Genomic DNA, 56,566 nt, shown 5'->3' with positions numbered 1-56,566 from the left:
TGCTGGGCGCGTTCGTGGCGTGGGTGGGCCTGGAAATCGCCTTGACCAGTGCCTGATTGAATGCCGGCACGGACGCACAGCGCCGCGGTTTCGTAGAGTCGAGCTTGCTCGACTGATCTTCGCGCTTCAGTCGAGCAAGCTCGACTCTACCCACGTGCCGACCAACGGTCGGCACCTACCGCACCCACCCTCAACGCGCGCTGGTTTCCTCTTCCCGCTCCGGTTCCGGCGGCGGCAACTGCTCTTCGGCGGCGCGTTCGTTGCCGGGCAGGCTGGGCCGGGTTTCCATCAGCAGCGACAGCGCGGCCTTGGCCATCAGGTGCGCGCTGATCGGCGCGGTGATGAACAGGAACACGGTAATCAACAGCTCGCGCGGCTGCGGGTCCTGGCCCAGGAAGATGTGGTAGCACACCGAACACACCAGCACGCAGCCCACGCCCAGCGTGCTGGCCTTGGTCGGCGCATGCAGGCGCTTGAAGAAGGTGGACAGCTTCACCAGCCCCAGCGCGCCCACCAGGATGAAGAAGCAGCCGAACAGCAGCAGCACCGACAGCGCGATCTGGATGAAGGTGATCATTCGACGATGTCCCGCCGCAGCACGAACTTGCTCAGCACCACCGTGCTGCCGAAGCCGAGCATGGCGATCACCAGCGCCGCTTCGAAGTAGATGGCCGAGTTCAGGTACATGCCGAACAGCATCAGCTCGGCGATGGCAGTCACCGACAGGGTGTCCAGCGCCAGGATGCGGTCAGGCACGGTGGGCCCGCGCAGCAGGCGCCAGGTAGCCAGCAGCATGGCCAGGCCGACCACGTGCATGCACACCACCAGGGTGGTCTGGATGATCTGGAATCCAGTCATGGGAAGATCTCCATCAACGGGGCTTCGTAACGGCGCTTGATCGTGTCGATCAGCTCCTGCGGGTCGTCCAGGTGCAGCACGTGCACCAGCAGGAAACGGCGGTCGTCGCTCAACGCAGCCGACACCGTGCCGGGGGTCAGGGTGATCATGCTGGTCAGCGCGGCGATGCCGTGGATGTTGGCGATGTCCAGCGGCAACCAGATGAAACCGGGGTGGATGTTCTTTTCCGGCCCCAGCACCTGGATCGCTACCCGGATGTTGGACACCAGAATGTCCCACAGGGTGACGAACAGCAGCTTGGGCACCGGCCGCAGCGTGCCGATGCGGGCGAATTCCCGGTCCAGGCGCGCGGCGAACAGCGGTACCACCACGCCCAGCACCAGGCCCAGCACAATCTGGCCCAGGGTGAAGCTGTCGGACATCAGCACCCAGAACGCCACCACCATGATGCTCAGGGCGGGCGAGGGGATGATGCGGCGGAACAACGAGCGCTGTGCGTTCATGGCTGGCGGATCTCCGGCGTGGTCGCACGCAGTTGCTGCACGTACTCGCCCGGCTGCAGCAGCTGCGCGGCGATGGCATCGGTGTGGCGCATCAGCGGGGCAGCGCCCAGGGTCATGCCGATGCCATAGGCCAGCAGCAGGCAGGCGGCATACAGCTCGACGCGGCGCAGCGGCGCCTTGCGCGGCGGCGGCAGCGCCGGGTCCGGTGCCGGCACGCGCCAGAACAGGCGGATGCCACCGCGGGTCAGGCCCATGATGACCAGCAGGCTGCTGACCAGCACCGCCGTCCACACCACGCCGGTGTACTGCGCCGGCATGCCGGCCAGCAGTGCGGCCTTGGCCAGGAAGCCGGACAGCGGCGGCAGGCCGGCCACCGACACCGCGCCGATCAGGAACAGCACCGCCGGCGTTTCCTTGCCCGGCATCGGCGCCACCACTTCCTTGCGATCGCTGGCACCGCCGCGGCGGCGCCGGATCAGATCGGCCACCAGGAACAGTGCTGCGGCCACGAAGCTGCTGTGCGGCAGGTAGTACAGGCCGGCGGACAGCACCCGCGGCGTGCCCACCGCGAAGGCAATGAACAGCGTGGCCGCCGAGACGATCACCAGGTAGGAAATCAGCACGCGCAGGCGGGTGGCGGCCAATGCGCCCAGACCACCCAGCACCAGGGTGGCCACGCCGGCCCACAGCAGCCACTCGCGGCCGTAGCCGGCCATCGCCCCGGCATCCTCACCGAACCACAGCATCTGGATGCGCAGCACCGCGTACAGGCCGACCTTGGTCATGATCGCAAATAGTGCGGCCACCGCTGCCGGCGCGCGCGAATAGGCCTCGGGCAGCCACAGGTACAGCGGCATCAGCGCGGCCTTGGCGCAGAACACCAGCAGCAACAGGCCCATGGTGGCCTTCACCAGGGTCAGCTGCGCCGGCGGCACCTGCGCGATGCGCTGCGACAGCTCGGCCATGTTCAGCGAGCCCAGCGAGGCGTACAGCAGGCCCAGGGCAATCAGGAACAGGGTGGAGGCGGTGACGTTGAACACCACGTAATGCAGGCCGATGCGCATGCGCAGGCCGCGGCCGCCGCTCAGCAGCAGGCCGTAGGAGGCGATCAGCATCACCTCGAAGAACACGAACAGATTGAAGATGTCGCCGGTCAGAAACGCACCGTTCAGGCCCACCAGCTGGAACTGGAACAGCGCATGGAAGTGCGGTGCGCGCCGGTCCCAGCCCGAGCACGCGTGCAGCAGGCAGGGAATGGCCAGCAGCAGGGTGGTCAGCAGCATCCACGCCGACAGGCGGTCGGCCACCAGGGCAATGCCCAGCCGCGCCGGCCAGTCGCCCAGCAGATAGACCTGGATGTCACCGCCGGCGGTGGCGGCAAACAGCAGGCCCACCACCAGCGCCAGCGCGCCCAGTGCGGTCCAGGCCACCGCGCGCTGCACCTTCGGGCCGTAGCGGCGGTGTTCGACGAACAGCGAAAGCGCAGCGCCCAGCAGCGGAACCAGGATCGGCAGGATCACCAGATGGTTCATGCGTGGTCCTCGCCCCGGCGCGGCGGTGCGTCGTCGTCCGGTTCGTGGGCGTCCACGTGGTCACTGTGGTTGTCGCTGCGGCTGCGCATGGCCAGCACGATGCTGACCGCGGTCATCGCAAAGGCGATCACGATGGCGGTCAGCACCAGCGCCTGCGGCAGCGGGTCGGTGTAGTTGCCCAGGTGGCTGTCCATGCCTTCCTGCAGCACCGGCGCCTTGCCCTGCACCACGCGACCACCGGCGAAGATCAGCAGGTTGGTGGCGTAGGACAGGAAGGTCATGCCCAGGATCACATCGAAGCTGCGCGCACGCAGCAGCAGGTAGATACCGATGGCGGTCAGTACGCCGATCGCAGTGGCCAGGGCCAGTTCCATCAGTGCATCTCCCCGGTCAGGGCCGAACGGCGTTGCAGATCGATCTCGCCCTTGCGCGCGGTGCGGGTGCGCGAGGGTTTGATCGTGCCCATCATCGACAGCATCAGCATGGCGCCGCCGAACACCACCAGGTACACGCCGATATCGAAACCAATCGCGCTGGCCAGCGGCACCTCGCCAATCAGCGGCAGGTGCAGGTCGATATGGCCGCTGGTCAGGAACGGCACGCCGAACAGCATCGAGGCGCAGCCGCTGAGCAGGGCGATCAGCAGGCCGGCACCGATGCAGCGGATGTAGTCGAAGCCGAAGCGCGATTCCACCGACGCCGAGCCCTGGATCACGTACTGGATCAGCAGCGGCACCGCCAGCACCAGGCCGGCAATGAAGCCGCCGCCGGGCGCGTTGTGGCCGCGCAGGAACAGGAAGATCGACACCGTCAGGGTGAGCGGGAACATGATCTGGGCCAGGTCGGCCGGCACCGGCAGCTTGATCGGCGGGCCGGGCATGATCTGTTCCGGCGCCATGCGGGTACGCCGCAGCAGGGCGTGCACCACCAGCGCGGCGATGCCGAACACGGTGATCTCGCCGAAGGTATCGAAACCGCGGAAGTCCACCAGGATCACGTTCACCACATTCTGGCCGTAGGCCTCGGGCAGCGAGCGCGCCAGCATTTCACCGGCCATGGTGTTCGGCGGCAGGGTCATGGCGGTGTAGGCCAGCGCACCCAGGCCGGCACCGGCGATGATGGCGATCACCGCATCGCGGCGCTTGCGCCAGCGCGGCCGCTCGGGGCCGGATTGTGCAGGCAGGTAGTTCATGCCCAGCAGCATCAGCACCAGAGTCACCATCTCCACCAGCAGCTGGGTCAGGGCCAGGTCCGGTGCGGACAGGAACACGAAGGTCAGGGCGACCATCAGGCCTACGCCGCCCACCAGCAGCACTGCCAACAGGCGCTGCTTGTAGATGCGCAGGGTGGCCACCGCGCAGCCCATCATCACCAGCCACAGCGCCCAGCCCAGCAGCGGAATGGGCTGCGGCTTGGTCCAGTTGGGCGAGCCCGGGTTGGCCACGAATGGCGCCGCGCCCACCACCACCGCCACCAGCACCAGGCCCAGCAGCATGCGCTGCAGGCTGCCGTTGGCAATGCCGTTGGTCAGGCGCATGGCCAGCGCGGAAAGCGCATCCAGCTGCGCATGGAACACGTTGCGGCCGGTGGCGGTGTTCTGCACGCCGTGCAGGTTGATCAGCCTGCGCAGGCCGAAATACAGCGCCACGCCGCCCACCACGCCTACCGCGCTCATCGCCAGCGGCAGGTTGAACCCATGCCAGACCGACAGGCTGTACTCGGGCATGGCCGGGCCCAGGATGGCCGCCGCACCGGCGTGCAGCACCGGGGCGATGGTCAGCGCCGGGGCAATGCCCACTGCTACGCAGATCACCACCAGGATCTCCACCGGCACCTTCATCCAGCGCGGTGGCTCATGCGGCACGTGGTCCAGGTCGTGCGGGCCATCGCCGAAGAAGGTGTCGTGCACGAAGCGCAGGCTGTAGGCCACGCCGAACACGCCGGCCAGCAGCGCGGCGATCGACACCGCCATGCGCATGGTGCCCGGGCCGCCAGCGGTGAGCGCCTCGGCAAACAGCATTTCCTTGGACAGGAAGCCATTGAGCAGCGGAATGCCGGCCATCGCCAGCGAGGCAATGATGGCCAGCGCACTGGTGAACGGCATCAACCTGCGCAGGCCGCCCAGGCGGCGCATGTCGCGGCTGCCGGTCTCGTGGTCGATGATGCCGGCGGCCATGAACAACGACGCTTTGAACGTGGCGTGGTTGAGGATATGGAACACGCCGGCCACCACTGCCATCGGCGTGGACAGGCCGAACAGCAGGGTGATCAGGCCCAGGTGGGAAATGGTCGAATAGGCCAGCAGGCCCTTCAGGTCGTGCTGGAAGATCGCGTTCCAGGCGCCGATCAGCAGGGTGAGCGCACCAATGCCACTGACCGTGTAGAAGAACAGATCGCTGCCGGCCAGCGCCGGGTGCAGGCGTGCCAGCAGGAACACGCCGGCCTTCACCATGGTGGCCGAATGCAGGTACGCCGACACCGGGGTGGGGGCGGCCATCGCGTGCGGCAGCCAGAAATGGAAGGGGAACTGCGCGCTCTTGGTGAAGATGCCGGCCAGCACCAGGAACAGCGCATACGGGTACAGCGCACTGGCGCGGATCTGCTCGCCGGCGGCCAGCACCACGTCCAGGTCGAAGCTGCCGACGATGCGGCCGATCAGCAGCACGCCACCAAGCAGGGCCAGGCCACCGCCACCGGTGATCACCAGCGCCATGCGCGCGCCCTCGCGGGCGTCCTGCCGGTGTGACCAGAAGCCGATCAGCAGGAACGAGCTGATGCTGGTCATTTCCCAGAAGATCATCAGCAACAGCAGGTTGCCGGAAATCACCATGCCCAGCATGGCGCCCATGAACAGCAGCAGGTAGCAGTAGAAGCGGTGGGCGTTGTCCTGGCTGCTCAGGTAGTAGCGCGCATACAGCACCACCAGCGCGCCGATGCCCAGCACCATGCCGGCGAACATCCAGGCCAGGCCATCCAGGCGCAGGGCGAAATCCAGCCCGATCTGCGGCAGCCAGGGCACCACGCTGCGCACCACCTCGCCGTCCATCACCGCTGGGGTCAGCCAGCCAAGAATGGCCAGCCCGCCCAACGGCGCCAGCGCCGCCAGCCAGGCAGCAGTGGTGCGCGAACTACGGGGGAAGGCGGCAACGGCCGCTGCCATCAGGAACGGCAGGGCCAGCAGCAGGGGCAGGCTGGGGAGCATGCAGGGAATCCATGATTCACGAGCAGGTCAGTGAGTCTAACAGTCAGTCAAATGTCGCCGAAACCCATGTAACGGCGACAAACAGCATGTAACGTGCGGTATTCATGTTTTTTGCGGTGCAATAGGGGGCGTTTGCGGCCTTGCCGGGTACGTGTGGCGGCTTTGCCGAATCGGCCCCTACGCCCGCGCACGGAAGGGCGCAGGCCCTGCACCACAGGGGCTGCGGGTTCACGTGGTTCGGCAACGGATGGGTTCAGCCACGGCCTGGCCGGCAGCGTGGCAGGCACGGCGTACAGCCACAGTGAGCGCGCGGCCCCGTTCAGGAAAGCCGCCCGGCGATCAGTAGCGCCAATCCAGCTTGCGGTACAGCTTGGCCATCACCCAGGCCGGGCCGATCAGCAGGTAGGTCAGATCGGTCAGGAAGCTGGGCTTGCGGCCCTCGAACTTGTGGCCGATGAACTGGGCGATCCAGGCTACCACGAACACGCCTACCGCCAGCCAGCGCAACGCATGCAGGCCGATTTCGGCTTCCAGCAGGCGGCACAGGCAGCCGAACACGAAGAACTGGATGAGCATGCCGATGCCCAGCGGGCGCGACAGCTTGTTGTAGAAGCACCAGGCGCTGAACATCGCAAACGCCGCCCAGATGCCGTACTGGAACCAGGTGATCAGCGGCGGCACGCACCACAGCAGGGCCACCACCGACCACAGGATGGCCGGCACCGCCACCACGTGGATGGCCTGGTTGATCGGGTTCTGGTGGTCGTCGGAATAGCTGGCGAAGTAGCGATCGACGGGGCGTGCAAGCTGGGTGGTGGTCTGCATGCGGCCAGCATACTCCCGCAGCGCCGCGCGGTGATGGGGGGCGTCGAATGGTGGGGGCGACCGGGTGGGGCCGACTGTGTGGAACCGACCGGGGGGACCGACCGGGTGGGACCGACTGTGTGGAAACGACGGGGTAGAGTCGACCGTTGGTCGACTACCGCGCGCAGCGCGGCGATTTCCGCGGTTTGAACGGAGAGCAGTCGACCAACGGTCGACTCTACCGGAACGCCCCCAGCCGCGCAGGCCGGGGGCGCAGGGGGCATCAGTCGACGCTGATGCCGGCCAGGCGCTGCAGCGCCTCGGCGTACTTGGCGCGGGTGCGCTCGATGATCTCGGCCGGGATGGTCGGGCCCGGGGCGGTCTTGCCCCAGTCCAGCGTCTCCAGGTAATCGCGCACGAACTGCTTGTCGTAGCTCGGCGGGCTGGTGCCCACTTCGTACTCGTCGGCCGGCCAGTAACGCGAGGAATCCGGGGTCAGCATCTCGTCCATGATGTACAGACGGCCATCGGCATCGGTACCGAACTCGAACTTGGTATCGGCCAGGATGATGCCGCGCTCGCGGGCGTAATCGGCGGCGAACTTGTAGATGCGCAGGGTGGCATCGCGCACGCGCTCGGCCAGGTCCGCACCCACCTGCTTGACCATCGCATCGAAATCGATGTTCTCGTCATGGTCGCCCACGGCGGCCTTGGTCGAAGGGGTGAAGATCGGCTCGGGCAGCTGCTCGGCCTGGCGCAGGCCGTCGGGCAGGTCGATGCCGCTCACCTTGCCGGTGCGCTGGTAGTCCTTCCAGCCACTGCCGATCAGGTAGCCGCGGGCGATCGCTTCCACCGGCACCGGCTTCAGCTTGCGGGTCACCACCGCGCGCTTGGCATACAGGGCCGGGTCCACGCCCTCGGGCAGCACGCTGGCCACATCGATGCCGGTCAGGTGGTTGGGCATCAGGTGGGCGGTCTTGGCGAACCAGAAATTGGACACCTGGCAGAGCATCTCGCCCTTGCCCGGAATCGGGTCGGGCAGCACCACGTCGAACGCCGACAGGCGATCGGTGGCCGCCATCAGCAGGTAATCGCCCGGCGGGGTCCCTGCCGGCAGCCGCTCGCGCGGAATATCGAACACATCACGCACCTTGCCGCGATGGCGCAAGGGCAGGCCGGGGAGATCGGATTGCAACAGCGTGGTCGGCACGGGCACTCCTGGGGCTTTGTCGATACGGCTGCCCAACGGACCCGGCGGGCCCGCTGACCAGCGGGCGGCCTAGTGTAAAGCGGTCCGGGCCCGCTGTGACGTAAAATGATCGTCCATTTCGTCGGTCACCCCCGGAACGCCATGCGCTGGTACGGAAAACTGCTCGGATTCATCGCCGGGGCCCTGCTGTTCCGGCCCAATCCGCTGTTCGGGGCGGTGGTGGGCCTGCTGCTGGGCCACGCCTTCGACAGCGACTGGTTCCGCCTGAACAAGGAAAACCCGTACCGGGAGCTGGGGCTGACCTCCGAGGCCACCGACGCCGAGATCGAGCGCGCCTACCGCAAGCTGATTTCCCAGTACCACCCCGACAAGCTGGGTGGCGCCGCCCCCGAGCTGCAGCAGCAGGCCGAACAGAAGTCGCGGCGCATCAATGCCGCCTACGACCGCATCAAGACCCTGCGCAAGCGCTGAACCCCTTTCCCCTCGTGCCCAAGGCCCCGGCCATGTCCAACTGCCTCATCGCCCCGTCCATCCTGTCCGCCGATTTCGCCCGCCTGGGCGAGGAAGTGGACAACGTCCTGGCCGCCGGTGCGGACTGGGTCCATTTCGATGTGATGGACAACCACTACGTGCCGAACCTGACCATCGGCCCGATGGTCTGCCAGGCGCTGCGCAAGCACGGCGTCACCGCGCCGATCGACGTGCACCTGATGGTCGAGCCGGTGGACCGCATCATTCCCGATTTCGCCGAGGCCGGTGCCACCTACATCAGCTTCCACCCGGAAGCGAGCCGCCACGTGCACCGCACCATCCAGCTGATCCGCTCGCTGGGCTGCAAGCCGGGCATCGTGCTGAACCCCGCTACCCCGGTGGACATCCTGGACTGGGTGCTGGACGACCTGGACCTGGTGCTGCTGATGTCGGTCAACCCGGGCTTCGGCGGCCAGGCCTTCATTCCCTCGGCGCTGGACAAGCTGCGCGTGGTGCGCCAGAAGATCGATGCCAGCGGCAAGGACATCCGCCTGGAGATCGACGGTGGCGTGAAGGCCGACAACATCGGTGCCATCGCCGCCGCAGGCGCTGACACCTTCGTTGCCGGTTCGGCCATCTTCAACGCCAAGACCCGCTACCAGGACGTGATCGCGCAGATGCGCGCGAATGTCGCTGCGGCGCGGGGCTGAGCCATGGGCACGGCGGCCGTGTTGAACATCCGCGCGGCCACCGTGGCCGACGCCGGCCTGATCCTGCGCTTCATCCGCGAACTGGCCATCTACGAGAAGGCCGAGCACGCGGTGCAGACCGATGAGATCGGCATTGCCGAGAGCCTGTTCGGTGCCGATGCCAGCGCCCGCGCGCTGATATGCGAAGCCGACGGCGAAGCCATCGGCTACGCGGTGTACTTCTACAACTATTCCACCTGGCTGGGCCGCAATGGCATCTACCTGGAAGACCTGTACATCAGCCCGGAAAAGCGCGGCGTCGGTGCCGGCAAGGCACTGCTGAAGTACATCGCGCGCCAGGCCGTGGCCGAAGGCTGCGGTCGTTTCGAATGGTCGGTGCTGGACTGGAACACCCCGGCCATCGAGTTCTACACCGCCGCCGGCGCAAAGCCGCAGGACGAGTGGACCGTGTACCGGCTGCAGGGCCAGGCGTTGCACGATTTCGCCAACGGTTGAGGCTTCTGGTAGGTGCAAACCGCCATCTGGTAGGTGCGAACCTTGGTTCGCACGAAATCCAACCCGGTGGGTGCGAACCGCAAACCGGTAGGTGCGAACCTTGGTTCGCACTGCCCTTGCAAAAAAAAGCCGCGCCAATCCCCGGCGCGGCTTCGCTGCATGCGTGGGAGGCTGATCCTGCCTCCATCCATCATCCCTGCTATGGCCTTCCATTCTCCGGGCCATCCATGACACCTGAATGACACGGCATTCGGTAGCGCCACGCCATGCGTGGATGCCGTTCGCGTGGCCTTTCACCGGTCACAAACGCGGCGTTGCTAGCCTGTGCCACCCCCTCCCGGAAGCACTGCATGACCACCCCGCGCTGGCGCCTGATCCTCAACGGAAAATCCGCAGGCGACGACGACCTGCGCAGTGCCGTCGGCCATTGGCGGCAGCAGGGCGTACAGCTGGAAGTGCGGGTGACCTGGGAAGAGGGCGACGCCGAGCGCTACGTGGCCGAAGCCATCGACCATGGCGTGGACGTGATCGTGGCCGCCGGCGGTGATGGCACGCTCAGCGCCGTGGCCGAAACCCTCGCCCATCGCGATGAACCGGCCGAGGCGCTGCCCTCGCTGGCGCTGGTGCCGATGGGCACGGCCAATGATTTCGCCACTTCCGCCGGCATTCCCACCGAACCCCAGCAGGCCTTTGCATTGATCGGGCAGGCCGCCGCGCGCGCTGTGGACCTGCTGCGCGTGGACGCCGACGGGCGGACCTGGTGGTGCGCCAACCTGGCCAGCGGTGGCTTCGGCACGCAGGTGACCGTGGAAACCGATGCCGGCCTGAAAAAGATGCTGGGCGGGCTGGCCTACGTCATCACCGGCATCGCCAAGCTGGGCCGCATCGAGCCGATCACCGCGCGCCTGTCCGGCCCGGATTTCGCATGGGAAGGCGGCTTCATCGCCCTGGGCATCGGCAACGGCCGCCAGGCCGGTGGCGGCCAGCAGCTGTGCCCGCAGGCACTGATCGATGATGGTCTGCTGGACGTGACCGTGGTGCCCGAACTGGAAGGCGAGGTGGCCGCCACGATCGGCCAGATGCTGACTGCTGGCAAGGAAGCCGCGCTGGAGCGCGTGGCAACGCGCGCGCAGTTGCCGTGGCTGCAGATCGATGCCGCGCAGGCGCTGACCTTGAACCTGGACGGCGAACCAGTGCAGGCCCGCCGCTTCCGTATTGACTGCGTACCGGGCCGGGTGCGCATGCACCTGCCAGCCGACTGCGAGCTGCTTTCCGGGGCTTGAGCTACGGGCTACAGCAGCGGGATGTCTTCTTCCCGGCTGGGGAACTTGAAGGCCTCCCGCTTCCTGCGGATGTGCTCGGGCATCGCCGGGCGTGGGATGTTGCGCTCAGCCAACCATTGCTGGCACTTCTTCTGCCACGGCAGGTTGTCGGGCGTGGTGATTTCCCAGTAGATGTCTTCGACCATCAGCTGACGGGCAGTCTTGCCCGATCCTTCCTGTACAGGTTGGGAGATGGTGGAATCTGCACCGTGCTCCAGCAGCCAGTAGGCATAGTCGAATCCACCTCTTCCTGTGTACCAGCTCAGGACGGTGTCGTCGCCCAAGCTGCGGCGATTGGATTCATTTACATCTGCGCCGTTTTTCACCAGCGTCTGGACATTCTTCCATTGATTTCCGCTGATGAACGCCTGGTAGAGAAGCGTCTCATTGTTGACGTTGCGCGTATCGGGATTTCCGCCATGCTTAAGCAGAAGATCCAGATAGCGCGCGTCGTCCATCTTCGCAGCGTAGACCATCGCGTCGTCGAAGTTGATCAACTGCCCGTTCATCTGCTTGGACTCGCGGGCGTTGGGGTCTGCACCGACATCGAGCAGGGCTTTCAGTCCCTCGATGCTGTGGGCTCGCAGCGGCCACGCGATCAGGGGAATTCCGTCGCGCGATGAAAACGTTCTGTCCGGGTCGACGCCCTCGTCTTTGACAAGGTGACGTATGGCATCGGAGTCGCCGCCTTCGGCGGCAATCGCCAGCTGTAAAGCCTTGCCATCAAAGTAGCCCTCAGCGCCATGCATCGACTGGGGCGAGCACCCCGGGAGCATCGCGAGTGCTGCGGCCAAGATCAGGAGTGAAACGGTGAGGCGGAGCGGGTGACAGTCCATGTCCGATCTCCCTACAGGAGCGGAATATCTTCTTCCCTGCTCGGGAACTTGAAGGCCTCGCGCTTCCTGCGGATGTGCTCTGGCATCGGAGGGCGCGGGATGTTGAGGTCAGCCAACCACTGTTGGCACTTCTTCTGCCAAGGCAGGTTGTCGGGCGTGGTGATTTCCCAGTAGATGTCCTCGACCATCACCTGTCGGGGCGATTGGGTGGTTCCTTCGATGGGGGGCAGGGAAATTGTCGGGTCCGCTCCATGTTCCAGCAACCAGTAGGCGTAATCAAACCCGCCTCTGCCTGTGTAGAGGCTAAGAACGGTGTCGTTCTTGCCTAGGTTTGGTTCGTTGACGCGAGCCCCGTTTTCAACCAGAAGCTGGATATTCTTCCATTGATTGCCGCTGATGAATGCTTGATACATCAGCGTTTCATGGTTGGAGTTGCGCGTATTCGGATCTCCTCCGTGCTTGAGCAAAGCCTCGAGGAAGCGGGGGTCGTCCATCTTTGCCGCATACACCAGAGCGTTGTTGAAATGGATCTCTTGCCCATTCATCTTTATGACGGCGCGTGCGTTTGGATCTGCACCATTCTCCAGGAGCAACTGAAGACCCTGCAGATTCTTTGCGCGGAGCGGCCATGCAATCAGGGGAATCCCGTCGCGTGACGAAAACGTGTGGTCCGGATCGACCCCTTCGTCCTTGATGAGGCGCCGTATCGTCTCTGCATCGCCCTGCTCGGACGCGATCGCCAACTGCAGTGGCTGTCCTTCAAAGAACTCATCGGCACCGTGTGTGGATGAAACGGCGCATCCGGTGATGAGTAAAAGTGTGACAAGAGTCGCGCTTGTTTTAGCCATCATATTGTGAAGTCGGACGCGCATCGTCGCTCTGAAATATTTGGCCGTGATGGCATGACACTATCAGATGCGCCCATGCTGGATAAGCAACGTTGGCTCTGCGTTGAGCCCCCGAATGCGCAATGGAGTTTGCCATGAGTGATTCCGACATCGAGTCGCGTGCTCGCCAAGTTCAACAGAAGAATATGCTGGTCAAGCAGTTGCGCGACAGTGGTCACGAAGAAGAGGCAGATCGCCTCGAGGAGACTTACCACTCCCGAGAAATGGCCGGCTTGGCAGCCGATGTCTATCGGGCAGCCAAGCACGACGGTGAGCCGCCGGCAGGGTGGACGCGCGCGAGCACAGACCCTGCTGCACTTCGGGCTGCGGGAATCAACATGACGGACGACGAGTTGCAGCGTCATCTCCAACCCACACAGTCAGGCTTTCGCGCAGAGATCTATCTGCCAGACAAGAGGGTGCTTGGGCAGGATGCAAAGCCTGTACTTGTCTACAAGGGATCAACCGGCGAGATCATCGATCCCTCGGTGCCAGCGGGTCACAGGGAGTCTCTAGGCGAGGACTTCCTGAACAATGGAATGCAGGGCATCGGAATGCGCAGCGATTACTACGATCGCGCGATGACGCTTGCATCGTTGGTCAATAGTCGAAGCTCCGGCGGCTTCGAAATAGCCGGCCACTCTCTCGGCGGCGGCATGGCCTCCGCCGCTTCCGCCGTGACCGGCGCGCGCGCCACGACCTTCAACGCCGCCGGCCTGCATCCGGCAACCGCATCGCGTTACGCCAAGGACAACGGCCTGCCGACGTTCGACACCGGGCAGACCGTGCACACCTACCAGACCACGGGTGAGGTGCTGAACGATGTGCAGAACGGCATGCACCGCCTGAGCGAGCATCAGCGCCGCGGCTTTGGTGTGCTCGCCAACGAGCTGGGCATGGTGCTGAAGGACCCGGTCATGCAGAAGGTTGTCGGTGAGCAGCTGCGCGAGAGTCTGCCGCCGGGCGCGCAGACCGCCGCTGCACAGTTCATCGAACAGCTGGCGACCCAGCCGGGTCAGCAGGCGCTGCGTGATATTCCGCTTGCGGCGGGGCGTCTTGAACTGCTGCTGGAGCCAAAAACGCGCGATGCGCAGGGCGCGCTGATTGATCGACCGCAGGTGGCCGCGCCCAGCCAGGTGGCGGAACTGGCGGGCCCGCTGTCCACCGTGCTGCACGCCACGGCACATGGTATGCGCAACGGTCGCTTGATCGGCGAGCAGGTGGAAAGGGCCGGCGCTGCCACTGCCCATGTGCTGGACAGAACCGGTGATGGCGTCGAGCGCGTGCTGAAGACCGAAGGCATGGCCATCGGCCAGGTGGTGAACATGGGCTCGGCCAGCCTGCAGGTGGGGACGCGCGCGGCAAGCACGGTGATTGCTTCCGGGCGTGAACTGACCGGCAGCATCGAAGCCACGGTGCATCGCGTGCAGTCGCAGGCCGGCGCCCGTGGGCTGTCCGCGTTGTCGTGGGTAGCGGGCAGCGTGGGCATGGACAACGTGGCCGACAAACTGGCCCGGCAGGGCGACGCCATTCGTGATCTCGGCGAGCAACGTGCGCAGCACGCGACCACGCAGGCCCATGCCGACGCTGCGGGCGCTCGCGCGACGGGCGAGCGCGTGGCCACCGCCATCAATCACGATGGGCAATGGGTGGCGGGCAAGCTGCAGAACGGCTTTGCCACGGCCGGTGCCCATGTCGAACGTGGCTACGATCTTGTGGCATCCCACATGAAGGGCATTACCGCGACCGCACCGGTCGCCCTCGCCACGGTAGGCGGGGCAAAAGCTGGCCTTGAGGCGGCCGCCGCCACGCATCTGCCCAGCGGAAACCTGCCAATGGCCGCGGTGAAGCTGCACAACCTGGACCAGTCCGCTCGCGTGGTCCGTGGCATCGGGGCAGCCTTCGGCGAGGCGACCGCCCGCCATGGCATGGACCCGACCGTGATCCCCAGCCTGGATTCCGCGCTGAGCACGCAGGAGGCCGCCGCGCGCAAGCTGATCGAGCAACAGCCCGGCATCGTGCCTGCCGCAGGTGGCCGGGCCACGGGACCCAGCACGCAGGCGATCGGCATCGATCATCCCTCCCATGTGGCCAATCCGCTGTTCCTCGGCGCCCAGTCCGGCGTCCACGCCCTGGACCGGGCCCACAACCGCGTGCCCGACCTGCACAGCGACCAGCTGGCCGGCGCGCTGGCGGCCCAGGCCAAGCGCGAAGGGCTCGAGACCATTTCCCATGTGGTCCTCAGCGACGACCGCGCCCGAGCCTTCGCCGTCGATACCGCCGACCTCAATGCCCCGCACCGACGCCATGCCCATGTGGAGGTAGCCCAGGGCATGGCCCAGCCCCTCAGCCTCAGCACGGCCCAGGTGGATGCCGTCACGGCCAGCCGGTCCGCGTCTGTGGAGGCCGGTCTGGCCCAGCAGCAGGTGCAGGAGTCGCAGGAGCATGCGCGACGCATGGGCTAGGGCCGCAGGGTTTCCCTGCCGCCGAACCTGCGTTACAGTCATCGGGTGTCCAGCCTGACGACCCCGCATACCCTTTCTTCCGCACGCCGTTGGTGGCGATGGTGGCCCGTTGCCGTCGTCCGCCCCCATAACGCTGTGTCCCGGAAGGAAAGTCGTCTTGAACTCGCACGCTCAGTTTCAGCAGCAGGCCGCTGAAGGCCACACCCATATCCCCGTTGTCCGCGAAGTGCTGTCCGACTTGGACACGCCGCTTTCGGTCTATCTGAAGCTCGCCGACGGCCCCAATACCTACCTGTTTGAATCCGTCGAAGGCGGCGAGCGCTTTGGTCGTTACTCGATCATCGGCCTGCCGGCGCGCCGCGTGTACGCCTTCCACGGCCACACCCTGACCGTGCGCGAGGACGGCCAGGTGGTGGATACCCGCGAGGTGGCCGACCCCTTCGCCGAGGTCGAGGCGCTGCGCAGCGCCCACTCGGTGCCCAAGCTGGACGGCCTGCCGGGCTTCACCGGTGGTCTGGTCGGCTGGTTCGGCTTTGAATGCATCGGCTACATCGAACCGCGCCTGGCCTTGCCGGCCGGCCGTGATGAACTGGGCACGCCGGACATCCTGCTGCTGGATTCCAACGAACTGGCAGTGTTCGACAACCTGAAGGGCCGTCTGTACCTGATCGTGCATGCCGACCCGCGGGTCGACGGCGCGTTCGACCAGGCGCAGGCGCGCCTGGATGCACTGACCGCCAAGCTGCGCGCACCGGGCGCGGGCTACCCGGCACCGCTGAACAGCGATGTGCTGGACGAGTCCGATTTCGTCTCCGGTTTCACCCGCGAAGGCTTCGTCGATGCGGTCCAGCGCAGCAAGGAATACATCCGCGCCGGTGACATCTTCCAGGTGGTGCTGAGCCAGCGCCTGAGCGTGCCGTTCAAGGCGCGCCCGGTGGATGTGTACCGCGCGCTGCGTGCGCTGAACCCGTCGCCGTACATGTATTTCCTGGATGTGGGCGACCTGCAGGTGGTCGGTTCGTCGCCGGAAATCCTGGTGCGGCTGCAGGATGGAGAAGTGACCGTGCGCCCGATCGCCGGCACCCGCCCGCGCGGCGCCACCGTCGAACAGGACCTGGCGCTGGAAGCCGAGCTGCTGGCCGATCCGAAGGAACGCGCCGAGCACCTGATGCTGATCGACCTGGGCCGCAACGATGCTGGCCGTGTTTCGAAGGCCGGCACCGTGGAAGTAGGCGAGCAGTTCGTGATCGAGCGCTACAGCCACGTCATGCACATCGTCAGCGAAGTGACCGGCCAGCTGCAGCCGGGCCTGAGCTATGCCGACGTGCTGCGCGCCACCTTCCCGGCCGGTACGGTCAGCGGCGCGCCGAAGATCCGCGCGCTGGAAGTGATCCGCGAGCTGGAACCGATCAAGCGCAATGTCTACGCCGGCAGCATCGGCTACATCGGCTGGCACGGCGATGCCGATACCGCGATCGCAATCCGCACTGCGGTCATCAAGGATGGCCGCCTGTACGTGCAGGCCGGCGCCGGCATCGTCTACGACTCGGACCCGGACAAGGAATGGGACGAGACGATGAACAAGGGCCGTGCGCTGTTCCGCGCCGTCGCCCAGGCCGCCAAGGGCCTGTGAGTTTCCCCGTGCCGTGGCCTGCGCCGCGGCACCTTCCGCTGTTCCCACCGAAGACAAGGAGTACCGCATGAAGCCGCTGAGCGCATTGCTGTGGTCGTCGCTGCTGGCCTCGATGGCCCCGTCCGCGTGGGCGCAGGCCAATACCATTCCCTCGCAGCCGCATCTGCTGGTGAAGGGGCAGGGCACCCGCACGGTGATGCCCGACCGCTTCGGCCTGCAGTTGCACATCGAAGAGACCGACATGGATGCCGATGCGGCGCGCCGCCGCGTGCAGGACAACGTGGCGCGCGCGCTAGCGCTGTTCAAGCAGCACAAGGCGGTGGACGGCAGCGTGCGCGCGGACAACCTGCGCATCGGCCCCGCCACGCGCTATGAGGACAGCCGGCAGGTGTTCATTGGTACCCGCGTTTCGCGCCAGCTGCGTGCCAGCTTTGCCAGCGTGAAGCAGATGCAGGACGTGCTGGCCGCGCTGAAAGCGAATGAGCATGTGCAGGTCAGCAGCGTCGCCCCGACCTACTCCGGTGAGGTCGCACTGCGCCGCGAGCTGAAGACTGAAGCAGCGGCCCAGACCCGTGAATCGGCGCAGGGCCTGGCCAAGGCCTATGGAACGTCGCTGCGCGGCCTGTACAGCATTTCCGATGTGGCACCGGATTTCGCCTACGGCATCCAGGCCGGGCAGTGGCCCCAGCTGGACGAGGATGGCCAGAACCTGGACCGGATCTCGGTGACCGGCAGTCATGGCTACGCCGCAGCGCCTGAGCCTGGTACGCGCGAATCCATCGAAGCCGGCCCCATCACCTACACCGAAAACGTGTACGCCATTTTCCTGATAAGCGACGGAACCTGACCATGTTGTGGATGATCGACAACTACGACAGCTTCACCTACAACCTCGTGCAGTACCTGCAGACGCTGGGCGCCGAAGTGAAGGTGGTGCGCAACGATGCGATGAGCGTGGACGAGATCGCCGCGCAGAAACCCGAGCGCATCGTCATTTCGCCCGGCCCGTGCACGCCCAATGAAGCAGGCGTGTCGCTGGAGCTGATCCAGCGGCTGGGCCCGACCACGCCGATCCTCGGTGTGTGCCTGGGCCACCAGAGCATCGGCCAGGTCTACGGCGGCACGGTCATCCGCGCCGGCAACATCATGCACGGCAAGACCTCGCCCATCCGCCATGAAGGCAAGGGCGTGTTCGCCGGCCTGCCGGACCGCTACCAGGCCACCCGCTACCACTCGCTGGTGGTGGACAAGACCAGCCTGCCCGACGCGCTGGAAGTAACCGCCTGGACCGAGAACGAGGACGGCTCGATCGAAGAGATCATGGGCCTGCGCCATCGCCAGTTGCCGGTGGAAGGCGTGCAGTTCCACCCCGAATCCATCCTCACCGAACACGGCCACGCCCTGCTGCGCAATTTCCTGCAGCGCCCGGCGGCCTGATCCAAGGAGCATTCCCATGAGCTTCTCCCCCCAGGAAGCCCTGCAACGCACCATCGAGCACCGCGAAATCTTCTTCGACGAAATGGTCGACCTGATGCGGCAGATCATGCGCGGCGATGTCTCGCCGATGATGACCGCCGCCATCCTCACCGGCCTGCGGGTGAAGAAGGAAACCATCGACGAGATCGCTGCGGCCGCCACGGTCATGCGCGAATTCGCGCTGGCGGTGCCGGTGGCCGATACCACCCACCTGGTCGACATCGTCGGCACCGGTGGCGACGGCTCGCACACCTTCAACATTTCCACCTGCGCGATGTTCGTGGCGGCCGCCGCCGGCGCGCGCGTGGCCAAGCACGGCAACCGCAGCGTGTCGTCCAAATCCGGCAGTGCCGATGCGGTGGAAGCGCTGGGCGCGGCCATTGAACTGCAGCCGGCGCAGGTGGCCGCGGCGATCGAGCAGACCGGCATCGGCTTCATGTTCGCGCCCATCCATCACCCGTCGATGAAGGTGGTCGCGCCGGTCCGCCGCGAGATGGGCGTGCGCACCATCTTCAACATCCTCGGCCCGCTGACCAACCCGGCCAGCGCACCGTCGGTGCTGATGGGCGTGTTCCACCCCGATCTGGTGGGTATCCAGGCGCGCGTGCTGCGCGAGCTGGGCACCGAACGTGCCATGGTGGTCTGGGGCCGCGACAACATGGACGAGATCTCGCTGGGCGCCGGCACCCTGGTGGGCGAGCTGCGCGACGGCAAGGTGCGCGAATACGAGATCCACCCCGAAGACTTCGGCATTGCCATGTCGGCCAGCCGCAACCTGCGCGTGGACAGCCCGGAGCAGTCGATCCAGATGCTGCGCGCGGTGCTGGACAACCAGGCCGGCCCGGCGCTGGACATCGTGGCGCTCAATGCCGGCGCAGCCCTGTACGTGGCCGGCGTGGCCAGCGACATCGGCGACGGCCTGGCCCGTGCCCGTGCCGCCATCGCCGACGGCAGTGCCCGCCAGCGCCTGCAGCAGTACGTTGATACCACCCGCGCGCTGGTTGCCTGAGCGCACGGTTCAGCCTGACCCACCCGATGGCCGATAATGGCCGTCCTCACCGCCCCAGTACCGAAGCGACGACGATGAGCGACATCCTGCAGACGATCCTGGCCCGCAAGGCCGAAGAAGTGGCCCAGCGCCGCGCCCAGCGCCCGCTGGAGGCGCTGCAGGCGGCCGTGGCCAGTGCCCCCCCGGTGCGCGGCTTCGTGCGCGCGCTGCAGGCGGCGGTGGCCAACGGCGACCCGGCGGTGATTGCCGAGGTGAAGAAGGCCAGCCCGTCCAAGGGCGTGATCCGCCCCGACTTCCGCCCGGCCGATATCGCCGTCAGCTACGAGTTCGGCGGCGCCAGCTGCCTGTCGGTGCTGACCGACGTGGACTTCTTCCAGGGCGCCGATGCCTACCTGCAGCAGGCCCGTGAGGCCTGCACGCTGCCGGTGCTGCGCAAGGACTTCGTGATCGACGCCTACCAGGTGTACGAGGCCCGCGTGCTGGGCGCCGACTGCATTCTGCTGATCGTGGCCGCGCTGGACGACACCCAGCTGGCCACCCTGTCCGAACTGGCGCTGTCGTTGGGCATGGACGTGCTGGTGGAAGTGCACGACATCGATGAACTGGAGCGTGCGCTGCAGGTGCCGGCGCCGATGATCGGCATCAACAACCGCAACCTGCGCACCTTCGAGGTCTCGCTGCAGACTACTCTGGACATGCAGAAGGCGGTGCCGCGCGACCGCCTGCTGGTGACCGAGAGCGGCATCCTGGGCCCGCAGGACGTGGCCCTGATGCGCGACGCCGGCATCCATGCGTTCCTGGTGGGCGAGGCCTTCATGCGCGTGGAAGAGCCGGGTGAGGGCCTGCGTCAGCTATTCTTCGGGGCATGACAACGCACTATCCAACGCCGCGCGAGGATGCGCCGCTGGTCGTTTTCGACTTCGACCACACTCTCTACGACGGTGATTCGGGCACCCACCTGTTCGCCTCGCTGATCAAGCGCAATCCACTGCGCATGCTGGCCGCGCTGCTGGTCACGCCGATCGCCGGGCCGCTGGTGGCAATGCTGCCGACCCGCCGTACCGGCATTTCGGTCTACGTGTGGATCGGCAGTTTCGGCCTGCACCGGGCGCGCGAGTTCAACCGGGTGATCGACGCCTACGTGATCCGCAACGAGCAGCAGATGCGCGCCAAGCTGCTGCCGCAGGCGCTGGACGTATTCGCCGCGCACCGTGCCAAGGGCGACCGGGTGGTGGTGGCGACCGGTGCGCCGCCGGAGCTGGCCCGCGCCATCCTGGCGTTCGTGGCCCACCAGGATGTGCCGGTGATCGGCACCGAAGTGGGCCCGCGCCTGGGCGGGGTCGGCCCGACCCGGCACTGCCACAACGAGGAAAAGATGCGCATGCTGCGCGAGCGCGGCTATGGCGACATCGACATCGCTTATTCGGATAGCACCGCCGACCTGCCGCTGCTGCTGGCCGCCAAGGCGCCGGTGGTGGTGAACCCGAAGCGCTCCAAGGTCGACTTCTTCCGCAGCGTGCTGCCGGCCGGTACCCGCATCCTCAACTGGGGCTGCGTCGACCGCGGCGGCGACAAGGCCTGACCGGCGTCTGTTGTAGAGTCGAGCCATGCTCGACTGCTTTTCGCGAAGAGCCGCCGGGCATGGCCCGGCGCTACCGGAACAGGCGCGGGTAGCGCCGGGCCATGCCCGGCGGGCCGTCAGCGCCCCAGGTAACCGCCCAGCGCATGGCCGATCTGGAACAGGCTGATGCCCAGCACCAGCACGCCCACCGCCACCAGCACCCAGCGTTCCTTCACCCGCTTGACCAGGATCGCCGCCACCGGCGCGGCCATCATGCCGCCGATCAACAGGCCGGCGACGATCTGCAGGTGCTGCAGGCCCATCGACAGCAGGAAGGTGGCCGAAATGGTCACCGTGACCACGAACTCGGCGGCGTTGACCGTGCCGATGGTGGTACGCGCCTGGCCGCCGCGGGCCAGCAGGGTGGAGGTGGCCACCGGGCCCCAGCCACCGCCGCCGCTGGCGTCCAGCAGGCCGGCGAAGAAGCCCAGCACCGGAACCCGGCGGATCTCGCCCCTGGGCATCCAGCGCCCGGCTGCACGCGCCAGGATGAGGATGGCCAGCACCAGCAGGTACAGGTAGATGAGCGGGCGGATGATGTCGCCCGGCAGCTGGGTCAGCATATAGGCGCCCACCGCGCCGCCCAGGGCACCGGGCAGGGCCAGGCGGAAGAACAGGCGTTTATCGACATTGCCGGCGACCAGATGCGACACGCCGGACGCGCCGGTGGTGAACACTTCGGCGGTGTGGATAGCGGCGCTGGCCTGCGCCGGCGGGATGCCCATGGCCAGCAGCACCGACGATGACACCAGGCCAAAGGCCATGCCCAGCGCACCATCGACCAGCTGTGCGCCCAGGCCGATGAGGATGAACCACCAGAATTCGCTGCTCAGTTCCATGCACCGAGCCTAGCGGATGCGCATGTGCGGGGCGTGCGATGGTGTGCGGACCAAGGTCCGCACCCACCGGGCGTGCTCAACGGGTGCCGTACAGCACCACGGTCTTGCCGCGGGCATGCAGCAACCCGTCGGTCTGCAGCTTCTTCAGTACGCGGCCGGCCATTTCACGCGAGCAGCCGACCAGGCGGGCCAGTTCCTGGCGCGAAACGCGCAGCTGGCTGCCCTGCGGGTGGCTCATTGCTTCCGGTTCCTGGGCCAGATCGTGCAGGGTGCGCACGATGCGGTCGGTCACGTCCAGGAACGCCAGGCGGCTGGCCTTGCGGCTGGTGTCGAGCAGGCGCTTGGAGATCTGCTGGCCCAGCGCGTACAGCAGGCGCGGGGCGTCGGCCGACAGCGGGCCCAGGAACAGCTGGTGCAGCCGCTCGTAGCTGATCTCGGCCAGTTCACAGGCCGTGCGGGTGCGCAGGATCACCTCGCGGCGGTCCGATTCCACGAACAGGCCCATTTCGCCCACGAACTCGCCGGCACCGAAGTAGCCCAGCACCAGTTCGCGGTCGTCGTCCTCCTCGGCCATGATCGAGACAGAGCCGCTGATGACGTAATACAGCGTTCCCGCCGGGTCCCCGGGGCGAAAAACGTCGGTACGGGTGGGGTAACGCCGCCGATGGCTGTGCGCCAAGAAGCGATCGATGGTGGCGATATCCAAGGCCAATGGGCTGCTAGCTAGGCGCACGGTTGACACGATAGGGGCGCTCCCTCTGCGCATGAACGGATTCACGGGTTCGATGGCGGAGCTTAACCAGCGCACCTGTTAAGGGCAAATAGTGTGCCAGATGCGTGAGCCCTTCACGTTCCCCCGGCGGGCAGTTTGCCCCATAATTCCCCCTTTCCCATCTCACACAGGAATCGACCGCCGTGGTCAAGCCGTTGCCTCGCCTGAGGTTGCAGGGTTTCAACAACCTCACCAAGGCGCTGAGCTTCAACATCTATGACGTGTGTTACGCGCGCACCGAAGAGGAGCGTCAGCGTTACATTGAATACATCGATGAAGAGTACAACGCCGACAGGCTGACTCAAATCTTGACCGATGTCGCCGAGATCATCGGCGCGAACATCCTGAACGTGGCCCGCCAGGACTACGATCCGCAGGGTGCCTCGGTGACCATCCTGATCTCCGAAGAACCGGTGATCGACAAGAAGCAGGCCGGCAAGGAGCTGATCTCCGATGCCGTGGTCGCGCACATGGACAAGTCGCACATCACCGTGCACACCTATCCGGAAACGCACCCGCAGGAAGGCATCGCCACCTTCCGCGCCGACATCGACGTGGCTACCTGTGGCGTCATTTCGCCGCTGAAGGCATTGAACTACCTGATCGAGAGCCTGGAATCGGACATCGTGATCATGGACTACCGCGTCCGTGGCTTCACCCGCGATGTGAAGGGCAAGAAGCACTACATCGATCACAAGATCAACTCGATCCAGAACTTCCTGGCCAAGAACATCAAGTCGCGTTACGAGATGTTCGACGTCAACGTCTACCAGGAAAACATCTTCCACACGAAGATGCACCTGAAGGACTTCGACCTGGACCAGTACCTGTTCGAGGAAAAGGCCAAGAACCTGTCGTTCAAGGAACGCATGAAGATCGAAGCGCTGCTCAAGCGCGAGATCGAAGAGCTGTTCCACGGCCGCAATCTGTCCGAGTAACACCCGTGCGCGATGCCCCTTGGCATCGCCCACCCAGGCGGGACGACCCGCCCCGTGGAACCGAATGCTGCGCAATCATTGGTTCCACGGCGATGTACCGACCTACGGCCCGGTGTGAAAACACCGGGCCGTTTCGTTTTTGTTCAACAAGGTAAGGACCCCACCCATGCCCTGGATCTATCTGCTGCTGGCCGGCCTGTTCGAAATCGGCTTCGCCATTGGAATGAAGTACTCCGAAGGCTTCAGCAAGCCCCTGCCCACCGCCGCCACCGTCGTCTCGGCGCTGATCAGCCTGTACCTGATGAGCCAGGCGATGAAGAGCATCCCGGTCGGCACGGCCTACGCCATCTGGACCGGTATCGGCGCGCTGGGCGTGGCGGTGCTGGGCATCTTCCTGTTCAACGACAGCGCCTCGCCGGCGCGGCTGGGCTGCGTGGCCCTGATCGTGGCCGGCGTGATCGGCCTGAAGCTGGTGTCGCCCAATTGATTGACGGGGTCGGATCCCTTTTCCACGGGAAAAAGGCTCTGACCCCATCATGGATCACGGACCGTAAGGGGTCAGAGCCCTTTCCCCTTGGGAAAGGGATCCGACCCCAAGGGTTCCCTACAGCCGGTAGGCGATGGTCTTCATCACCTTCGATGCCAGCGCCATCGCGCCTGGAATCGGGAACGGCAGGCGGCGTGCGCCGGCCTGTTCGGCGTGCTCGGCGTGCCGGGCTTCGTCTTCCTTCATCACCTGGATGACCGCGCGGCTGCGCAGATCGCCCGGCGGCAGGTCCACCAGGTGCTCGTCCAGGTGGGCTTCCACCTGGCGCTCGGTTTCCACCACGAAGCCCAGGTTCCAGCCATCACCGCGCAGCCCGGCCAGGGTGCCGATGGTGTAGCTGCCGGCGTACCACAGCGGGTTGAACAGGCTGGGCCGGCTGTCCAGCTCGCCCAGGCGGGTGGCGCACCAGGCCAGGTGGTCGGTTTCTTCCTGCGCAGCTTCCAGCAGGTGTTCGCGGGTGGCCGGATCGCGGGCCACGGCAGCCTGGCCGAAGTACAGGCCCTGGGCGCAGACCTCGCCCACGTGGTTGATGCGCATCAGGCCGGCGGCGTGGCGCCGCTGCGCGCGGTCCATGCCCGGTTCGTCAGTGCCCGCGGCTGGGTAGGGGCGGGCGGCCGGCGGGTTGCCGAACACCGTGTCCAGGGCGCGCTGCGCCTCGGTCAGCAGGTGGTCCAGCGGGGTGGTCTGGCGGAGCGCGGTCATGGCAGCACGGGTGGGGCGGGGAGACCTGCGATTCTCGCCCGGCGCCCGGGCCCTGCCAACCCAGGACAGGGGGGCGCTTGCACCGGGCAGGCCGGGTGCGTACAATCCCACCTCTTACGCTTCACCTTTTCACAACGCGTGGCAGAGTTCCGGCGAGCCTTTCGCCGCAATGAGCCCGACCTAACCTAGAGTTCTTCATGAGCACTTTCACTGCCAAGAACGAGACCGTCCAGCGCGACTGGTACCTCGTCGACGCCGAGGGCAAGACCCTGGGCCGTCTCGCCACCGAGCTGGCCCGCCGTCTGCGCGGCAAGCACAAGCCGGTCTACACCCCCCACGTTGATACCGGCGACTACCTGGTCGTCATCAATGCAGAAAAGATTGCCGTCACCGGCAAGAAGCTGCAGGACAAGATGTATCACCGTTTCACCGGCTACATCGGCAACCTGAAGACCGAATCCCTGGCACAGGCGCTGGAGCGCCACCCGGAGCGCGTGATCGAGATCGCCGTGAAGGGCATGCTGCCGAAGGGCCCGCTGGGTCGCCAGATGTACCGCAAGCTCAAGGTCTACGCCGGCACTGAGCATCCGCACGCCGCACAGCAGCCGCAGGTTCTGGATATCTAATCATGGCTATCACTCAAAACTACGGCACTGGCCGCCGCAAGTCCTCCACCGCTCGCGTGTTCCTGCGCAAGGGTTCGGGCAACATCACCGTCAATGGCCGTCCGCTGGACGAGTTCTTCGGTCGTGAGACCGCGCGCATGATCGTGCGCCAGCCGCTCGAGCTGACCAAGAACACCGAAAGCTTCGACATCCTGGTCACCGCCGCTGGCGGCGGCACCACCGGCCAGGCCGGTGCGATCCGTCTGGGCATCGCCCGTGCACTGGTCGAGTACGACGAAACCCTGAAGTCCGAGCTGCGCAAGGCTGGCTTCATGACCCGTGACGCCCGTGAAGTCGAGCGTAAGAAGGTCGGTCTGCACAAGGCCCGTCGCGCCACCCAGTTCTCCAAGCGCTGATCCACTGCGCCTGGTTGGGCTCCTTCGGGAGCCCGCTGGTTGGAAACGCAAAAGCCCGGCTTCGGCCGGGCTTTTGTCGTTTCAGGGGATTGGGGGTCGGATTCTTTTCCGAAGGAAAAGGCGCTGACCCCCAGTGATGCGCGCGCAAAGAAGAAAGGCCAGATCTTTCGATCTGGCCTTTCTTGAATGTGGCTGCCCCGGATGGATTCGAACCACCGAATGCCTGAGTCAGAGTCAGGTGCCTTACCGCTTGGCGACGGGGCAATGTCGCGAACAACTATTCTCACATTTTTCACATTGAAAAACAACTTCAATGTGGTGGCTATGGGTGGACTCGAACCACCGACCCCAGCATTATGAGTGCTGTGCTCTAACCGGCTGAGCTACATAGCCTTGGTGAGCCCGCTATTCTGCGCATGTGTACTGGGCCTGTCAACACCTTTGTAACGTGCTTGTGGCCTGACAGGCGTCATGGGATAGTCCCAGCCAGTAGATTTTCTTAGGAGTCCGCATCGTGATCGATCCGGACGGCTATCGACCGAACGTCGGCATTGTGCTGATGCGGCAGGACGGGCAGGTATTCTGGGCACGACGCGTGCGCCGGGATGGCTGGCAGTTCCCGCAGGGCGGAATGAACACCGACGAGACCCCCGTCGAAGCCATGTATCGTGAACTGCAGGAAGAAACCGGACTGCTGCCCGAGCACGTCGAAGTGCTGGGCGCGACACCGGGCTGGCTGCGCTACAAACTGCCGGCGCGGGCCATCCGCCGCAATGAACGGCAGGTCTGCATCGGCCAGAAGCAGGTCTGGTTCCTGCTGCGCCTGACTGGCGATGAGTCGCACGTGCGGCTGGACCATACCGACTCGCCGGAGTTCGACCACTGGCGCTGGGTCGATTTCTGGTACCCGGTGGAACACGTGGTCATGTTCAAGCGTGGCGTCTACGCCCGTGCCCTGCGCCATCTGGCGCCGCTGGCACGCGGGGTGGCGGGGCAGGGGGTCACCTCCATGCCCAAGAGCGCGGCCGAGGCCTGGATGCCCGGCCAGGCGGCCGGCCATGACCGCCCACGCAAGCGCCCGCGCAGCCGCGGGTACTGGCCGAAGAAGGCCCAGGGCGACGGTCCGGCCACCTAGTGGCCTGAACGGTAGCGAGAATGGTTCAGGTCATTGATTGACAACCATTCTCGTTTGCATTGGAATAGCGACCAGGCCGCTTCCGGCCTGTCAGCCTGGTTCCTGCCCGTGTACGTCTGCATCTGCAATGGTGTTACCGACCACCAGATCCGTGAAGCCGCCTCGCAGGGCGTCACGTCGGTGGGCGAGCTGACCATGCGTACCGGTTGCGGCGCCACCTGCGGTTCCTGCCTGGACATGGCCGGCGACCTGCTGGCCAAGGCGCTGGCCACGCACGACCTGCCGCTGCCCGTGCTGGGCCTGCAGGCGGCCTGATCCGCCTTCGCGCGGCGTTGACGCCGCGCCCCCTTCCGCCTTGCTGCTGGCTGCACTGGCCAATGCGCACGATTCGCGTTCCTTCACGCTCGCGCGCAAGGGGTTACAGTGCCCGCGTTTTCAGCGTGCAGGAGCATCCCCATGAAGGGCGACACCAAGGTCATCGAATTCCTCAACAAGGTCCTCTACAACGAGCTGACCGCGATCAACCAGTACTTCCTGCACGCCAAGATGCTCAAGAACTGGGGCATCAAGGAACTGGCCGAGCATGAGTACAAGGAATCGATCGACGAGATGAAGCATGCCGACATGCTTGCCGACCGCATCCTGTTCCTGGAAGGTCTGCCGAACTTCCAGGCGCTGGGCAAGCTGCGCATCGGCGAAAACCCGACCGAGATCCTGCAGTGCGACCTGTCGCTGGAACGCGACGGCGTGGTCACCCTGCGCGACGCCGTGGCCTATGCCGATTCGGTCGGTGACTACGTCAGCCGCCAGCTGTTCGTGAAGATCCTGGATTCGGAAGAAGAGCACATCGACTGGCTGGAAACCCAGCTGGACCTGATCGAGCGCATTGGCGAGCCGAAGTACCTGCTGAGCAAGCTGGAAGAGTGATGGAACCCGCAGCGTAGAGTCGAGCTTGCTCGACTGCTCTACCCGCGGTTTGTAGAGTCGAGCTTGCTCGACTGTTTTTGCCTGAAGCAGTCGAGCAAGCTCGACTCTACCAAGGGGCCAAGGCAGTCGAGCAAGCTCGACTCTACCAAGGGGCCAAGGCAGTCGAGCAAGCTCGACTCTACCGGTTACCGGTGCTGCCCCAGGTAGCCGGTCAGCGCCACGCGCGCACGGGCGAATTCGGCCACCAGCAGCGCCACCGCCACGGCGGGGCGCTGCAGCGTGCCGCCGCGGGCTTCGCGCTCGATGCGCGTGGCCACGGCCGACAGAGACAGCGCACCCACATTCGCGCTGGATGATTTGAGGCTGTGCGACAGTGCCTGCAGGCGCTCGATGTCTTCGCCCTGTGCGGCCTGCTGCAACTGCTGCACCAGCAGCGGTGCATCTTCCAGGAACACGGCCACGATCTGCAGTGCGGCCGGACCGATCACGCTCTGCAGTTCCTCCAGCACGCTGCGGTCGAGCACCGGCTGCGGCTGAGTGTCTTTGTCGGGCGCTGGTAGAGTCGAGCTTGCTCGACTATCGCCATGTTGATCGTCATGTTGATCGCAGTCGAGCAAGCTCGACTCTACGATTGCGGGTGCGCCGCCCCAGCGCTGCAGCAGCGTGTGCAGGGCTTCGCGGTCGATCGGCTTGGACAGGTAATCATCCATGCCGGCCTGCAGGCAGCGCTCGCGATCGCCGGCCATGGCGTTGGCGGTCATCGCGATGATCGGCAGGCGGGCCTGGCCGGTCTGCGCTTCTTCATGCCGCCAGTGGCGGGTGGCGCTGTAGCCGTCCAGCACCGGCATCTGGCAATCCATCAGCACCACGTCGATGCCACCGGCGCGCATGGCCGCCAGCGCCTGTTCGCCGTCGGCCGCATTGCGTACCTGGCACTGGAAGACCTTCAGCAGCTGCTCGGCCACCATGCGGTTCACCGCGTTGTCTTCCACCAGCAGTACCTGCAGCCCCAGCGCAGGCAGCGTGGGCAGCGGCACGCCGGCGTCGGCCGCCAGCAGCGGGGAGGGCCGCGCACTGGCCATGGGCGCGCCCAGCAGGGTGTGCAGGGCGGCGTCGGTGAAGGCGGCGGGCAACTGCTGTTGGCGCGGCCGCGCGGGCGCGGCATCATCCTGCAGCCACAGCACCTGCAGCGCGTCGTCGTCGCCGCGCTCGGCCAGGGCGCGTTGCAGCGTGGCCTCGCCCTGGCGGCGCTGGCGTGCATCCACCAGCAGCCATGCCGGCGCCGGCTGGCCGGGCCGCGGCGCACTGCGCAGGCGCTGCACCAGTGCCTCCAGATCGGACAGCGCCTGCGCCTGCAGGCCGTGGTGCACGGCAATGCGTTCCACCCGCGCCTGCAGCAGCGGGTCGGCGCTGTACAGCAGCAGCGCGGCCGGGCCGCGGGCCGATGCCGGCAGGTCGCCGGGCACCTTCAACAGCGGAATCTCGAACCAGAACGTGGCGCCATGGCCGGGCGTGGACTGCACGCCGATCTGGCCGTGCATCAGGTCGATGATGCGCTTGCAGATGGCCAGGCCCAGGCCGGTGCCGCCATACAGGCGGGTGGTCGATGCATCGGCCTGGCTGAAGGACTGGAACAGACGCGCCTGCAGCGCCTGGTCGATGCCGATGCCGGTATCGATCACTTCAAACCGCAGCTGGTGCTGCGCCGGGCCTTCGCCCAGCCGCTGCACGCGCAGCTGCACGTGGCCGCGCGCGGTGAACTTGATGGCATTGGCCAGCAGGTTGCTGAGTACCTGGCGCAGCCGCACCGGATCGCCACGCACCGACAGGCGCACCGCCGGGTCCAGCTGCAGGCTTACGGAAAGCCCCTTCGACTCGGCGGCGCGCTGCATCAGCTGCACCACGCCATCGAGCAGTTCGCGCAGGTTGAACGTGGTGATTTCCAGTTCCAGCGCCTGCGCTTCCAGCCGCGAGTAATCCAGGATGTCATCGACGATGCGCAGCAGCTGCTGCGAACTGGCCGATGCGGTGGCCAGCATCTGCCGCTGGTCGTCGCCCAGCGGGCCGCGCGCGATCAGTTCCAGCATCGGCAGGATGCCGTTGAGCGGGGTGCGGATTTCGTGGCTCATGGTGGCCAAGAATTCGCCCTTGGCCAGCACGGCGGCTTCGGCGGCCTGCTTGGCCTGCAGCAGCTGGTGTTCCAGCTGCCCCTGGCGTTCGGTGGTGCGCCGCAGCTGGTCGCGTTCGCTGGCCAGCACGGTGCGTTCGCGCTGGCTGGCGGCCAGTTGCCGGCCGCGCGCCCGCAGGCGTAGGCCCAGCACTGCCAGAGCCACGGCGGCCAGGCACAGCGCCGCCAGCAGCGCGACCGTCAGCGGCACTCAGAGCACCGCGTTCTGGAAGTCGAAGTTCAGGTCGCTGCCGGCCGACTGCACCATGTTGCCCTGGATGTAATCGACACCGCCCACCCACATGGCCGCCGCGGCCTGCGGGTCTTCGATCTGCTGGCCGATGATCTGCAGGCCAGCGGCGTGCGCCTGTTCGATCGCACGGCGCAGTTCCTCGCGCGTGCCCGGGTTGGAATGGCTGCTGGAAAAACGCGCGGCCATGCGCACGAAGGCCAGCGGCAGCTGGGTCAGCAGGGCATCGGCTTCGCTGCCGGGTTCGAACTGGCTCAGGCAGAAGCGCACGCCGGCGCTGGCCATGCGCTGGCAGAACTGCTGCAGCGGCACGGTGTGGATGAGCGCATCGGGCAGGCGCACGTCGATCACCAGCGCACTGCCCGGCAGGTCGCGCTGCTGCAGCGATTCCAGCAGCCAATCGGCGAAGGCATCGCGCTGCAGGGTACGCAGCGACTGCGAGACGAACAGGTTCAGCGGGTGGGTGGCGTGGCGGTACAGATCCAGCAGGCCCATGGCATGTTCCAGCACCTGCTGGTCCAGGTCGGCAATGCGCCCGGCCGCTTCGGCAGCGGGAATCACCTGGCCGGCGGTCAGCACGGTGCCATCTTCCTGGCGCAGGCGCAGCAGCAGCTGGTACTGCGCGCTGCCGCCACCGGCCACCGCCACGATCGGCTGGTAGGCCAGTTCCAGCTGGCCTTCCAGCAGGGCCAGGTGCTCTTCCTCGTTCACCGTGGGGCGGTGCACGTGGCCGGCCACGCCGGAGCTGAGCAGTCGTGCCTGCAGGGTGGTGCGTTCGACCGCCTCCAGTGCGCTGGTGGCATCGTCGAAGCCGGGCGACAGCGGCGCATAGCCGACCACGCCGCGCAGATGCACCGATTCGTCGTCGCGGATCACGAAGGCGCGGGCGGACAGCTGTTCGCGCAGGTTGGCGGCCAGGGTTTCCAGATGGTCTTCGTGGGCATCGCGGGCCAGCAGCAGGAAGCTGTTGTCGTTCAGGCGCGCCAGCAGATGCGGATGGCCGGCTTCGGCCAGGCGTTGCCCGGCCTGCACCATCAGCCGTTCGAATGCGGCGTAGCCGTAGCGTTCGCGCAGGCCCAGCGCGCTGGAAATCTCGATGAAGAACACACCGCCATGGCCGTGGTGGGCCAGGCTGGCGCTCAACTGCTGCAGCACGTGATGGCGGGTGGGCAGGCCGGTTTCCGGGTTGCTGGTGGCCGGTGCACCGTTGGCGCCGGGCAGGGTGGCGGCCTGCGCACGGGCGCGGCGGATGCGGTTGGCCACGGCGGCAATCAGGTGGCGCGGCCGGATCGGCTTGCTCAGGTAATCGTCGGCGCCGCAGTCCAGCACTTCGAACTGGCGCTCCGGGTCCGGATCGCCGCTGAGGAACACGATCGGCAGCAGCTGCATGCCCGGCTGCTGGCGGATCATCGCGGTCAGCCGCATGCCATCCACGCCCGGCAGGTGCAGGTCCATCAGGATCAGGTCGGGGCGCTGTTCGCGGATCGCCTGCGGTACGGCATCCGGGTCGCCCAGCACCACCGCCTGCATGCCGGCGCCGTGCAGCACGCTCTGTGCGAACAGGGCCTGCGCGCGGTCGTCTTCGACGATCAGTACGCGGTACGGCGAATCGGCCGGGGGCGGTGCGGCGTCGCTGTTGCCGGCTTCGCCCTGCAGCGGCGGGAACGGCAGCGGCGGCGGTGCCGGCAGCTCGCTGCCAGCGGCGTGTTCGGTAGTGGCCTGCACCAGGCTCAGGGGCGCCGGAGCGGCCACCGCCACGGCGGGCGCGGCGTCGGGCGTGGCCCAGCGCTGCCAGTGGTCGGCAGGTGGGGTTTCAGCGCGTCCTTGGCGGGCGCCCGCGGGAAATTCATTTGCGGCCATGGGGGCTCCTGATGTTCACGGCCATTATGCGGCAAGGCCAGCCGTCATCCTGCGCGGGCGGGCCCGCTGCCGGCGCTGCCGCCAGCACGGGCAAGCCAGCGCACGCCCTTCCACAGCGTGCGCCACACCAGCCACACCAGCAGGGCACCGGCCAGGCTGCAGGCCAGCACCACGATCAACGCGATCCACGGGTGGGCCAGGGCAAGGGCGAGGCCGCCGATCACCACGGTGTCTTCGGCGGCCGAGGCAATCCAGTTGCTGGCCGGTTCCGGCGAGGTGTTCAACAGGGCGCGGGTGCCGGCCTTCAGGCCATGGCTGGCCAGGGCGACGCCGGCGCCGGCCACCAGCGCACCGGTGCCCAGATCGCCGTCGGGCGACAGCGTGGCGGCGGCCAGGAAGGCGCCCGCGGGCACACGGGCCAGGGTCTGCAGCAGGTCCCAGATCGAATCGACGCCGGGGATCTTGTCGGCGACGAATTCGGCCGCGGCCAGCGCCGCCGAGGTGCCCAGCACCCACCACGATTCGGTGGCCTGCAGGGCCGGGGGCAGGTCCACCCAACCCAGCAGGCCGGCCAGGCCGACGCCAAACACGGTGAGGTAGACGCGGATGCCGGCCAGCCAGGCCAGCAGGATGCCGATCACGAACAGGTGGGCTTCGGTCATGGCGGACTCCGGCGGCGGAACTGTGCGGGGTGCCACACTATCGGCGATGGCGTGCCTGAACACCACTGGCCGCTGGCGGCCGCCCCCGGGGAATCCCGCCGTTCCTGACTTACACTAGCCCGTCGTTTGCCACAGGGGCCGTGACGGTGTTGCCAATGCGATGCCCCGGAGACTACCCATGAACAACCGCCCTCCCATGCGTGTGCAGGTTCGCCTGCCGGGCGCACCACAACCGCCGCTCGATCGCCGTCGCCTGCTGATACTGGCCGGTATCTGGCTGCTGAGCCTAGTGCTGGCCGTGCTGGGTGGCTGCTGGCTGGGCGCGCCGCGCGATGCCCAGGGCCAGCGCCTGCAGGCCGCCGAAAAGCGCGCCGATACCCTGCAGACCCAGTTGACCGAGCTGCGCCAGAAGCAGGCCACCCTGGAAGCGTCGGACCGGATCAGCCGCGCGGCCAATACCGAAGTGCAGTCCTCGCTGGCCGAGCGCGACGAAGAGATCGCCGGACTGCGCGCCGATGTGGCGTTTTACGAGCGCCTGGTGGGTTCCACCAGCCAGCGCAAGGGCCTGAACACCCATTCCATCGAGTTCAGCCCGGAATCGGCCGGCACCTGGCAGTACACCGCCGTGCTGACCCAGAACCTCAACCGGGGCGCGATCAGCCAGGGGCAGATGCGCTTTACGGTGGAAGGTGTGAAGAACGGCAAGCTGGCCACGATCAGCTGGGACGAGCTGCACCAGCGCAACAAGGTACCGGGGCAGGATTACTCGTTCCGGTACTTCCAGCAGCTCAGCGGCAGCATCATGCTGCCGACAGACTTCACTCCGCAACGCGTGCGGGTGACATTGGGTGGGGGTGCGGGGGGCACGACCCAGGTATTTGACTGGAAACAGGCCGGTGCACCGGCCAGCAATGGGGAGTAGGCAGATGTTCGGGAACAGCAAGTCGAGCCGTGATGGCCAGCTGGTGGTGGATGCCCTGATCGGCAACCAGGTGGTGATTCGTGGCGATGTGGAATTCAGTGGGGGCCTGTACGTGGAAGGCCGCATCCACGGCAAGGTCATCGCCCAGGAAGGCGCCAGCGGTGCCACCCTGACGGTGGCCGAGCATGGCGTGATCGAAGGGGAAATCCGCGCCCAGGTGGTGGTCATCAGCGGCCGCATGGATGGCGACGTGCATGCCACCGAGAAGGTGGAACTGACCCCCAGCGCCCGGGTGAACGGCAACGTGCATTACCAGGTGGTGGAAATGAATGCCGGCGCGCAGCTGAACGGCCGCCTGATCCACGCCAGCAGCCCGGTTGCCGCGCTGCCCGCCCCGGAAGGCGAGGAGACCGCTGGCAAGGGCAAGGGCGGCGATGCCGCGCGTCGCAAGCTTGCCGAGGCCATGGCTTGAAAGCCACGCCCGGCGCCCCCATGCTGGGGCCATGAGCACGCTAGTTTCCCTGCCCGGCGCCACGCCGGCCGCCGCTCCCGACTACCAGTCGCTGGAGCGGCCGCTGAACTTCACCGAATCCGCTGCGGCCAAGGTGAAGGAACTGATCCAGGACGAGGGCAACCCCGACCTGGCCCTGCGCGTGTACATCGAAGGCGGTGGCTGTTCCGGCTTCCAGTACGGCTTCGAGTTCGACGAGAACCGCGCCGAGGATGATCTGGCGGTTCAGACCAGCGGGGTGACCCTGCTGGTCGATCCGCTCAGCCTGCAGTACCTGATGGGCGCCGAAGTGGATTACACCGAGAGCCTGACCGGTGCGCAGTTCGTGATCCGCAACCCGAACGCGAAGACCACCTGCGGCTGCGGCAGCAGCTTCAGCATGTAACCACCGGCACGCGCGGCGGGCAACGCCGACCTTGCCACCTGCTGCGAATGGCGGCAGGCTTGTGGAATGCTTACGACTCCTTCGCCGCTTTCCGGTTTCGCCTTTGTGGACGAACCGCTGGAGCGCGCCGATGCCCTGCGCGCCGATGCCGATGCACTGGCGCGCCTGTGGCCGGATGCGCGCATTCTTGTGCTGGACCAGGACGGCACGGCCTTCACCGATGAAGATGACCAGCCGCTGGCGTTGACCGGTGCCGCACTGGGTGGTGGCCCGGGCACTGCGATCTTCCTGGGGTTACGCGATGGTCAGGCATGGTTTGGCGTGGATGCCGCGCAGGTCAGCGTGACCGCGCCGCGACGGCTGGACCTGCGGCAGGCGGCGTTGTTGTGGACGGTGGCCGATGCCACGGCCTTCAGCTATGCGCGCGGCATGTCGTACTGGCAGTCGCGCACGCGCTTCTGCGGTGTCTGCGGCAGTGCGGTGGCCTTCGCCCGCGGCGGCTTCGTCGGCCGCTGCCCGCAGTGCGCCACCGAACACTATCCGCGGGTCGACCCGGCGGTGATCGTAGCCGTGGAAAACCAAGGCCGGCTGCTGCTGGGGCGGCAGGCCAACTGGGCGCCGCGCCGCTATTCGGTGCTGGCCGGGTTCGTCGAGCCGGGCGAAACCTTTGAACAGACCGTGACCCGTGAAGTGCACGAGGAGAGCAAGGTGCGGGTGATCGCCGCGCAGTACCTGGGCTCGCAGCCGTGGCCGTTCCCCGGCGCGCTGATGGTTGGCTTCCGCGCACAGGCGCACGACGATGTGCCCACCGTGGATGGCGAGCTGGAAGATGCGCGCTGGTTCACCGTCGATGAAGTGGGCGCGGCACTGGCGCGCGACGTGGAAGACGACGGCCAGGGCATCCGTCTTTCACCGCCGATCTCGATCTCGCGCGGCCTGATCGAACACTGGTACCGGCAGCAGCGCGGCTGAGCATTGCCGCCACCTGAACACGCGGCAGGTTACAGTGGAATCCGTCGCTGAAGGCGCGGCTGCGGCAGGTAAGGTAGCGGCGCCGAACGCTTGTTCATCGGGAGACCCGCCATGTTCACCACCCTGGTTGCCGTGCTGGTGGCGCTGGCCCTGGGCCATGTTGCCCCGGCCGCTGCCGCTTCACTGCGCCGTTTCGAGGGTTTCCGGCGCTGGCTGGGCTGGTTGGACGCGCATGGCGGGCGGGCCTGGCAGGGGCCGGTCGGGGTGCTGGTGGCACTGCTGCCGCCGCTGCTGCTGATGGGGCTGCTGGTGTGGCTGCTGAGCGGGGTGCTGTTCGGGCTGCCCGCGCTGTTGCTGGGCGTGGCGGTGCTCGCCTGGTGCTGGGGCCCGCGCGATCTGGACCGCGATGTTGAAGCGGTGATCGACGCCGACGAGGCCAGTGCCCGCCAGGCGGCGGTGCGGCACCTGCAGGCCGCCGGTGGCAGCCTGCGCGAGGATGTTCCGTCGCTGGTGGAAGCGACCGTGTTGAATGCACTGCGGCGCTGGTTCGCGGTGCTGTTCTGGTTCCTGTTGCTGGGCCCGGTCGGGGCGCTGGCCTACCGTCTGTTGGCGCTGATGGCCGAGAGCCCGATGCGGGCGCGGGTGCCGGTGGAACCGCTGGCCTTGGCGCAGCGCGTGCTGTCGTGGATTGAATGGCCGGTGGCCCAGCTGATGGCGTTTTCGATGGCGCTGGTGGGCAACTTCGATACCGCGTGGAGGGCCTGGCGGCAGGCCCATGGCGAACGGCTGGCCGGCGGCATCGGTTTCCTGGGCGCGGTGGCGCGTGCCAGCGTCAACGCGGAGCTGCGCGAGGACGCGCACGATTACACCGAAGCGGGGCTGTTGCCGGTGTGGCAGCGGCTGCCGGACCTGCGCGATGCGATGAGCCTGGTGTGGCGCATGCTGCTGCTGTGGCTGGCGGTGCTGGCCCTGCTGGTGATTGCCGGCTGGGTAACGTAGGTGTTCGGGCAGGGCTTGCAGCCCTGCACCCCTGTAGAGTCGAGCCATGCTCGACTGAAGCAACGTCAACGTCAAAAGCTGGGTATCCGTGGGATGGCGGGGCGGTGTGGGTGGGCAGGACACGCCGTAAACCCGTCCATGGGGGCTCGTAGGCGCCTTGCTCGCGCGCGCAATCCTGCGCGCCCGGCAAGACCGGGGTTGGGCGTCCTGCCCAACCCGCCCGAGGCATGCCTCGGGCCCATGGCGCCTGCGGTCCTGCTCACCCACACCGCCCCACCTCTGACAGTTCCCCGCAGCTGTCGGTAGGTGTCGACCTTGGTCGACACAGTAGATCCACGCCATGCGTGGATACCGAGCGCAGCGACCCGCTGTGGCTTTTGATCTTCTCTTCTTTTCCGTGGTGGACGCGCACGGAAACTGTCCGTGGCCGGTCGCGGTGGGCTGCGCAGGGGCGTGAGCCGCATGGATGCGGCGACCGAGCTTACATGGACGTACTTGCAGCGTCCCCTGCGCAGCCCATCGCGACCGGCCAATCCCATGATCGAGAAGCAACGCCCCACCACGAGGGGCTGCGCCGTTGGCTGGAACCCTAGACCGGGGCCAGGGCGGTGAAGGGGGCCCAGGGCAGGTTGCGCAGCAGCGCGTAGCCTGGCAGCAGCCACAGCCAGAACATCGGGTTGGCCAGCACCCACATCAGCGGATCCAGCACGCGCGGGCGGATGCCGGCGCTGTTGAGCAGCATCAGCAACAGGAACGGCAGGCTGATGACCAGCAGGGGATTCATCGCCATCGCGCCGGGCAGGTCGAAGTGGACCAGCGAATAAAGGCAGCGCGTGCTGCCGCAGCCGGGGCAGTACAGCCCGGTCAGTGCGTACAGCGGGCAGCCGGGCAGCGGATTGCCCGAGACATAGGGATTGACGTGGCGCAGCACCACGGCGGCACCCGCGGCCAGGCCGGAAGCGGCCAGCAGAGGGGCCCAGCGGGCCAGTCGGGAGCGTGCGGGAAGGACGGACATGCGACAACGGGATCCGGCGCGGCGCCGGATCCCGCAGGGTGCATCAGTAGCTGCTGCCGCCGCCCATCACGCCGACCACGGCGATCAGGATGCCGTACAGGATGCCGACCACGACGGCGGCGATGGCCGACCAGATGGCCCACTTCTTGGCCTTTTCCGACGACTCACGGGCACCGGCGATGTCGCCAGCGGCCAGCTTGCCGTTGACCTGGGCGGCGTAGACGATCGACACGATGCCGGCCGGCAGGCAGCAGAACAGGGTCGACAGGATGGCCCAGACCAGATTGTTGGGGACCTGCGGGGTGGTGGTGTTCATGGTTCAAGCTCCTCGATGGGTGGTGGTGTGAATCAAAGGTCGGAAAGAGCGCCCAGCGCGGCCAAGCCGCCGAACAGCCCGAACCACAACAGCAACAGGACCGGCAGTGCGACGGCCGAAGCCACCGCCCACCAGCCCGCCTTGCGCGACGCACTGAAGGCCCCCGGCAGATCACCGGCCGCGCGGCGGCCGTCCACCTGGGACGCATAGACAATCGACACCACCCCCAGCGGCAGGCAGCAGAACAGCGTGGTCACGATCGCCCAGACCAGATGGTTGGGGATGTACACCGGACGCTCGATAGGTGGCGGTTGATTCAAAGCAAGACTCCATTCCTTGGCGGTCGGTCTGTCGCGGACAGGCCGAACCTCCCCCCTGTGGGTGCGTAATCTACCGCAACGCGCGCCTCATGTATGCGTTTACATGCCCGCCGAGGGGGGCTCGGCGGGTGTCCAGGCGGGGTAGCGGGGCGCGCTGCGCCCCGTGTCAGATGTGTCAGGCGTTGTCGCCGCGCAGGCTTCGCACCTGCGTTTCCAGCGCGGCCGCATCGGTACGCTGGCCGTCCACGGCCGGTGCGGCCACCACTTCCACGGTGGCGCGGAAGCGGCGCGGAACGCGCATGCGGCCCAGGCGGGTATCGCGCCGGCTCCACATGCTCGACCACATGCCGCGCAGGGCCATGGGCACCACCGGCACCGGCCTGCGCTCCAGGATCTTCTCCACGCCCGATTTGAACGGCGCCATCTCGCCATCGCGGGTCAGTGCGCCTTCGGGGAAGATGCAGACCAGTTCGCCCTCGGCCAACGCGGCATCCACTTCGTCGAACGCGCGCTGCATCAAGGCTGGGTCTTCGCGTGCGCCGGCAATCGGAATCGCCTTGGCGGTGCGGAAGATCCAACGCATCACCGGGATGTTGAAGATGCGGTAGTACATGACGAAGCGCACCGGGCGCGGAATCGTCGCCGACAGGATCAATGCATCCATGTAGCTGACATGGTTGCAGACCAGCAGCGCGGCACCTTCGTCGGGCACGTTGGCTTCAATGCCGTGCGGGCGCAGTCGGTACAGCGTGCGCACCATCACCCAGCTCAGGAAGCGCATCAGGAATTCGGGGACGATGGTGAAGATGTAGATCGCCACCACGGCATTGGCGATGGCCAGTGCCAGGAACAGCTGCGGGATGGTCCAGTGCAGCCACTCGCGCGCGGCCAGCGAAATGAGGGCGGCGCCGACGATGAAACCGGAATTCTGGATGTTCAGCGCGGCGAACACGCGCGACATCTGTGCCTTCGGGGTGCGGCTCTGGATGAGCGCGAACAGGGGCACCACGAACACGCCGGTGAACAGGCCAATACCGACAAGATCGACGACGATGCGCGCGCTGCCGGCCTGCTGCAGGAAGGTCAGGATGCCCATGCCGTGCACCGTGGCCTCGCCCGGGCGGGCGAAGTAAAGATCGAGCAGGAAGGCGGTCATGCCGAAGGCGCCCAGCGGCACCAGGCCGATTTCAACGGTGCGCGCGGACAGCTTTTCGCACAGCAGCGAGCCGACGCCGGTGCCGACCGAGAACAGGGCCAGCGCGAACAGGTACAGCTTCGGTTCGCCGCCCAGGTTGGCCAGTGCGTAGTTGGGCAGCTGCGAGGTCAGCACGGTGCCGACGAACCAGAACCAGGACACGCCCAGGATCGCGTTGCGCACCGCCTTCTGCTGCCGCGCCATGCGCAGCACGACCAGCGATTCCGGCAACGGGTTCCAGTTGATCTTCAGGTCCGGGTCGCCGGCATCGACCTTGGGGATCATGCGTGCGGCGATGTTGCCGCACACCGCCAGCGTGATGACCGCCGTGGCCGCCACGATCGGGCCATGGCTGCCGGCCAGCAGGAACACCGCGCCGCCCAGGATCATGCCCGACAGGATCGAGATGGAGGTGCCCATCTCCACCAGGCCGTTGCCGCCGGTCAGCTCTTCGGGCTTCAGCACCGCTGGCAGCACCGAGTACTTCACCGGGCCGAACAGGGTGGACTGCATGCCGGTGCAGAACAGCGCCACCAGCAGGAACGGCAGGCTTTCGGTCAGGAAGCCGACGGCCGCCATCGACATGATCACGATCTCCATGGTGGTGGTGATCACGATCAGGCGCGATTTTTCCAGTTTGTCGGCGATCTGGCCGGCAAGGGCTGAAAACAGGAAGTAGGGCAGGATGAAGATGGCCGGCGCCAGCGTGGTGTAGAGCGAACGCTGCTCTTCCGATACGCCCAGGAAGAACAGCAGGCCGATGATCGCTTGCCGGTAGACGTTGTCGTTGAAGGCACCGAGCGCCTGCACGATGAAGAACGGCAGGAAGCGGCGCTGGCGCAGCAGGGCGAACTGGTTGTGGCCGGACATGGAACCTCCTTGGACCGCCGCAGCCTAGCATTCCTGCCTGCACGGCGGGTGCGGGGCGGCGGGACACGCATTGGTGGCGCTCCATCCGAACGATGCCTGGCACCGCCATGGCGCCGGGCCGGAAGATGCCTCGGTGCTGCCGCGATGGCGGACCGAACGATGCTGTGATGCTGCGCGCTGCCGGGTCGAATGATGCCTCGATGCTGCGCGCTGCCGGGCCGAATGATGCCGCGATGCTGTCCGTCGTAGAGTCGAGCTTGCTCGACTGCTGTTGGCAGAGCAGTCGAGCAAGCTCGACTCTACCGTCGCCGTCGCCGTCGCCGTCGCCGTCGCCGTCGCCGCCACCGCCACCGTCATCGTCATCGGCACCGTCACCGGCACCGTCATCGGCACCGGCACCGGCACCGGCAACGGCAACGGCAACGGCAACGGCAACGGCAACGGAACCAGCCCCGTCACCGTCACCACCTCCCCCCATGCAGGCGGAATCAGGTCAGGCCGCGCGCCGCTTCGTTGGCCGCCGCGCGCATCTTCGGCAGCATGCGCAGCACCAGTGCCATCTGCGTGCGGATCAGCTGCAGCTTCGGCGCCATGCTGTCGTCGGTCTGTTCCAGTTCGGCGGCCACGGCGCGGTCGGCGTCGTTGTCGTCTTCGCTGACCGGCTGCCGCGCGCCCAGCGCACTGCCCAGCTGTTCCAGCGCCTTGCGCACGCGTTCGCCGGCGGCCAGGGCCAGCGGGTCGGCGGCGAAGCTGTCCACCTGGTCGCGGTGCGCGCCCAGTGCGGAAAGGTGGCCCAGCAGGGTGTTGGACAGTGCCAGGAAGCGGAAGCCGGCATCCAGGTTGCGGCGCACGTGGCCCGGTTCGCGCAGCATGTTCGACAAGGCCGTGGACAGCGCCGCATCGGCGTTGTGCATGTCGCGGCGGGCAATGCGGTAGGCCAGGTCATCGCGCATGCCGCTGCGGTACTGGCCCAGCACCGATTCCAGATAGCGCGCGGCGGTGTCCAGCACCCGCGCCAGTACCTTGTGCAGCTGCCGGCCCTGCCAGTCGGGCAGGATCAGGAAGGCCGCTGCGGCGGCAATCGCGCAGCCCAGCAGGGTATCGACCATGCGCGGCACGATCAGCACGAAGCCATCGCCGATCAGGTTGAAGCAGGTCAGCGCCATCACCGTGATCGCCGCCGAGGCCACCAGGTAGCGGTCGGTGCGGGTGAAGAAGAACAGCAGGGCCGACAGCAGGGCGATCAGCAACTGCACGTGCAGCTGCGGGAACAGCTGCAGCAGCGCCCAGGTCAGCACCAGGCCGGCCAGGGTGCCGACGATGCGCTGGGCCAGGCGCTGGCGGGTGGCGCCGAAGTTCGGTCGGCAGACGAAGACGATGGTCAGCAGCACCCACGAGCCGTTCTGTGCATTGAACAGGCGGATGGCCAGGAAGCCGGCGATCAGCGCCAGCGCCATGCGCAGGCCGTGGCGGAACAGCACCGAGCCGGGGGTGAGCTGCTGGCGGATGCGCACGCCCATTTCGCGCAGGGTATGTGGGTTGCTGTCGCGCAGGCGGGTATCGACGTTGTCCAGGCTGGCTTCGGAGCGTTCGGCGTCCAGCAGGCGGCGTTCGATGCTGCGCAGGTTGTGCACCAGCAGGTCCAGCGAACCCAGCAGGCGCTGCCACTGCGGGCGCTGCTGGTCGCGCAGGTAGGCCAGGGCATCAGCCAGGTCACGCCCGGCCTGCTGGTTGCTTTCGCCATACACGAACGGCCGGCGCAGGCGGATCGCCTCGCCCAGCCGTGCGCAGGCCTGGCCCTGCAGGTCCAGCAGGCGCTGGCAGCGGTACAGCACGTCGCTGTGGAAGAACGCATCGACCAGGGCGCCGTAGGGGTAGTGCGAGGAGCTGGCACGCTCATGGAAATCCTGGGCCATGTAGTACAGGCGCAGGTACAGGCCGGAATTCACCCCGGGGCGGCCGGAGCGACCGAAGCGCGCCATGATCGCGGCCTTGGCTTCATTGAGTGCGCCCACCACCCTGCGGTTCTGCTCGGCCAGGTCCAGCTGGCGACGGTGCAGGTCCGCTTCGCGCACCGGCTCGAACAGCGCGGCCTTCAACTGCAGGTAGCGGCCCAGTTCCTGGTACAGGCGGGCTACGCGTTCGCGTACCGGGCGGTTGGCGAACAGCGCGGTCCAGACAATGGACAGCAGGCCATACCAGATCGCACCGGCCAACAGGTGGCTGACCGCATGCAGGGCGCGTGGCAGATCGCCGGCGCCGCCGTGCTGCTCCAGCCCGATCATGGTGTAGATGGCCAGGGTGACCGTGGCCTGGGCGATGGAGGCGTAGCGTTCGCCCAGCGCGCCCAGCAGGGTCAGGCCGAAGGTGGACAGCGCCAGCGCGGCGATGAACAGCCACGGCCACGGGAACAGCCAGATGACCGACGCGGCGGCAATGCAGAAGCACAGCAGCGACAGGAGCACCGCCTTGGTGCGGCCCCACCAGTTGTCATCGGTCTCGGCGATGGCGCTGGCGATGATGCCCAGGAACACACCGGGCAGGGCCGGCAGTGCGTCCATGTGCCAGCACACGCCCAGCGCGGTGGTCAGGGCAATGAAGACGCGCAGGCCGTAGCTGGCTTTTTCATGGGCCCACAGGCGGCTGAGGCGGGAATGGGGCGCGGACATGCAGGCTCGGGGGGCGGAGTGCCCCCATTATGGCGGTGCGCGCGTGTGTAGGGTGTTGGAAGTGCGGACCAACGGTCCGCACCCACCGAAACCGCATCACATCTCCCAGCGCACGCTCACGGCGAAGGTGCGCGGCAGGCCGATGCCGGCGTTCGACCAGTACTTTCGGTTGCCCAGGTTTTCCACGCTGGCGCGCAGGGTGACCGGGTGCCCGCTGGCCATCAGGCGGTAGCCCACGCCGGCATTGACCAGGGTGTAATCGGGCAGCTTCAGGGTGTTGTCGGCGTCGTACCAGACATCGCCGTAGTAACGCACGGCGGCGTAGGTTTCCAGGCCATCCACCCACGGCAGCTGGTAGCTGGCATGCAGCACGCCGCTCCAGCGGGCGGCACCGACGGTGCGGTTGCCTTCCTGCGCGGCGCTGTCCGGCGACAGCTTGTCGTAGGTCGGGTCCAGCCAGGTCACGCCGCCACCCACGGTCAGCGCGTCGGTCAGGTGCAGGTCGGCGCTGGCTTCCACTCCTTCGTACAGGGTGATGCCATCCTGCACCAGGCGCAGGCCGGTGTCGGTCTGCTGGTCGATGTTGGCGCCACGTTCCAGCCGGAACGCGGCCACGTTCGCATTCCAGCGCGAGGCTTCCACCTTGGCGCCGATTTCATACTGCTTGCTGATGGTCGGGTCCAGCACATCGCCGGCGTTGATGTAGGTGTTGCCCACGCGGCTGCCGGCTTCCAGCGATTCGATGTAGCTGGCGTACAGGGTCACTGCCTCGCTGGGCTTGAACATGACTGCATAGGTCGGAGTGACCGGGTAGGTGTGGTAACGGCCCTTGGTCTCGAAGTCGTTGTAGCGCCAGCCAGCCAGCACCGACCAGCCGCCGCCGAAGTCGACGGTATCGCTGGCGAACACCGCCTGCTGCACGGTTTCATCGCCACGGGTCAGCACCCGCGAACCCACCGCGTCGTGGCGGATGGCAGAACGCTGGTACAGGTTGGCGCGACCGATGGTGTTCCACTCGTAAGGGCGGTCCCAGCCCAGCCCGGTCTGGTGGCTGACGCCGGCCACCAGCTGGTGCTGCAGCGGACCGGTGCGGAAGCTGCCCTGCACCAGCGCCTGCGCGAGCTTCCATTCGCTCTTGCCGCCCAGCTCGTACACGTTCACGTTGTAGTCGCCGTTCGGATCGTCGATGTAGGCGAAGATCTTGTTGACGTCGTTCCACGAGGTGGTGACGCCGTAGCTCACGCTGGCTTTCCAGTCGCTGTTGATCTGCCAGTTCAACGCGGTCGACAGCAGGCTGGAACGGGTGTCGTAGTAGGTGCCCGGCACGCTGTTGTCGACGTCGCCGGCAATCGGCCGCGGCAGCGAGGTCAGGCCGATGAAGTAGTACTGCGGCGATTCTTCGCTCAGGTCGCGCGACTGGAACACGCCGTCGAAGGTCCAGGTGAGCGCATCGCTCAGGCGCGCGTCCAGCGACAGTGCGCCGACCTTGCGGTCGACATGGCCGCCGTTGAAGGTTTCGCCCTTCTCCTGGTACGCGTTGAAGCGGTAGCCGAACATCTCTTCGTTGCCGAAGCGTCCGCCGGCATCGACACCGCCGCTGACGATGCCCTGTTCGCGCCAGCCCAGCTGCGCGGAGAACGTCGGGGTGTCGGTCGGCTTCTTGGTGATGTAGTTGACGATGCCGCCGGGTGCGCCGAAGCCGTACAGGAAGCCACCGGGGCCCTTCAGCAGGTCGACCTGTTCCATCACTTCCAGCGGCCATTCGGTGCCCCACGAGGACACCTGCAGGCCGTTCACGCGGTAGCTGTCGTAGTTCAGATCGAGGCCGCGGTTGCGGATGGGCGAGCTCCAGCCACTGGCGTAGGCGCTGACCTGGGTGGTGACCGAGGGGTCGAACAGGAAGGCTTCGCCCAGCGAGACGACCTGGCGCTGCTCCAGCTGTTCGCGGCCAACGGCGGTGATGGCGAACGGGGTGTCACGCAGGGCACGGTCGCCCAGCGCACCGGCTTCGGTGTGGGTGCGTTCGCCGACCACCTTGATGGCGTCCAGGTCGGTGGCGCTGCGGGTGTCGGCCGGGGCTTCTGCATGGGCCACGCAGGCAGCGGTCAGGGCGGCGGCCAGCAGGGCCACGCGCGGGTTGCGGAACGAAGGCATCGATCAGGTTCCTCGGCGGACGGCCACGGGCCATCCACCCATGGTTGGGGGAAGGGGCAGTGGCTGGGATCACGCAGGCTGACCGGGAACCGGGAGCGGGGCGCCGCAGGGGCGCAGGACCATGGCTTGATGCGAATTGTTCTCTTTTCGTTACAGCGCGTCAAACCGTGACCGCCGCACGGGGTCAGAGCCCTCGCAGAGCGAGGGATCTGACCCCGGGGCTATGCGCGGGCCGCGCGCTTGAGCAGCTTCGCTTCGCGCTTGCGTGCGCGGCGTGCCCGCCAGCGATCGGCCAGGCACGAGAAGATCACGTACAGCGCCGGCGTGCTCAGCAGGGTCAGGCTCTGCGAGAACAGCAGGCCGCCGATCATCGCGATGCCCAGCGGCCGACGCAGTTCGGAGCCTTCGCCCAGGCCGATCGCCAGCGGTACCGCCGCCAGGATCGCCACCATCGTGGTCATCATGATCGGGCGGAAGCGCACGATGCTGGCCTCGCGTGCCGCTTCGCGCGGGGCCAGGCCGTGTTCGCGCTGTGCCACCAGGGCGAAGTCGATCATCATGATCGCGTTCTTCTTCACGATGCCGATCAGCAGCACCAGCGCGATCATCGAGATCACCGACAGTTCGGTGTTGGTGCCGAACAGCGCCAGCAGCGCGCCCACGCCCGCCGCCGGCAGGGTGGACAGGATCGTGACCGGGTGGATCAGGCTCTCGTACAGCATGCCCAGCACCAGGTACACGGTCAGGATGGCCGCGAACACCAGGATCAGCATGTCGCTGGGGTCGGAGTTGAAACCGAAGCCGGCGTCGTCGGCCAGGCGGATGTCGCCGGGCATGCGCATGCCGGCCACGGTGGCATCGATGATCGCCTTCGCCTCGCCCATGCTCACCCCGGGAGCCAGGTTGTAGCTCAGGTCCATCGTGGTGTACTGGTTTTCATGGGTGATCTGCGAAGGCGCCAGGCCGGGCACCTGGCTGGCTACCGCGGTGATCGGCACCATCTGCCCATTGCTGGCCTTCACGTATACCTCGTCCAGCGCCGCCGGGGTGGCGGTCTGCGAGGGCAGGGCGTTCACCACCACGCTGTACTGGTTGATGTCCGAATAGATGGTGGAAATCTGCCGCTGGCCGAATGCACCGTACAGCGCACCGTCGATGGCACCGACCGAGACACCCAGGCGCGCGGCCTTGGCGCGATCGATTTCGATGTTCTGGCGCAGGCCTGCGTTGTCCACGTCGGTGCCCACGTCACGCAGCTTGGGGTTCTTCTTCAGCTCGGCCTGCAGCTTGGGCAGCCATTCCTGCAGTGCGGCCAAGTCGTTGCCCTGCAGGGAAATGCGGTACTGCGCACCTTGGCTGTTGCCGCCGCCATCATTGCTGGGCAGATCCTGGATCGCGCGCAGGCGCAGCTGCAGGTCGGGGTAGCGGTCGGCCTTGGCACTCAGGCGGGCCAGCGCGTGGGCGGTGGTCTCGCGACGCCCTTCCTTGCGCGATTTCAGTTCCACGTTGAACTGCGCGCTGGAGCCCTGGCGGCCACTGCCCAGGCGCACGCCCACGGTCTTCACCGCCGGGTCGGCCATCAGCATGTCGGTGATGCGGCGCTGGCGGCTGACCATGTCTTCGAAGGACACGGTGGCGCTGGAATTGGCGCGGCCCCAGATCAGACCGGTGTCCTGCGGCGGGAACGCACCCTTCTTCACTGCACCGAACAGGAAGATGGTGACGCCGATCAGGATAAGCGGGGTGAGCGAGAGCAGCAGCGCGTGGCGCAGCGAGAAATCCAGGAACACGGTGTAGATGCGCAGCATGCGCTCGTGCCCGGCATCGAGCCAACGGCCGAAGCGCGACGGCGCCGCGTTGTGGTCGTGCGCGCTCAGGAAGCGGCTGCACAGTGCCGGGGTGAGCGTCAGCGAGACGATCATCGACACCACGATGGCCGCCACCAGGGTCACGGTGAACTCGCGGAAGAAGGCGCCCATCATGCCGCTGGCGAACAGCAGCGGAATGAACACTGCTACCAGCGAGGCGGTGATCGAGACGATGGTGAAGCCGATCTCGCGCGCACCGGTGAAGGCCGCCTGCAGGCGCGGCATGCCTTCGTCCAGGTGGCGCATGATGTTCTCGATCACCACGATCGCATCGTCCACCACGAAACCGATCGCGATCACCAGCGCCAGCAGGCTCAGGTTGTTCAGGGTGAAGCCCAGCGCGTACATCACCAGCGCCGCACCGGCCAGCGACAGCGGCACGGTGACCGCGGCGATCAGGGTGGGGGCCAGGCGGCGCAGGAACAGCGCCATGGTCAGCACCACCATGGCCAGGCTGATCAGCAACGTGATCTGTACTTCATGCAGCGACGAGCGGATGGTCGGCGTACGGTCGAAGTACGGGGTCATGGTGGTGCCGGGCTGCAGGTAGTCGCGCAGCGCGGGAATCTGCGCCTTCACCCGGTCCACGGTTTCCACGATGTTGGCGCCGGCGCGGGTGAACACGTACATCACCACGGCCGGTTTGTGGTCGAACCACGCGGCCTGGTAGGCATCCTGCTGGCCGTCGTAGACGTTGGCGATGTCCTTCAGGCGGATCACCCGGCCATCGCCCTGGGTCTTCACCACCAGATTGGCGAAGTCGGCCGCGCGCGCGACCGAATCGTTGGCGATGATCGCAGTGGTGGTGTTGCCGTCGCTGAGGAAACCGGTGGGCGAGGTGACGTTGGCCGCGCGCACGGCGTTGCGCAGGTCGTCGGCGGTCAGGCCCAGGGCGTTCATCAGGCGCAGGTTCACGTCCACGCGCACGGCTGGCGTGGAGGCGCCGGCGATATCCACCGAGGCCACGCCGCCAATCTGGCGGATGCGCTGGGCCAGCAGCGAATCGGCCACGTTGTACAGCTCGTCGGCCGACTGCGTCTGCGAGGTCAGCGCGATGGCGATCACAGGGTCGTCGTTCGGGTTCGCCTTCTGGTACATCGGCGAGCCCATGCCCGAAGGCAGGTCGGCCTGCGCCGAGTTGATCGCGGTCTGCACGTCCAGCGCCGCCGAATCGATATCGCGGTCGGTCTGGAAGATCATGAACACCAGCGAGCTGCCTTCCGAACTGGAAGAGCGCATGCGGTCGATGCCGGGCAGCTGGCCCAGATGGCGTTCCAGCGGCGCGGTGACCGTGGAGGCCATGGTGGCCGCATCGGCGCCGGACTGGCTGGCGTGCACGAAGATGACCGGAATCTGGATGTTCGGCAGGGCCGACACGCCCAGCTTCAGGTAGCAGATCACGCCGATGATGAACAGGCCGATGGCCAGCAGCGCGGTGCCGATCGGGCGGCGGATGAAGGGGCCGGACAGGTTCATCGCGTGGCCCCCCGCAGGTGCGGGGCCTGGATCATGCCTGCGGCTCCTGCAGCGAACCGTCGCGCAACGCGCGCTGCTCGCGGCGGCGCGCCAGCCATTCCGAGAACCGTTCCATGTACAGGTAGATCACCGGCGTGGTGTACAGCGTTACCAGCTGCGACAGCAGCAGGCCGCCGACGATGGCGATGCCCAGCGGACGGCGCAGTTCCGAGCCGATGCCGGTGCCCAGCGCCAGCGGCAATGCGCCCAGCATCGCCGCGGCGGTGGTCATCATGATCGGGCGGAAGCGCAGCAGGCAGGCGCGGCGGATCGCTTCGTGGGCGTTGGCGCCGGCGCGGCGGGCTTCGATGGCGAAGTCGACCATCATGATGCCGTTCTTCTTCACGATGCCGATCAGCAGCACGATGCCGACGATGCCGTCCACCGACAGGCTCAGGCCACACACCATCAGCGCCAGCAGCGCGCCCACGCCGGCCGGCGGCAGGGTGGAAATGATGGTGATGGGGTGGATGTAGCTTTCGTACAGCACGCCCAGCACGATGTAGATCACCACCAGCGAGGCCAGCAGCAGCCACACCACGTCGGTCTGGCTGCCGGTGAACTCGGCGGCCTTGCCGATGAACTCGGCATGCAGGTGGGCCGGCATGTCCAGGCTGGCCTTGGTCTCTTCGATGGCCTTGACCGCATCGGACAGCGAGTAGCCCGGCGCCACGTTGAAGGAGACGGTCACCGCCGGCAGCTGCTGCTGGTGGCTGACCACCAGCGGCGCGCTGGTCACCTTGCCTTCGGCCAGCGCCGACAACGGAATGATGTTGCCCGCGCCCACGGTGATGCCCGTGTTCTGCGCACCGATGCCGGTGGCGGTGGACGAGTTGGACGAGGTGACCTGGCCGAAACTGGTGGCATTGGTGCCGGTCAGCGCGCCGGCGCCGTTGGAGGCCACGGCCAGCTGTTCCATCAGCGCGGTGCTGGTGCGGAACTCCGGCGCCACTTCCAGCACCACGCGGTACTGGTTGAGCTCGGTGAAGATGGTGGAGATCTGGCGCTGGCCGAACGCATCGTAGAGCGTGTCATCGATGGTCTGCATCGGCACGCCCAGCACGCTGGCCTTGTCGCGGTCGATGTTCAGTTCCAGCGCACGGCCCTGGTTGGACAGGTTGTTGTCCACGTCCGCCAGCTCCGGGCGCTGGCGCAGCGCCTCGGTCAGGCGCGTGGCCTGGGTGGCCACGGTGGCCGAATCGACGTCGGACAGCGAGTACTGGTACTCGGTGGCGGCCACGCGCGTATCCAGGGTCACGTCCTGCACCGGCTTCAGGTACAGCGCCACGCCGGGAATGCCGGCTACGGCCTTCTGCAGGCGCGGCAGGATTTCATCCAGGCCATCGCGCTGGCCGCGTTCCTTCAGCACGATCGACAGCTGGCCCTGGTTGAGCGTGGGGTTCATGCTGCCGGCACCGATGAAGGCCGACACGCCGGTCACGTCCGGGTCCTGGCGCAGGGCTTCGGCCACCTGCTTGGTGCGCTGCTCCATCTGCGGGAAGGCGATGTTCTGGTCGGCCTGCACCACGCCGGTGATCAGGCCGGTGTCCTGTTCGGGCAGCAGGCCCTTGGGAATCAGCACGTACAGCAGCACGGTCAGCACCAGCGCGGCGGCGGCCACGACCAGGGTGGCGCGCTGGTGGTCCAGCACCCAGTCCAGGCTGCGTTCGTACAGGCCCACGGTGCGCGTCCACAGATTCTGCTTGCCGGCGGCCGCTGCGCGCTCATGCGCGTCTTCGCCCTCGGGCAGCGCGTCGGGCTTGAGCAGGTAGGCGCACATCATCGGGGTGAGCGTCAGCGAGATCAGCATCGACAGCACTACGGCAATGCTGAGCACCCAGGCGAATTCGTGGAACAGGCGGCCGGTGACGCCCGGCATCAGCAGCAGCGGCAGGAACACGGCCACCAGCGAGACGGTGAGCGACAGCACGGTGAAGCCGATCTGGCGTGCGCCGATCTCGGCCGCTTCGCGGCCACTCTTGCCCTGTTCGATGTAGCGCACGATGTTCTCGATCATCACGATCGCATCGTCCACCACGAAGCCGGTGGCCACCACCAGCGCCATCAGCGAAAGGTTGTCCAGCGACATGCCGGTGAAGGCCATCACCGCGAATGTGCCGGCCAGCGACAGCGGCACCGCCACCGAGGGAATGATGGTGGCCCACAGCCGGCGCAGGAACACGAAGATGACCGCCACCACCAGGCCGATGGTGAGGATCAGGGTGAACTGCACTTCATGCACCGACGCACGGATGGTTTCGGTGCGGTCGTTGAAGACTTCCAGGTGCACGTCGGCCGGCAGCACGCCCTGCAGCTGCGGCAGGATGGCGCGGATGCGTTCGACGGTCTGCACGATGTTGGCGCCCGGCTGGCGGCGCACTTCCAGCAGCACCGCCGGCTTGCCGTCGGCCCAGGCGGCCAGCTGGTCGTTTTCCACGCCGTCCACCACCTGGGCCACGTCGGACAGCCGCACCGGGCGGCCGTTCTTGTAGCTGATGATGGTGTCGCGGTACTCGGCGGCACTGGCCAGCTGGTCGTTGGTACCGATGCTGTAGGACTGGGTCTTGCCGTTCAACGAGCCCTTGGGCGCGTTGACGTTGGCCTGGGTGAGCGCGCTGCGCAGCTCTTCCATGGTCAGGCCCATGTTCGACAGCTGCGCCGGATTGACCTGGATGCGCACGGCCGGGCGCACGTTGCCGGCGATCGACACCAGGCCCACGCCCTGCACCTGCGACAGGCGCTGGGCGAGGATCGAATCGGCGTAGTTGTTGACCTCGCGCAGCGGCCGCGTGTCAGAGGTCAGCTTCAGGGTGACGATGGCCGCGTCGGCCGGGTTCACCCGGTTGTAGACCGGCTGGTAGGGCAGCGACGAGGGCAGGGTGGCTTGGCGGATCGCCGCCTGCACGTCCTGCGCGGCGATATCGATGTCGCGGTCCATCGAGAACTGCAGGATGATCGTGGACAACCCGGCCGACGAATCGGAGGTCATCAGTTCCAGCCCGGAAATCTGCCCGAACTGGCGTTCCAGCGGGGTGGTAACCAGCGACGCCATGGTGGTGGCGTTGGCACCCGGGTACTGGGTGGTGACCACCAGGCTGGGGGCATCGATTTCCGGCAGTGCCGACACCGGCAGCTTGCGGTAACCCAGGATGCCCAGCAGCAACAAACCCGCCATCAACAGCGAGGTAGCAATGGGACGGCGGATGAAGATCGTCGAAAAGCCCACGGACGGATCCTTGCTGGTGCTTCAATGGTTGCGCCGGCATCGAGGCCGGCGCGGAAGGAAAGGGTGGCCTGCGCTCAGCGCGGGCCACCACCGGGACGGCCGCGGCCGCCACTCTTCTGTTCGGCGGCCTTCAGTTCGGCCTCGGTGGGCGCCGCGGGGGTTTCGCCCGGCTTCAGCGCGGTCACCTTGCTGCCCGGCTTCAGGCGGAACTGGCCTTCGCTGACCACCCGCTCGCCACCCTTCAGGCCTTCGGTGATCTGCACGTGGCTGTCGCCCACTTCCACGCCACTGCGCACGGTCTGCATCTTCACCGTGTTGTCGCCCTGCACCAGATAGACGTACTCGCCATCGGGCCCGCGCAGCACGGCCTGGGTGGGAATGACCACGCCCCCGGCAATGGTGCGCAGTTGCATGCGCACGTTGACGAACTGGCCCGGCCACAGGCCGTTGTCGGTGTTTTCGAAGATCGCGCGGGCCTTGAAGGTGCCGCTGTCGGCGCTGATCAGGTTGTCCACCACGTCCAGCGAACCGTCACCGGACAGCACGTGCGAATCGGCGCGGTCCAGCGCCGCCACCGGCACCTTGCCGGCCGCCTGCGCCTGGCGTACGTCGCCCAGCTGGCGCTCGGGCAGGTTGAACAGCACGTGGATGGGGTGGATCTGGGTGAGGGTGACCAGCGCGGTACCGGCATTGACCACGTTGCCAGCGTCGACCGCACGGATGCCGGCAATGCCGGAGATCGGCGCGGTGATGCGGGTGTACTGCAGCTGCACCTGCGCGGCGCGCGCGCTGGCCTCGTTGGCGGCCACTGCGCTTTCGTACTGTGACACCTGGTTTCGTTGTGTATCCAGATCGGTCTTGGCGACGAACTGGCGGTATTCCGGCGCGTTGGAGCGCTGGAAGTTGGAACGGGCGGTGGCCAGCAGCGCCTCGTTCTGGCGCTTGGCGGCCACGGCCTGGTCATAGCTGGCCTGCGCGCTGCGGGGGTCGATCTGCGCCAACAGGTCGCCCTGCTTCACTTCCTGGCCTTCGCGGAAGTTGAGGCTCATCAGCTGGCCGCCCACCTGCGGGCTGACCGTGACGGTGTTCATGGCCGTGACCGTACCCAGGGCGCTGGCATACACCGGCACATCCTGGCGGATGGCATCGACCACGGTGACCGGCACCGGGCCGGCATCGGGATCTTCGCCACCCTGGCGCGCGGCGGCGCCCGGGCCTGCCGCCTTGTCCTTGCCGCCGCCCAGTACCCGCACGCCGACAAACGCCAGCACCAGCACTACCACGACCAGCAGCACGATCTTCCAAACACGTGACATTCAAGGACTCCAAGAAGGCTGGATGGGGCAGCGCCCCGATTGGCAATGCACAAAGCATACCTGTGACCCATGCCTTTTCCTGCATGACGGATGGGACGGGCGCTCAGACCCGGCGCGGCGAAGGAGGTTCCCGTAGCGGCGGCCTTGCCCTACATTCAGGTGCAGACCCCTTCCCTGGAGCCCGTGATGCGCCGTTCCCTGCTGCTGTCCGCCCTGTTGCTGGCTGTGCCGGCCCTTGCCCATGCCGACGTGGCCGAGCGCCCGGAGGTGACCGCTGCCGCGCAGCGCCTGCAGGCGCAGGTGGTGGAATGGCGTCGTGACTTCCATCAGCACCCGGAGCTGTCCAACCGCGAAGCACGCACCTCGGCCGAAGTGGCCAAGCGCCTGCGCGCAATGGGCCTGAAGCCGAAGACCGGCATTGCCCACCACGGCGTGGTGGCGATCATCGAAGGCGGCAAGCCGGGCCCGAAGATCGCCCTGCGCGCGGACATGGACGCGTTGCCGGTAACCGAACAGACCGGCCTGCCGTTCGCCTCCAAGGCTACGGCGCAGTACCGAGGGCAGACGGTGGGGGTGATGCACGCCTGTGGCCATGATGCGCACACCGCCACCCTGCTGGGTGTGGCCGAGGCACTGGTGGCGATGAAGAAGGACCTGCCGGGCCAGGTGATGCTGATCTTCCAGCCGTCCGAAGAAGGTGCGCCGCCGCCGGAAGAGGGCGGTGCCGCGCTGATGCTGAAGGAAGGCCTGTTCGCCGACTTCAAGCCCGAGGCCGTGTTTGGTCTGCACGTGTTCTCCAGCGTGCAGGCCGGGCAGATCGCGGTGCGTGGTGGCCCGCTGATGGCGGCGTCCGATCGCTTCGGGATCAAGGTAATCGGTCGACAGACGCATGGTTCGGCGCCGTGGAACGGCGTGGACCCGATCGTGGCCACCGCCGATCTGGTCGGCACTGCGCAGACTATCGTCAGCCGCCGCACCAATCTGTCCAAGCAGCCGGCGGTGCTGACCTTCGGTGCGATCAACGGCGGTATCCGCTACAACATCATTCCCGACGAAGTGGAGATGGTCGGCACCATCCGCACCTTCGATGAGGGCATGCGCCAGCAGATCTTCGCCGATCTGCGCAACGTGGCCGAGCACACGGCCGCGGCGCACGGGGCCAAGGCGGTGACCGAGATCTACGAGGCCGAGGGCAACCCGGCCACGGTGAACGACCCGGCGCTGACCGCGAAGATGCTGCCGAGCCTGCAGGCAGTGGTGGGCAAGGACAATGTCTACGAGCCGCCCCTGCAGATGGGCGCGGAGGATTTCTCGCTGTACGCCAAGGAAGTGCCGGGCATGTTCTTCTTCGTCGGTTCCACCAGCGTGGGCATCGACCCGGCGACGGCGCCGGCGAACCATTCGCCGAAGTTCCTGTTGGATGAGAAGGCGCTGGATGTGGGCCTGCGCGCGTTGCTGCAGGTCAGCCTGGATTACCTGCACGGCGCCGGCACCCCGGCGGGGTGAGGGTTACCGGCAGGGCTTGCAGCCCTGCACCCGCTGCAATCAAAGGCAACATCAACGTCAACGTCAAAAGCTGGGCTGGTTTTCTGTGGGTTGGGCGGAGCGGTGTGGGCTTGCAGGACACGCCGTAAACCCGTCCATGGGGGCTCGTAGGCGCCTTGCTCGTGTGCGCAATCCTGCGCACACGGCAAGACCGGGGTTGGGGCGTCCTGCCCAACCCGCCCGAGGCATGCCTCGGGCCCATGGCGCCTGCGGTCCTGCAAGCCCACACCACCCCGCCCCCGACAGTTTCCTGCGATCCGTCGGAACGGCACGGGGTCGGATCCCGTTGTTTCGCAACGGGCTCCGACCCCGGAATCGTTTCGATATCTGATGGATCCATCCACGCCATGCGTGGATGGCGGACGTCATGAACGTCTGAACGGCCGGCTTCTGCTTTTGAATTTGATTTTCCTGATCTTTCCCGGGGTGGCGCGGGAAACTGTCCGTGGCCGGGAGGGTGGGTTGGCTGGGGGCGTGAGCCGCATGGATGCGGCGACCGAGCTTACATGGAAGTAATTGCAGCGTCCCCCAGCCAACACACCCTCCCGGCCAACCCCGAGATCCTGCTCTTAACCACCACGGAGGGGCTCCGCCGTTGGCCGACCCGGCCGAAGGCCCGCCCTGCGCGCGATACAATGACGCCCATGAACACCCCCCAGGACTCCAGCCTCGGTCGCGAGGTCAGTTACCCGTCGCAGTACGATCCCGGCCTGCTGTTTCCCATCCCGCGCATCGGCGCCCGTTCGGAAATCGGCCTGGATGATGCCGCGCTGCCGTTCGTCGGCCATGACCGCTGGCATGCCTTCGAACTGAGCTGGCTCGACCCGCGTGGCAAGCCGCAGGTGGCCGTGGCCACCGTGCAGGTGCCGTGCACCTCGCCGCGGCTGATCGAATCGAAGTCGTTCAAGCTGTACCTGAACTCTCTCAACAGCACCCGTATCGACAGTGCCGAAGCACTGCGCGAGCGCCTGGTTGCCGATCTGTCGGACTGCGCCGGTGCGCCGGTGCAGGTGGAATTCGGCCTGCCGGCGCTGCGCGAAGCACCGCTGGGTGAGTCCATCGACGGGCTGGAGGTGGAGATCGACTGCTACGGCCCGCCGCAGGCCGACTATCTTGCTGCCGACGCGGGCGACGTGGTGGAAGAGACCCTGGTGTCGGCCTTGCTGAAATCCAACTGCCCGGTGACCGGCCAGCCGGACTGGGCCACGGTCAGCCTGCGCTACCGCGGCCCGAAGATCGATCGTGCCGGCCTGCTGCGCTATCTGGTCAGCTACCGCGAGCACGCCGAGTTCCACGAGCAGTGTGTCGAGCGCATCTTCAGTGAGGTGTCCGCGCGTTGCCAGCCACAGTGGCTGGAAGTGGAAGCGCGCTATACCCGCCGTGGTGGACTGGACATCAATCCCTGGCGCGCCAGCCCCGGCATCGCAGCCCCCGCTGCGACCTACCGCGAACTGCGCCAATAACCGCCGCCGGGCCACGCGCGGCCAGCGCAGCGACCATCGGCCCCCCCCGATTGTTCAGCCGCCCCGGGGGGCGGCTTCACATCTGCACCATCCCCATTTAACAACCGCCATGGCACCGTGCATACCACGTAGTCATGCAGACGGGAGTGTGTGGATGAGTACCGAGAAGAAGGCCGATTTCTCCGGCGTAAGCGCCAGCGTCGACAGTACCGCGCAACAGGTTCCCAAGGCGGACTTTTCCGGCGTGAGCGCATCGGTGGACAGCACCGCTGATGTTGTCAGTGGCGGCACTTACACCGTGCAGAAGGGAGATTCGCTGTCGAAGATCGCCAAGCAGCACCTGGGCGATGCCAATGCCTGGAAGAAGATCTTCGAGGCCAACCGCGATGTGCTTGACGACCCGGACAAGATCTTCCCGGGCCAGACCCTGAAGCTGCCGCCGAAGTAAGCC

At 66.8% G+C, this 56,566-nt stretch carries 52 protein-coding genes and 2 tRNA genes (1 of these 54 cut by a window edge); 27 read left to right on the top strand and 27 right to left on the bottom strand.

Going from position 1 to position 56,566, the window contains the following annotated elements:
• Positions 1 to 56: the final stretch of a sodium:calcium antiporter gene (locus C1932_RS18125; protein ID WP_108763094.1), read on the top strand. 901 nt of this gene lie to the left of the window's left edge; only the last 56 of its 957 coding nucleotides appear in the window; the start codon falls outside the window, past its left edge; the stop codon is at positions 54 to 56.
• A 134-nt stretch (positions 57 to 190) separates the two neighbouring features.
• Here C1932_RS18125 and C1932_RS18120 read toward each other — a convergent pair whose 3' ends face one another.
• The 8 genes from C1932_RS18120 to C1932_RS18085 all read right to left on the bottom strand — a co-directional run bounded on the left by C1932_RS18120 (position 191) and on the right by C1932_RS18085 (position 8,109).
• Complete coding sequence (locus tag C1932_RS18120; RefSeq protein WP_108754402.1) at positions 191 to 577, bottom strand: Na+/H+ antiporter subunit G; 387 nt, start codon at positions 575 to 577, stop codon at positions 191 to 193.
• Positions 574 to 858, bottom strand: a complete 285-nt coding sequence (locus C1932_RS18115; RefSeq protein WP_006399171.1) for a K+/H+ antiporter subunit F — start codon at positions 856 to 858, stop codon at positions 574 to 576. Before C1932_RS18115 ends, C1932_RS18120 begins: the two co-directional genes overlap by 4 nt.
• A complete protein-coding gene (locus C1932_RS18110; RefSeq protein ID WP_108751103.1) occupies positions 855 to 1,361 on the bottom strand; it encodes a Na+/H+ antiporter subunit E in 507 nt (168 codons plus the stop codon). Before C1932_RS18110 ends, C1932_RS18115 begins: the two co-directional genes overlap by 4 nt.
• Positions 1,358 to 2,893 carry a monovalent cation/H+ antiporter subunit D gene (locus tag C1932_RS18105; protein ID WP_108763093.1) on the bottom strand — a complete coding sequence of 512 codons (1,536 nt, stop codon included), beginning with the start codon at positions 2,891 to 2,893 and terminating at the stop codon, positions 1,358 to 1,360. Before C1932_RS18105 ends, C1932_RS18110 begins: the two co-directional genes overlap by 4 nt.
• Positions 2,890 to 3,267 carry a Na+/H+ antiporter subunit C gene (locus C1932_RS18100; protein ID WP_108763092.1) on the bottom strand — a complete coding sequence of 126 codons (378 nt, stop codon included), beginning with the start codon at positions 3,265 to 3,267 and terminating at the stop codon, positions 2,890 to 2,892. Before C1932_RS18100 ends, C1932_RS18105 begins: the two co-directional genes overlap by 4 nt.
• The gene (locus C1932_RS18095) at positions 3,267 to 6,095 is read right to left on the bottom strand and encodes a monovalent cation/H+ antiporter subunit A (protein ID WP_108763091.1); all 2,829 of its coding nucleotides are present in this window, start codon (positions 6,093 to 6,095) and stop codon (positions 3,267 to 3,269) included. Before C1932_RS18095 ends, C1932_RS18100 begins: the two co-directional genes overlap by 1 nt.
• A gap of 339 nt (positions 6,096 to 6,434) precedes the next feature.
• Positions 6,435 to 6,920, bottom strand: a complete 486-nt coding sequence (locus C1932_RS18090) for an Mpo1-like protein (protein ID WP_108763090.1) — start codon at positions 6,918 to 6,920, stop codon at positions 6,435 to 6,437.
• A gap of 262 nt (positions 6,921 to 7,182) precedes the next feature.
• A complete protein-coding gene (locus C1932_RS18085) occupies positions 7,183 to 8,109 on the bottom strand; it encodes a phosphoribosylaminoimidazolesuccinocarboxamide synthase (protein WP_199911979.1) in 927 nt (308 codons plus the stop codon).
• A gap of 141 nt (positions 8,110 to 8,250) precedes the next feature.
• Between C1932_RS18085 and C1932_RS18080 the strand changes: the two genes are divergently transcribed.
• The 4 genes from C1932_RS18080 to yegS all read left to right on the top strand — a co-directional run bounded on the left by C1932_RS18080 (position 8,251) and on the right by yegS (position 11,068).
• Complete coding sequence (locus tag C1932_RS18080; RefSeq protein ID WP_107232903.1) at positions 8,251 to 8,580, top strand: DnaJ domain-containing protein; 330 nt, start codon at positions 8,251 to 8,253, stop codon at positions 8,578 to 8,580.
• 32 nt (positions 8,581 to 8,612) lie between these two features.
• The gene (gene rpe / locus C1932_RS18075) at positions 8,613 to 9,290 is read left to right on the top strand and encodes a ribulose-phosphate 3-epimerase (RefSeq protein ID WP_108763088.1); all 678 of its coding nucleotides are present in this window, start codon (positions 8,613 to 8,615) and stop codon (positions 9,288 to 9,290) included.
• Positions 9,291 to 9,293: 3 nt separating this feature from the next.
• Complete coding sequence (locus C1932_RS18070; RefSeq protein WP_108763087.1) at positions 9,294 to 9,785, top strand: GNAT family N-acetyltransferase; 492 nt, start codon at positions 9,294 to 9,296, stop codon at positions 9,783 to 9,785.
• A gap of 350 nt (positions 9,786 to 10,135) precedes the next feature.
• The gene (yegS, locus tag C1932_RS18065; protein WP_108763086.1) at positions 10,136 to 11,068 is read left to right on the top strand and encodes a lipid kinase YegS; all 933 of its coding nucleotides are present in this window, start codon (positions 10,136 to 10,138) and stop codon (positions 11,066 to 11,068) included.
• Positions 11,069 to 11,076: 8 nt separating this feature from the next.
• Here the strand turns inward: yegS and C1932_RS18060 are convergent, their stop codons facing one another.
• Positions 11,077 to 11,943, bottom strand: a complete 867-nt coding sequence (locus C1932_RS18060) for an ankyrin repeat domain-containing protein (protein WP_234412199.1) — start codon at positions 11,941 to 11,943, stop codon at positions 11,077 to 11,079.
• Positions 11,944 to 11,954: 11 nt separating this feature from the next.
• On the bottom strand, positions 11,955 to 12,815 hold the full coding sequence (locus C1932_RS18055; RefSeq protein WP_234412197.1) for an ankyrin repeat domain-containing protein: 861 nt from the start codon (positions 12,813 to 12,815) through the stop codon (positions 11,955 to 11,957).
• A gap of 110 nt (positions 12,816 to 12,925) precedes the next feature.
• Here C1932_RS18055 and C1932_RS18050 point away from each other — a divergent pair, with 110 nt between their 5' ends.
• From C1932_RS18050 to C1932_RS18020, 7 genes are all read left to right on the top strand, one after another.
• Positions 12,926 to 15,295, top strand: coding sequence for an XVIPCD domain-containing protein (locus tag C1932_RS18050; RefSeq protein WP_234412194.1), 2,370 nt, complete (start codon positions 12,926 to 12,928; stop codon positions 15,293 to 15,295).
• A gap of 157 nt (positions 15,296 to 15,452) precedes the next feature.
• Entirely contained in the window at positions 15,453 to 16,928 is a 1,476-nt protein-coding gene (trpE, locus tag C1932_RS18045; RefSeq protein ID WP_108763084.1) for an anthranilate synthase component I, read from the top strand.
• A gap of 67 nt (positions 16,929 to 16,995) precedes the next feature.
• Complete coding sequence (locus tag C1932_RS18040; RefSeq protein ID WP_108763083.1) at positions 16,996 to 17,775, top strand: SIMPL domain-containing protein; 780 nt, start codon at positions 16,996 to 16,998, stop codon at positions 17,773 to 17,775.
• Positions 17,776 to 17,777: 2 nt separating this feature from the next.
• Positions 17,778 to 18,365, top strand: a complete 588-nt coding sequence (locus C1932_RS18035) for an aminodeoxychorismate/anthranilate synthase component II (RefSeq protein ID WP_108763082.1) — start codon at positions 17,778 to 17,780, stop codon at positions 18,363 to 18,365.
• A 16-nt stretch (positions 18,366 to 18,381) separates the two neighbouring features.
• On the top strand, positions 18,382 to 19,413 hold the full coding sequence (trpD, locus tag C1932_RS18030; protein ID WP_108754391.1) for an anthranilate phosphoribosyltransferase: 1,032 nt from the start codon (positions 18,382 to 18,384) through the stop codon (positions 19,411 to 19,413).
• Between the two features lie 74 nt (positions 19,414 to 19,487).
• Positions 19,488 to 20,282 (top strand): indole-3-glycerol phosphate synthase TrpC, encoded by a 795-nt coding sequence (trpC, locus tag C1932_RS18025; RefSeq protein ID WP_108754390.1) that lies wholly within the window; start codon positions 19,488 to 19,490, stop codon positions 20,280 to 20,282.
• Positions 20,279 to 20,995, top strand: coding sequence for a haloacid dehalogenase-like hydrolase (locus C1932_RS18020; RefSeq protein WP_108751090.1), 717 nt, complete (start codon positions 20,279 to 20,281; stop codon positions 20,993 to 20,995). The genes trpC and C1932_RS18020 overlap by 4 nt, the downstream gene beginning before the upstream one ends.
• 116 nt (positions 20,996 to 21,111) lie before the next feature.
• Here the strand turns inward: C1932_RS18020 and C1932_RS18015 are convergent, their stop codons facing one another.
• A complete protein-coding gene (locus C1932_RS18015) occupies positions 21,112 to 21,873 on the bottom strand; it encodes a sulfite exporter TauE/SafE family protein (protein WP_108763081.1) in 762 nt (253 codons plus the stop codon).
• A 76-nt stretch (positions 21,874 to 21,949) separates the two neighbouring features.
• The gene (gene crp, locus C1932_RS18010; protein ID WP_010482649.1) at positions 21,950 to 22,639 is read right to left on the bottom strand and encodes a cAMP-activated global transcriptional regulator CRP; all 690 of its coding nucleotides are present in this window, start codon (positions 22,637 to 22,639) and stop codon (positions 21,950 to 21,952) included.
• Between the two features lie 149 nt (positions 22,640 to 22,788).
• On the opposite strand from crp, the gene speD reads away from it, so the two are divergent.
• Both speD and sugE read left to right on the top strand, forming a co-directional pair.
• Positions 22,789 to 23,583 (top strand): adenosylmethionine decarboxylase, encoded by a 795-nt coding sequence (gene speD, locus C1932_RS18005; RefSeq protein ID WP_006473908.1) that lies wholly within the window; start codon positions 22,789 to 22,791, stop codon positions 23,581 to 23,583.
• A gap of 166 nt (positions 23,584 to 23,749) precedes the next feature.
• The gene (gene sugE, locus C1932_RS18000; protein ID WP_108751088.1) at positions 23,750 to 24,070 is read left to right on the top strand and encodes a quaternary ammonium compound efflux SMR transporter SugE; all 321 of its coding nucleotides are present in this window, start codon (positions 23,750 to 23,752) and stop codon (positions 24,068 to 24,070) included.
• A 117-nt stretch (positions 24,071 to 24,187) separates the two neighbouring features.
• Here sugE and coq7 read toward each other — a convergent pair whose 3' ends face one another.
• Positions 24,188 to 24,832, bottom strand: a complete 645-nt coding sequence (coq7, locus tag C1932_RS17995) for a 2-polyprenyl-3-methyl-6-methoxy-1,4-benzoquinone monooxygenase (RefSeq protein ID WP_108763080.1) — start codon at positions 24,830 to 24,832, stop codon at positions 24,188 to 24,190.
• Positions 24,833 to 25,029: 197 nt separating this feature from the next.
• On the opposite strand from coq7, the gene rplM reads away from it, so the two are divergent.
• Positions 25,030 to 25,458, top strand: a complete 429-nt coding sequence (rplM, locus tag C1932_RS17990) for a 50S ribosomal protein L13 (protein ID WP_005414692.1) — start codon at positions 25,030 to 25,032, stop codon at positions 25,456 to 25,458.
• Between the two features lie 2 nt (positions 25,459 to 25,460).
• The gene (gene rpsI, locus C1932_RS17985; RefSeq protein ID WP_005411311.1) at positions 25,461 to 25,853 is read left to right on the top strand and encodes a 30S ribosomal protein S9; all 393 of its coding nucleotides are present in this window, start codon (positions 25,461 to 25,463) and stop codon (positions 25,851 to 25,853) included.
• A 189-nt stretch (positions 25,854 to 26,042) separates the two neighbouring features.
• On the opposite strand, the gene C1932_RS17980 is transcribed toward rpsI, so the two are convergent.
• Positions 26,043 to 26,117: transfer RNA gene (locus C1932_RS17980), tRNA-Gln, on the bottom strand.
• A 52-nt stretch (positions 26,118 to 26,169) separates the two neighbouring features.
• A tRNA-Met gene (locus C1932_RS17975) sits at positions 26,170 to 26,246 on the bottom strand.
• A gap of 121 nt (positions 26,247 to 26,367) precedes the next feature.
• Here C1932_RS17975 and C1932_RS17970 point away from each other — a divergent pair.
• The 3 genes from C1932_RS17970 to bfr all read left to right on the top strand — a co-directional run bounded on the left by C1932_RS17970 (position 26,368) and on the right by bfr (position 27,915).
• On the top strand, positions 26,368 to 26,988 hold the full coding sequence (locus C1932_RS17970; RefSeq protein ID WP_108751086.1) for an RNA pyrophosphohydrolase: 621 nt from the start codon (positions 26,368 to 26,370) through the stop codon (positions 26,986 to 26,988).
• 108 nt (positions 26,989 to 27,096) lie between these two features.
• The gene (locus C1932_RS17965) at positions 27,097 to 27,303 is read left to right on the top strand and encodes a (2Fe-2S)-binding protein (protein WP_057497541.1); all 207 of its coding nucleotides are present in this window, start codon (positions 27,097 to 27,099) and stop codon (positions 27,301 to 27,303) included.
• Between the two features lie 141 nt (positions 27,304 to 27,444).
• A complete protein-coding gene (bfr, locus tag C1932_RS17960; protein WP_108754386.1) occupies positions 27,445 to 27,915 on the top strand; it encodes a bacterioferritin in 471 nt (156 codons plus the stop codon).
• A 185-nt stretch (positions 27,916 to 28,100) separates the two neighbouring features.
• Here the strand turns inward: bfr and C1932_RS17955 are convergent, their stop codons facing one another.
• From C1932_RS17955 to C1932_RS17945, 3 genes are read right to left on the bottom strand one after another with little or no spacing between them, the layout of a single operon-like run.
• A complete protein-coding gene (locus C1932_RS17955) occupies positions 28,101 to 30,293 on the bottom strand; it encodes a hybrid sensor histidine kinase/response regulator (protein ID WP_108763079.1) in 2,193 nt (730 codons plus the stop codon).
• Positions 30,294 to 32,192: an EAL domain-containing protein gene (locus tag C1932_RS17950; RefSeq protein ID WP_108763078.1), complete on the bottom strand. Its 1,899-nt coding sequence runs from the start codon at positions 32,190 to 32,192 to the stop codon at positions 30,294 to 30,296.
• Positions 32,193 to 32,236: 44 nt separating this feature from the next.
• Positions 32,237 to 32,854 carry a DUF4126 domain-containing protein gene (locus tag C1932_RS17945; protein ID WP_108751082.1) on the bottom strand — a complete coding sequence of 206 codons (618 nt, stop codon included), beginning with the start codon at positions 32,852 to 32,854 and terminating at the stop codon, positions 32,237 to 32,239.
• Positions 32,855 to 33,032: 178 nt separating this feature from the next.
• Between C1932_RS17945 and C1932_RS17940 the strand changes: the two genes are divergently transcribed.
• The 5 genes from C1932_RS17940 (at position 33,033) to ampE (ending at position 36,643) form a co-directional block, all read left to right on the top strand.
• Positions 33,033 to 33,776, top strand: coding sequence for a DUF6776 family protein (locus C1932_RS17940; RefSeq protein WP_108763077.1), 744 nt, complete (start codon positions 33,033 to 33,035; stop codon positions 33,774 to 33,776).
• 4 nt (positions 33,777 to 33,780) lie between these two features.
• The gene (locus tag C1932_RS17935) at positions 33,781 to 34,248 is read left to right on the top strand and encodes a polymer-forming cytoskeletal protein (protein ID WP_108757367.1); all 468 of its coding nucleotides are present in this window, start codon (positions 33,781 to 33,783) and stop codon (positions 34,246 to 34,248) included.
• A 31-nt stretch (positions 34,249 to 34,279) separates the two neighbouring features.
• A complete protein-coding gene (gene erpA, locus C1932_RS17930; RefSeq protein ID WP_108747525.1) occupies positions 34,280 to 34,672 on the top strand; it encodes an iron-sulfur cluster insertion protein ErpA in 393 nt (130 codons plus the stop codon).
• A gap of 66 nt (positions 34,673 to 34,738) precedes the next feature.
• Complete coding sequence (nudC, locus tag C1932_RS17925; RefSeq protein ID WP_108763076.1) at positions 34,739 to 35,644, top strand: NAD(+) diphosphatase; 906 nt, start codon at positions 34,739 to 34,741, stop codon at positions 35,642 to 35,644.
• A gap of 111 nt (positions 35,645 to 35,755) precedes the next feature.
• Positions 35,756 to 36,643: a regulatory signaling modulator protein AmpE gene (ampE, locus tag C1932_RS17920; RefSeq protein WP_108763075.1), complete on the top strand. Its 888-nt coding sequence runs from the start codon at positions 35,756 to 35,758 to the stop codon at positions 36,641 to 36,643.
• A gap of 589 nt (positions 36,644 to 37,232) precedes the next feature.
• Here ampE and C1932_RS17915 read toward each other — a convergent pair.
• From C1932_RS17915 to C1932_RS17870, 9 genes are all read right to left on the bottom strand, one after another.
• The gene (locus tag C1932_RS17915) at positions 37,233 to 37,658 is read right to left on the bottom strand and encodes a DUF2752 domain-containing protein (protein WP_108763074.1); all 426 of its coding nucleotides are present in this window, start codon (positions 37,656 to 37,658) and stop codon (positions 37,233 to 37,235) included.
• A 43-nt stretch (positions 37,659 to 37,701) separates the two neighbouring features.
• Positions 37,702 to 37,974, bottom strand: a complete 273-nt coding sequence (locus C1932_RS17910) for a CD225/dispanin family protein (RefSeq protein ID WP_108751076.1) — start codon at positions 37,972 to 37,974, stop codon at positions 37,702 to 37,704.
• A 32-nt stretch (positions 37,975 to 38,006) separates the two neighbouring features.
• Positions 38,007 to 38,294, bottom strand: a complete 288-nt coding sequence (locus C1932_RS17905; RefSeq protein ID WP_108751075.1) for a CD225/dispanin family protein — start codon at positions 38,292 to 38,294, stop codon at positions 38,007 to 38,009.
• A 175-nt stretch (positions 38,295 to 38,469) separates the two neighbouring features.
• Complete coding sequence (locus C1932_RS17900) at positions 38,470 to 40,359, bottom strand: MFS transporter (RefSeq protein ID WP_108763073.1); 1,890 nt, start codon at positions 40,357 to 40,359, stop codon at positions 38,470 to 38,472.
• A gap of 488 nt (positions 40,360 to 40,847) precedes the next feature.
• On the bottom strand, positions 40,848 to 43,028 hold the full coding sequence (gene yccS, locus C1932_RS17890) for a YccS family putative transporter (protein ID WP_108763071.1): 2,181 nt from the start codon (positions 43,026 to 43,028) through the stop codon (positions 40,848 to 40,850).
• 96 nt (positions 43,029 to 43,124) lie between these two features.
• Positions 43,125 to 45,182, bottom strand: coding sequence for a TonB-dependent receptor (locus tag C1932_RS17885; protein WP_108763070.1), 2,058 nt, complete (start codon positions 45,180 to 45,182; stop codon positions 43,125 to 43,127).
• Positions 45,183 to 45,403: 221 nt separating this feature from the next.
• Positions 45,404 to 48,526, bottom strand: a complete 3,123-nt coding sequence (locus tag C1932_RS17880) for an efflux RND transporter permease subunit (RefSeq protein ID WP_108763069.1) — start codon at positions 48,524 to 48,526, stop codon at positions 45,404 to 45,406.
• A 31-nt stretch (positions 48,527 to 48,557) separates the two neighbouring features.
• Complete coding sequence (locus tag C1932_RS17875) at positions 48,558 to 51,791, bottom strand: efflux RND transporter permease subunit (RefSeq protein ID WP_108754373.1); 3,234 nt, start codon at positions 51,789 to 51,791, stop codon at positions 48,558 to 48,560.
• Between the two features lie 74 nt (positions 51,792 to 51,865).
• Complete coding sequence (locus C1932_RS17870) at positions 51,866 to 53,107, bottom strand: efflux RND transporter periplasmic adaptor subunit (protein ID WP_108763068.1); 1,242 nt, start codon at positions 53,105 to 53,107, stop codon at positions 51,866 to 51,868.
• Between the two features lie 186 nt (positions 53,108 to 53,293).
• Between C1932_RS17870 and C1932_RS17865 the strand changes: the two genes are divergently transcribed.
• The 3 genes from C1932_RS17865 (at position 53,294) to C1932_RS17855 (ending at position 56,563) form a co-directional block, all read left to right on the top strand.
• Positions 53,294 to 54,613, top strand: coding sequence for a M20 family metallopeptidase (locus C1932_RS17865; RefSeq protein WP_108754371.1), 1,320 nt, complete (start codon positions 53,294 to 53,296; stop codon positions 54,611 to 54,613).
• 683 nt (positions 54,614 to 55,296) lie between these two features.
• The gene (queF, locus tag C1932_RS17860) at positions 55,297 to 56,115 is read left to right on the top strand and encodes an NADPH-dependent 7-cyano-7-deazaguanine reductase QueF (RefSeq protein WP_108763067.1); all 819 of its coding nucleotides are present in this window, start codon (positions 55,297 to 55,299) and stop codon (positions 56,113 to 56,115) included.
• A gap of 154 nt (positions 56,116 to 56,269) precedes the next feature.
• Positions 56,270 to 56,563, top strand: coding sequence for a LysM peptidoglycan-binding domain-containing protein (locus C1932_RS17855; RefSeq protein ID WP_108757357.1), 294 nt, complete (start codon positions 56,270 to 56,272; stop codon positions 56,561 to 56,563).
• The last annotated feature ends 3 nt before the right edge of the window (positions 56,564 to 56,566 follow it).

The sequence above is a fragment of the Stenotrophomonas sp. YAU14D1_LEIMI4_1 genome (genome assembly GCF_003086815.1).
In the GTDB taxonomy this organism is placed as follows: Bacteria; Pseudomonadota; Gammaproteobacteria; order Xanthomonadales; family Xanthomonadaceae; genus Stenotrophomonas.
This window is presented reverse-complemented; position numbering and strand designations above follow the sequence as displayed.

Bases quoted from the DNA above. Each gene is read 5' to 3' on its own strand.
- C1932_RS18120 (WP_108754402.1), bottom strand. From the start codon at position 577: ATGATCACCTTCATCCAGATCGCGCTGTCGGTGCTGCTGCTGTTCGGC.
- C1932_RS18115 (WP_006399171.1), bottom strand. From the start codon at position 858: ATGACTGGATTCCAGATCATCCAGACCACCCTGGTGGTGTGCATGCAC.
- C1932_RS18110 (WP_108751103.1), bottom strand. From the start codon at position 1,361: ATGAACGCACAGCGCTCGTTGTTCCGCCGCATCATCCCCTCGCCCGCC.
- C1932_RS18105 (WP_108763093.1), bottom strand. From the start codon at position 2,893: ATGAACCATCTGGTGATCCTGCCGATCCTGGTTCCGCTGCTGGGCGCT.
- C1932_RS18100 (WP_108763092.1), bottom strand. From the start codon at position 3,267: ATGGAACTGGCCCTGGCCACTGCGATCGGCGTACTGACCGCCATCGGT.
- C1932_RS18095 (WP_108763091.1), bottom strand. From the start codon at position 6,095: ATGCTCCCCAGCCTGCCCCTGCTGCTGGCCCTGCCGTTCCTGATGGCA.
- C1932_RS18090 (WP_108763090.1), bottom strand. From the start codon at position 6,920: ATGCAGACCACCACCCAGCTTGCACGCCCCGTCGATCGCTACTTCGCC.
- C1932_RS18080 (WP_107232903.1), top strand. From the start codon at position 8,251: ATGCGCTGGTACGGAAAACTGCTCGGATTCATCGCCGGGGCCCTGCTG.
- rpe (WP_108763088.1), top strand. From the start codon at position 8,613: ATGTCCAACTGCCTCATCGCCCCGTCCATCCTGTCCGCCGATTTCGCC.
- C1932_RS18070 (WP_108763087.1), top strand. From the start codon at position 9,294: ATGGGCACGGCGGCCGTGTTGAACATCCGCGCGGCCACCGTGGCCGAC.
- yegS (WP_108763086.1), top strand. From the start codon at position 10,136: ATGACCACCCCGCGCTGGCGCCTGATCCTCAACGGAAAATCCGCAGGC.
- C1932_RS18060 (WP_234412199.1), bottom strand. From the start codon at position 11,943: ATGGACTGTCACCCGCTCCGCCTCACCGTTTCACTCCTGATCTTGGCC.
- C1932_RS18055 (WP_234412197.1), bottom strand. From the start codon at position 12,815: ATGCGCGTCCGACTTCACAATATGATGGCTAAAACAAGCGCGACTCTT.
- C1932_RS18050 (WP_234412194.1), top strand. From the start codon at position 12,926: ATGAGTGATTCCGACATCGAGTCGCGTGCTCGCCAAGTTCAACAGAAG.
- C1932_RS18040 (WP_108763083.1), top strand. From the start codon at position 16,996: ATGAAGCCGCTGAGCGCATTGCTGTGGTCGTCGCTGCTGGCCTCGATG.
- C1932_RS18035 (WP_108763082.1), top strand. From the start codon at position 17,778: ATGTTGTGGATGATCGACAACTACGACAGCTTCACCTACAACCTCGTG.
- trpD (WP_108754391.1), top strand. From the start codon at position 18,382: ATGAGCTTCTCCCCCCAGGAAGCCCTGCAACGCACCATCGAGCACCGC.
- trpC (WP_108754390.1), top strand. From the start codon at position 19,488: ATGAGCGACATCCTGCAGACGATCCTGGCCCGCAAGGCCGAAGAAGTG.
- C1932_RS18020 (WP_108751090.1), top strand. From the start codon at position 20,279: ATGACAACGCACTATCCAACGCCGCGCGAGGATGCGCCGCTGGTCGTT.
- C1932_RS18015 (WP_108763081.1), bottom strand. From the start codon at position 21,873: ATGGAACTGAGCAGCGAATTCTGGTGGTTCATCCTCATCGGCCTGGGC.
- crp (WP_010482649.1), bottom strand. From the start codon at position 22,639: ATGCGCAGAGGGAGCGCCCCTATCGTGTCAACCGTGCGCCTAGCTAGC.
- sugE (WP_108751088.1), top strand. From the start codon at position 23,750: ATGCCCTGGATCTATCTGCTGCTGGCCGGCCTGTTCGAAATCGGCTTC.
- coq7 (WP_108763080.1), bottom strand. From the start codon at position 24,832: ATGACCGCGCTCCGCCAGACCACCCCGCTGGACCACCTGCTGACCGAG.
- rplM (WP_005414692.1), top strand. From the start codon at position 25,030: ATGAGCACTTTCACTGCCAAGAACGAGACCGTCCAGCGCGACTGGTAC.
- rpsI (WP_005411311.1), top strand. From the start codon at position 25,461: ATGGCTATCACTCAAAACTACGGCACTGGCCGCCGCAAGTCCTCCACC.
- bfr (WP_108754386.1), top strand. From the start codon at position 27,445: ATGAAGGGCGACACCAAGGTCATCGAATTCCTCAACAAGGTCCTCTAC.
- C1932_RS17950 (WP_108763078.1), bottom strand. From the start codon at position 32,192: ATGGCCGCAAATGAATTTCCCGCGGGCGCCCGCCAAGGACGCGCTGAA.
- C1932_RS17945 (WP_108751082.1), bottom strand. From the start codon at position 32,854: ATGACCGAAGCCCACCTGTTCGTGATCGGCATCCTGCTGGCCTGGCTG.
- C1932_RS17940 (WP_108763077.1), top strand. From the start codon at position 33,033: ATGAACAACCGCCCTCCCATGCGTGTGCAGGTTCGCCTGCCGGGCGCA.
- C1932_RS17935 (WP_108757367.1), top strand. From the start codon at position 33,781: ATGTTCGGGAACAGCAAGTCGAGCCGTGATGGCCAGCTGGTGGTGGAT.
- erpA (WP_108747525.1), top strand. From the start codon at position 34,280: ATGAGCACGCTAGTTTCCCTGCCCGGCGCCACGCCGGCCGCCGCTCCC.
- nudC (WP_108763076.1), top strand. From the start codon at position 34,739: ATGCTTACGACTCCTTCGCCGCTTTCCGGTTTCGCCTTTGTGGACGAA.
- ampE (WP_108763075.1), top strand. From the start codon at position 35,756: ATGTTCACCACCCTGGTTGCCGTGCTGGTGGCGCTGGCCCTGGGCCAT.
- C1932_RS17915 (WP_108763074.1), bottom strand. From the start codon at position 37,658: ATGTCCGTCCTTCCCGCACGCTCCCGACTGGCCCGCTGGGCCCCTCTG.
- C1932_RS17910 (WP_108751076.1), bottom strand. From the start codon at position 37,974: ATGAACACCACCACCCCGCAGGTCCCCAACAATCTGGTCTGGGCCATC.
- C1932_RS17900 (WP_108763073.1), bottom strand. From the start codon at position 40,359: ATGTCCGGCCACAACCAGTTCGCCCTGCTGCGCCAGCGCCGCTTCCTG.
- yccS (WP_108763071.1), bottom strand. From the start codon at position 43,028: ATGTCCGCGCCCCATTCCCGCCTCAGCCGCCTGTGGGCCCATGAAAAA.
- C1932_RS17885 (WP_108763070.1), bottom strand. From the start codon at position 45,182: ATGCCTTCGTTCCGCAACCCGCGCGTGGCCCTGCTGGCCGCCGCCCTG.
- C1932_RS17880 (WP_108763069.1), bottom strand. From the start codon at position 48,526: ATGAACCTGTCCGGCCCCTTCATCCGCCGCCCGATCGGCACCGCGCTG.
- C1932_RS17870 (WP_108763068.1), bottom strand. From the start codon at position 53,107: ATGTCACGTGTTTGGAAGATCGTGCTGCTGGTCGTGGTAGTGCTGGTG.
- C1932_RS17865 (WP_108754371.1), top strand. From the start codon at position 53,294: ATGCGCCGTTCCCTGCTGCTGTCCGCCCTGTTGCTGGCTGTGCCGGCC.
- queF (WP_108763067.1), top strand. From the start codon at position 55,297: ATGAACACCCCCCAGGACTCCAGCCTCGGTCGCGAGGTCAGTTACCCG.
- C1932_RS17855 (WP_108757357.1), top strand. From the start codon at position 56,270: ATGAGTACCGAGAAGAAGGCCGATTTCTCCGGCGTAAGCGCCAGCGTC.